Consider the following 57,333-nt stretch of genomic DNA (forward strand, 5'->3'; position numbering starts at 1 on the left):
GCTTTTACAGGGCGACAGGATGAATGACTGTCCACGACGCTATACCCAAAAGAAAGCGGCTTATCGGTCAGTTTCACTTCTTCATAAAACCCGCTTCGGCGGGTTTATGCTTTTACCGGGCGGCAGGATGAATGGCTGTCCACGACGCTATACCCGAAAGAAAGCGGCTTATCGGTCAGTTTCACTTCTTCATAAAACCCGCTTCGGCGGGTTTTTGCTTTTACAGGGCGGCAGGATGAATGACTGTCCACGACGCTATATCCAAAAGAAAGCGGCTTATCGGTCAGTTTCACTTCTTCATAAAACCCGCTTCGGCGGGTTTTTGCTTTTACAGGGCGACAGGATGAATGACTGTCCACGACGCTATACCCAAAAGAAAGCGGCTTATCGGTCAGTTTCACCTCTTCATAAAATCCGCTTCGGCGGGTTTTTGCTTATCAGGCCGGTGAAGGGTATAGAGGTTGCAGAAGACGCCAGCATCACCATCCGGCAATTAATTGACAGCCGTGGTGACATAATATTATTCGTTTTTGTGATGAGAAACACAAAACGCTATAGATTGCGCTCTTTTTAGTTGAAGTGAAAAGCAATCGATTTCTTTCACAAAATTACATTCTGAAAAACAGCAAGAAAGCGGTGTAAATTATTTGTTGTAAATGAAAATTAAATGTATGAAATATTTTGGTTAAAATTTTATTAAATGTTTCTTTACAAACAAATAAGGTAAAAAAATGTGACGCGTAACGGTTTTTAAGCGCATTTACCTTCGGTTTATACTTAAATTTGAGAAATTACGCTTTAAATTTAACGCTGGAATTGCCGATAAAATGTCCCGTAATTGATTGAAATATCGTCTTCATGGGATGTCGAAAATAGGAGATAAAATAGGCTGGTTATCGCCATAATATATCGTTATCCCGACCCTATTTTTTGATTGAAATCAGGCTAAGTTGCTGTTTTGTTTTTGTAACTCATTGAAGTAATGGGTTTTCTTTATTTAATAAAGACCATGTAAAAACTGCGGTAAGTTAATTTGTGAGTGGTCGCACATAACCTTTAAGATTTAATTTGCTACACTTCCTGCCGTTCACAATGTTATTTCAGAGCGGTAGATATGAATACTCTTGTTCTCCCTAAAACACAGCATTTGGTGGTCTTTCAGGAAGTCATTAGAAGTGGTTCTATCGGTTCTGCCGCAAAATCGTTAGGGTTAACCCAACCCGCCGTCAGTAAAATCATTAGCGATGTTGAGGCCTATTTTGGCGTTGAGCTAATTGTACGTAAAAATACCGGCGTTACGTTGACCGAAGCGGGACAGGTACTGCTTTCCTGGTCTGAATCTATCACCCGCGAAATGAAAAACATGATCAACGAGATGAACAGTATGACGTGCAATACCGTTGTCGACGTCTCGTTTGGCTTTCCTTCGCTGATTGGCTTTACCTTCATGTCCGATATGATTCATAAGTTCAAAGAGGTATTTCCAAAAGCGCAGGTATCCATGTACGAAGCCCAGCTCTCTTCATTCCTGCCGGCCCTGCGCGACGGGCGGCTGGACTTTGCTATCGGTACGCTCAGTAATGAAATGCAACTACAGGATCTGCATGTCGAGCCGCTGTTTGAATCAGAGTTTGTCCTGGTAGCCAGCAAGTCCCGAACATGCACCGGCACCATCACACTGGAATCGTTAAAAGACGAACAGTGGGTGTTGCCGCAAACGAATATGGGCTACTACAGCGAATTACTCACCACTCTACAACGAAATGGCATCAGCATCGAAAACATTGTTAAAACAGATTCCGTTGTCACAATATATAATCTTGTTCTCAATGCTGATTTCTTAACTGTTATTCCCTGCGATATGACCACGCCTTTTGGCTCTAATCAATTTATCACGATACCAATCAAAGACACATTACCCGTCGCACGTTATGCGGCGGTATGGTCTAAAAATTATCGTATCAAAAAAGCCGCTTCAGTATTAGTAGAATTGGCTAAACAATATTCATCATATAATGGATGCAGACGCAGGCAGTTAATAGAAATTGAATGATATGGAATAAACATATTTAGCGAAATTGACGTCACCTGTTTCTTTTGAACAGTGGGCAACGGTAACTTATTTTTAATACCCAGGTTAAGAGGTTATAATGCACATTACATACGATCTCCCGGTTGCAATTGAAGATATCCTCGAAGCGAAAAAAAGACTGGCGGGGAAGATATATAAAACGGGAATGCCTCGCTCTAACTATTTTAGTGAACGTTGCAAAGGCGAAATATTTCTCAAGTTTGAAAATATGCAGCGTACGGGTTCATTTAAAATTCGTGGCGCTTTTAACAAACTTAGCTCGTTAACGGAGGCGGAAAAACGTAAAGGCGTCGTGGCCTGTTCCGCAGGTAATCATGCACAGGGCGTTTCTCTTTCTTGCGCAATGCTGGGTATTGACGGCAAAGTCGTGATGCCGAAGGGCGCGCCAAAGTCAAAAGTGGCGGCCACCTGTGATTATTCGGCGGAAGTGGTGCTCCACGGTGACAACTTCAATGACACCATTGCTAAGGTGAGTGAAATTGTCGAAACCGAAGGCCGCATTTTTATTCCGCCTTACGACGATCCAAAAGTCATTGCCGGACAGGGTACTATTGGTCTGGAAATTATGGAAGATCTGTACGATGTCGATAATGTCATCGTGCCTATTGGCGGCGGCGGTTTAATTGCAGGTATTGCCATTGCGATTAAATCGATTAACCCGACCATTAAAGTTATCGGCGTACAGGCCGAAAATGTTCACGGTATGGCGGCGTCTTATTACGCTGGCGAAATAACCACGCACCGAACGACCGGCACCCTGGCGGATGGTTGTGATGTCTCCCGCCCGGGTAATTTAACCTATGAAATCGTTCGTGAATTAGTCGATGACATTGTTCTGGTTAGCGAAGATGAAATTCGTAACAGCATGATCGCTTTAATTCAGCGCAATAAGGTTATTACTGAAGGCGCTGGCGCTCTGGCCTGCGCCGCACTATTAAGCGGGAAATTAGATAGCCATATTCAGAACAGAAAAACGGTCAGTATTATTTCTGGCGGCAATATCGATCTTTCTCGTGTATCACAAATTACGGGTTTAGTTGACGCTTAATCTTTTCGTGAGGATAGGATATGAGTACTACTGATAGCATTGTATCCAGCCAGGCAAAACAGTCGTCATGGCGTAAATCGGACACGACGTGGACGCTGGGTTTATTTGGTACCGCCATTGGCGCCGGGGTGCTGTTTTTCCCTATCCGCGCCGGGTTTGGCGGGCTTATCCCCATTCTGCTGATGCTGGTTTTAGCTTACCCCATTGCGTTCTATTGTCACCGGGCGCTGGCGCGTCTGTGTTTATCCGGATCTAATCCGTCCGGCAATATTACGGAAACGGTCGAAGAGCACTTTGGTAAAACGGGCGGGGTAGTTATCACGTTCCTTTACTTCTTTGCGATTTGTCCGCTGCTGTGGATTTATGGCGTCACCATCACTAACACGTTCATGACGTTTTGGGAAAACCAGTTGCAGATGCCAGCGTTGAACCGCGGTTTCGTGGCGCTGTTCTTGCTGCTGCTGATGGCCTTTGTGATCTGGTTTGGTAAAGATCTGATGGTTAAGGTGATGAGTTACCTGGTATGGCCGTTTATCGCCAGCCTGGTGCTAATCTCATTATCGCTGATTCCTTACTGGAACTCGGCGGTTATCGATCAGGTTGATCTCAGTAATATCGCGCTGACCGGGCACGATGGCATACTGGTTACGGTGTGGCTGGGCATCTCTATCATGGTGTTCTCCTTTAACTTTTCGCCCATCGTCTCTTCCTTCGTGGTGTCTAAGCGGGAAGAGTATGAGAAAGAGTTTGGCCGCGAATTTACCGAGCGTAAATGTTCACAGATCATCTCGCGCGCCAGTATGCTGATGGTCGCCGTGGTGATGTTCTTCGCCTTTAGCTGCCTGTTTACGCTCTCTCCGCAGAACATGGCGGATGCGAAAGCGCAGAACATTCCGGTACTTTCCTACCTGGCCAACCATTTCGCCTCTTTGTCGGGGACAAAATCCACTTTTGCAACGGTGCTGGAGTATGGCGCGTCTATCATCGCGCTGGTTGCTATTTTCAAATCTTTCTTCGGTCACTACCTGGGGACGCTGGAAGGGCTGAACGGCCTGGTGCTGAAATTCGGTTATAAAGGCGATAAAACCAAAGTCTCTATGGGCAAGCTTAATACCATCAGCATGATCTTCATTATGGGGTCTACCTGGGTCGTAGCTTACGCAAACCCGAACATTCTGGACCTGATTGAAGCGATGGGCGCGCCGATTATCGCCTCGCTGTTATGCCTGCTGCCGATGTACGCCATTCGTAAAGCGCCGTCGCTGGCGAAGTACCGTGGTCGTCTGGATAACGTGTTCGTCACCCTGATTGGTCTGCTGACCATCCTGAATATTGTCTACAAATTGTTCTAATCCTCACGTTTAGCCTGCGTTCCGCCCCAGGGCGCGGACGCAGGCTGACATCGACGGAGGCACTACATGAATGAATTTCCGGTCGTTCTGGTCATTAATTGCGGATCATCTTCTATCAAATTCTCTGTACTGGATGTCGCTACCTGTGATGTTTTAATGGCGGGAATAGCAGATGGAATGAATACTGAAAACGCCTTTTTATCTATTAATGGCGATAAGCCGATACACCTCGCGCACTCTAATTATGAGGACGCGTTAAAAGCCATTGCCTTTGAGCTGGAAAAACGTGATTTAACGGATAGCGTGGCATTAATTGGCCACCGTATCGCGCACGGTGGAGAGCTATTTACGCAGTCCGTCATTATTACCGATGAGATTATCGATAATATTCGTCGGGTATCACCTTTAGCGCCGCTGCATAATTACGCTAATTTAAGCGGCATTGACGCGGCGCGGCACCTTTTCCCGGCCGTGCGTCAGGTGGCGGTATTTGATACCAGTTTCCACCAGACGCTGGCGCCGGAAGCCTATTTGTACGGATTGCCGTGGGAGTATTTTTCCAGCCTGGGTGTGCGTCGCTACGGCTTTCACGGTACGTCGCATCGCTATGTTTCGCGGCGCGCGTATGAACTACTCGATCTCGATGAAAAAAACTCGGGTCTGATTGTCGCGCATCTGGGCAATGGGGCGTCTATCTGCGCGGTACGCAATGGTCAGAGCGTGGATACCTCAATGGGGATGACGCCGCTTGAGGGGCTGATGATGGGTACTCGCAGCGGCGACGTTGATTTCGGCGCGATGGCGTGGATAGCCAAAGAAACCGGGCAGACGTTGAGCGATCTGGAGCGAGTGGTGAATAAAGAGTCCGGTTTGCTCGGCATCTCCGGGTTGTCATCCGACCTTAGAGTCCTGGAAAAAGCCTGGCACGAAGGACATGAGCGCGCCCGGTTAGCGATAAAAACGTTTGTCCACCGTATCGCCCGTCACATTGCCGGACACGCGGCATCGTTACATCGGCTGGATGGCATTATTTTTACCGGCGGTATTGGTGAAAATTCAGTATTAATTCGTCAGTTGGTCATTGAACATCTGGGCGTGCTGGGGCTTACGTTAGACGTTGAAATGAATAAGCAGCCGAATTCTCACGGCGAGCGCATTATTTCCGCTAACCCTTCTCAGGTTATTTGCGCTGTTATTCCCACGAATGAAGAGAAAATGATTGCCCTTGATGCCATTCATTTAGGCAACGTGAAAGCACCAGTGGAATTTGCATAACTTAACGGCTGTTCTGTAGAGAGATTATTTTTCATGAAGGTAAATATCGATACCAGCGATATGCTGTATGCCGAAGCATGGCGTGATTTTAAAGGTACGGACTGGAAAGAAGAAATTAATGTCCGTGATTTTATTCAGCATAACTATACGCCCTATGAGGGGGATGAATCTTTTCTCGCCGACGCGACGCCAGCGACCACGGCGTTGTGGGAAAAGGTGATGGCGGGAATACGTATCGAGAACGCGACCCATGCGCCGGTGGATTTCGATACCAACATCGCGACGACGATTACCGCGCACGATGCGGGGTATATTGAAAAAGAGCTGGAAAAAATCGTCGGTTTACAAACGGATAAGCCGCTTAAACGCGCTTTGCATCCGTTTGGCGGCGTTAACATGATCAAAAGTTCATTCCACGCTTATGGCCGCGAAATGGACGCCGATTTTGAATATACCTTTACCGACCTGCGGAAAACCCATAATCAGGGCGTATTCGATGTTTACTCGCCGGATATGCTGCGCTGCCGTAAATCCGGCGTATTAACCGGTTTGCCGGATGGTTATGGTCGCGGGCGCATTATTGGCGATTATCGTCGTGTCGCGCTGTATGGCATCCGTTATCTGGTGCGCGAACGCGAGCTGCAATTCGCCGATCTGCAGTCGAATCTGGAGCAGGGACAGAATCTTGAGGCGACGATTCGCCTGCGTGAGGAGTTGGCGGAGCACCGTCGCGCGCTGCTGCAAATGCAGGAGATGGCGGCGAAATACGGCTACGATATCTCCCGCCCGGCGCGGAACGCGCAGGAAGCGGTACAGTGGCTCTACTTCGCTTATCTGGCGGCGGTAAAATCGCAAAATGGCGGTGCAATGTCGCTGGGAAGAACCGCCTCGTTCCTTGATATCTACATTGAGCGCGATTTCAACGCGGGCCTTCTGACAGAGCAGCAGGCGCAGGAACTGATCGACCATTTCATCATGAAGATCCGCATGGTGCGCTTCCTGCGCACGCCGGAATTTGATTCGCTCTTTTCCGGCGATCCGATCTGGGCCACCGAAGTTATTGGCGGGATGGGGCTCGATGGCCGCACGCTGGTGACGAAGAACTCTTTCCGTTATCTGCATACCCTGCACACGATGGGGCCAGCGCCGGAGCCGAACCTGACCATACTGTGGTCAGAAGCGTTGCCGGTGGCATTCAAGAAATATGCTGCGCAGGTCTCCATCGTGACCTCATCTTTGCAGTATGAAAACGACGATTTAATGCGTACCGACTTTAACAGCGACGATTATGCCATCGCTTGTTGCGTCAGCCCGATGGTCATCGGTAAGCAGATGCAGTTCTTCGGCGCGCGCGCCAACCTTGCCAAAACGTTGCTGTACGCTATCAATGGCGGCGTTGATGAGAAACTGAAAATCCAGGTTGGGCCGAAAACCGCGCCGTTAACGGATGAGGTGCTGGATTACGACGTGGTAATGGAGAGCCTAGACCATTTTATGGACTGGCTGGCGGTGCAGTACATTAGCGCGCTGAACATCATTCACTACATGCACGATAAGTACAGCTATGAAGCTTCGCTGATGGCGCTGCACGACCGTGATGTGTATCGGACGATGGCGTGCGGCATCGCCGGACTGTCGGTGGCGGCGGATTCCCTGTCCGCCATCAGGTACGCTCAGGTGAAGCCGATCCGCGACGAAAACGGCCTTGCCATCGACTTTGCTATTGAAGGCGAGTATCCGCAGTACGGCAACAACGATGAGCGCGTGGACAGCATCGCCTGCGACCTGGTGAAACGCTTTATGCAAAAAATTAGCGTGTTGCCGACGTATCGCAATGCGGTGCCGACGCAGTCCATTTTGACCATCACCTCGAACGTCGTGTACGGGCAGAAGACTGGCAATACGCCGGATGGACGCCGCGCCGGAACGCCGTTCGCGCCGGGGGCGAACCCGATGCACGGTCGTGACCGCAAAGGAGCGGTAGCCTCGCTGACGTCGGTGGCGAAACTGCCGTTTACCTACGCCAAAGACGGTATTTCGTACACCTTCTCGATTGTGCCTGCGGCGCTCGGGAAAGAAGATGCGGTGCGGAAAACCAATCTTGTCGGCCTGCTGGACGGCTATTTCCATCATGAAGCACAGGTAGAAGGCGGGCAGCATCTGAACGTCAATGTCATGAACCGTGAAATGTTGCTGGATGCGATTGAACATCCGGAAAACTACCCGAACCTGACGATCCGCGTTTCCGGCTATGCCGTGCGCTTCAATGCGCTGACTCGTGAGCAGCAACAGGACGTTATTTCGCGCACCTTTACTCAGGCGATGTAACGTGAACGGGGCGATCGTGTGGATCGCCCCGCGACGGATCTTCACTGAACGGTAATCTTAGGGGGAGATATGATTAGCGCATTTGATATTTTTAAGATTGGCATTGGACCTTCAAGCTCCCATACCGTTGGGCCAATGAATGCAGGAAAATGTTTTATCGATCGGCTGATCGACAGCGGCGACCTGCCGCGAACGACGCGCATCACGGTTGATCTTTACGGATCGCTATCGCTGACGGGCAAAGGCCATTCGACCGATACCGCCATCATTATGGGCCTGGCAGGCAATACGCCGCAGGATGTCAATATTGATAGCATTCCGGCGTTTATCCAGGAGGTTGCCCGCAGCAGCCGTTTATCGGTGGCGGGTGGCGCGCATGTGGTGGATTTTCCCGTCGCCGACAGTATTCTCTTTCACGCTGAAACCCTGGCGCGCCATGAAAACGGTATGCGAATTACCGCCTGGCACGGGCAAACGCCGCTTTTACACAAAACGTATTACTCTATTGGCGGCGGCTTTATTGTCGAAGAGGAACGCTTTGGCCAGTCGCACGACGTAGAAAAGTCGGTGCCGTATGATTTTCATTCCGCCAGCGAACTGTTGACGCTGTGTGAAAGACAGGGGCTCTCGATTTCCGGCCTGATGATGCAAAATGAACTGGCGTTGCGGAGCAAAGAGCAGATTGACGCTGGCTTTGCCCGCATCTGGCAGGTGATGGCGACCGGAATTGAACGTGGCATGAATACTGAGGGCGTGCTGCCGGGGCCGCTGAACGTTCCACGCCGCGCGGTAGCGTTACGGCGTCTGCTGGTCTCCAGCGATAATCTCTCCCGCGATCCGATGAACGTCATCGACTGGATTAACATGTTCGCCCTGGCCGTGAGCGAAGAGAACGCGGCGGGCGGGCGAGTGGTCACCGCGCCGACCAACGGCGCGTGCGGCATTATTCCCGCGGTGCTGGCCTATTACGACAAATTCCGCCGTCCGGTCAATGCCAACTCTATCGCCCGCTATCTGCTGTCGGCGGGGGCGATTGGCATGCTGTACAAGATGAACGCCTCGATATCCGGCGCGGAAGTGGGGTGTCAGGGCGAGGTTGGCGTCGCGTGTTCGATGGCGGCGGCGGGGCTGACAGAACTGCTGGGCGGCAGCCCGGCGCAGGTCTGTATTGCGGCGGAAATTGCGATGGAGCATAACCTTGGCCTCACCTGTGACCCGGTGGCGGGTCAGGTGCAAATCCCTTGTATTGAACGTAATGCGATTAACGCCGTTAAAGCGGTAAATGCGGCGCGAATGGCGCTACGCCGTACCTCTGAACCGCGGGTTTCGCTCGATAAAGTGATCGAAACCATGTACGAAACGGGTAAAGACATGAACGACAAATATCGCGAGACGTCGCGCGGCGGTCTGGCGATTAAAGTCGTTTGTGGATAGGCCCGACAGGCGCAGAGTAAGCAGGCTATGGGATAACGCAGAAGACAGAAGCTGAGAAAAGGGCGCACCAAAGTGCGCCCTTTTTTGTTGTGATACGCGTCAAATAGAGAAAATAACAATATTAAATAAATAGTAAATAGAAAATAATTCTTAACCCACAAGAAATGCAGGCGTTTTATTGGTAAGTTTTTCTCTTATCGTGCGCGTATGATTTTCTTATTACAAGAAAGTACCTGCACCTCACGTTCTGCATATCGCCTTGCTGCGGCACGAAAAATAAAAAAACCTCTACCTACACATTGAGCGAGAATTTTATGGAATCGGCTAGTAATACCAGCGTAATCCTCGACGCATCAGCCCCGGCGCGTCGGGCAGGGATGACAGAAAGCGAATGGCGTGAAGCCATCAAATTTGATAGTACCGACACCGGCTGGGTCATTATGAGTATCGGGATGGCGATCGGCGCAGGGATCGTTTTTCTTCCTGTCCAGGTTGGCCTGATGGGACTTTGGGTCTTTTTACTCTCTTCTATTATTGGTTATCCGGCCATGTACCTGTTCCAGCGGCTGTTTATTAATACGCTGGCGGAATCCCCGGAATGTAAAGACTACCCCAGCGTGATCAGCGGCTATCTGGGCAAAAACTGGGGTATTTTATTAGGCGCGCTGTACTTTGTGATGCTCGTCATCTGGATGTTCGTCTATTCTACGGCGATTACTAACGACAGCGCCTCTTATCTGCATACTTTCGGCGTAACGGAAGGATTACTTTCCGATAGTCCATTTTATGGTCTGGTGCTGATCTGCATCCTGGTGGCGATTTCCTCACGCGGTGAAAAATTACTGTTCAAAATCTCCACCGGCATGGTGCTGACCAAGCTACTGGTAGTGGCGGCGCTGGGCGTCTCCATGGTGGGTATGTGGCATCTGTATAACATTGGCGCGCTGCCGCCGATGGCCCTGCTGATTAAAAACGCCATTATTACCCTGCCATTTACGCTGACCTCGATTTTGTTTATCCAGACGTTAAGCCCAATGGTGATCTCTTACCGTTCACGCGAAAAATCTATTGAGGTCGCACGTCATAAAGCGCTGCGCGCCATGAATATCGCGTTTGGCGTCCTGTTCGTTACCGTCTTTTTCTATGCGGTTTCCTTCACCCTGGCGATGGGGCATGACGAAGCGGTGAAAGCCTATGAGCAGAATATTTCCGCCCTGGCGATCGCCGCGCAATTTATTAGCGGCGATGGCGCTGGCTGGGTCAAAGTGGTTAGCGTAATTCTGAACATCTTTGCCGTCATGACCGCCTTCTTTGGCGTTTATTTAGGATTCCGCGAAGCGACGCAAGGCATTGTGATGAATATCCTGCGCCGCAAAATGCCCGCCGAGAAGATTAAGGAAAATCTGGTACAGCGCGGCATTATGATTTTCGCTATTTTGCTGGCCTGGAGCGCCATTGTGCTCAACGCGCCGGTACTGAGCTTCACCTCTATTTGTAGCCCTATCTTCGGTATGGTGGGCTGTTTAATTCCGGCATGGTTGGTCTACAAGGTTCCCGCATTGCACAAATATAAAGGCGCTTCGTTGTACCTGATTATTATTACCGGTCTGCTGCTATGCGTTTCTCCGTTCCTGGCATTCTCTTGATATACCTGAGATTAAGGTTGTTGTTATGTTTGAATCTAAAATAAATCCATTGTGGCAAAGTTTTATCCTGGCCGTACAGGAAGAAGTAAAACCGGCGCTGGGGTGTACTGAGCCAATTTCACTGGCGCTGGCAGCAGCGGCGGCGGCGGCTGAACTTGACGGCACAGTTGAACGCATTGACGCGTGGGTTTCGCCTAATCTGATGAAAAATGGTATGGGCGTTACCGTTCCAGGAACGGGAATGGTAGGGCTACCGATCGCCGCGGCGCTTGGCGCGTTGGGCGGTGATGCGAAAGCCGGGTTGGAGGTGCTAAAAGACGCTTCCGCTAAAGCCGTTGCCGATGCAAAAGCGATGCTGGCCGCCGGACATGTCGCAGTGATGTTGCAGGAGCCATGTAACGATATCCTGTTTTCACGGGCGAAAGTGTATAGCGGCGATAGCTGGGCATGTGTCACGATCGTCGGCGATCATACAAATATTGTGCGGATAGAAACCGACAAGGGCGTGGTATTTACCCAGGCCGATAATGCGCAGGAAGAAGAAAAAACCTCGCCACTGGGAGTGCTGTCTCATACCTCGCTGGAAGAGATCCTGGCGTTTGTGAATGCGGTGCCCTTTGACGCTATTCGCTTTATTCTCGATGCGGCCAGGCTAAACGGCGCGTTGTCGCAGGAGGGACTGCGTGGTTCCTGGGGGCTGCATATTGGTTCGACGCTGGCCAAACAGTGCGATCGCGGTCTGCTGGCGAAAGATCTCTCCACGGCGATTTTGATCCGTACCAGCGCGGCGTCAGACGCCAGAATGGGCGGCGCCACGTTGCCCGCGATGAGCAACTCCGGCTCCGGCAACCAGGGGATTACCGCCACGGTGCCAGTCATGGTGGTTGCTGAACATGTCGGCGCCGATGACGAACGCCTGGCGCGCGCGCTAATGTTATCGCATTTGAGCGCTATCTATATTCACCATCAGCTTCCGCGTTTGTCGGCGCTGTGCGCGGCAACCACGGCGGCGATGGGCGCGGCGGCGGGTATGGCGTGGCTGATAGATGGTCGTTATGACACTATCGCAATGGCTATCAGCAGTATGATCGGCGATGTCAGCGGGATGATTTGCGATGGCGCGTCGAATAGCTGCGCGATGAAAGTCTCTACCAGCGCGTCGGCGGCGTGGAAAGCCGTACTGATGGCGTTGGATGATACGGCGGTGACCGGAAACGAAGGGATTGTGGCGCACAATGTCGAACAATCTATTGCGAATTTGTGTTCGCTGGCGTGTCGCTCAATGCAGCAGACAGACAAGCAGATCATCGAGATTATGGCCAGTAAAGCGCATTAATAATAACGCCCCGGCATGACGTCGGGGCAGCGTGTTGCCCGATGGCGCTGCGCTTATCGGGTCTACCTGTTATCAGCCGGATCGGGCGCTTGCGCCGCCATCCGGCATGATTTCAGGCTGCGGCCTCTTCTTCTGCCAGCCGGGCTTCGGCGTCCGCCACGATGGCTTCCAGTTCGGTTAGCATCTCTTCATAGCCCAGCGGCACAGTGGCGCTCATCGCCTCCTGTACGGCAGGTTTTACCACGGGCTGACGTTTCTTCGCCGATTTTTTGCTCATCTTGCGACTCCTTTTCTGGCTGGCTACACCGGTAAATCTACCAGTAATGCGCGCAGCGGCGTATCGGCAACCAGCGTAATGTTAGGTTCATCACGAATAAATGCGCCATCTCCGCAGGTTAACGCCTCGCGTTCTTCGTTGTGCGTCATCGCGTGGAACGTACCGTGAATCGACTGCAAATAGGCGCGCGGCCCGTGAAGCTGGAAATTAAGCGATTCGCCTTTCTCCAGCGTAATATGATGTACCCATACCTGTTGGCGCAGTTGTAAGCTGTTTTGCTCACCGTCGGGCGAGGCAAGAAGCTGTTGTTGCGCCGCCAGGAGTGGGATTTTTTGTACCAGCGCGTTTTCCCGTTCAGGACAGGCGTCAAGCCACAGTTGCATTCGGGTTAACGACTTAACTTTGCTGAGATTATGTTCGCTGTAGCTAATGCCCGGCTGCGCGGCGAGCAGTAACGCTTCGCCCGCTTTAGCCTGTACATGGTTGCCGTCGCTGTCGCGGTATTCCGCTTCGCCGTCCAGAATCAGGTTTAAAATATCCACCTTTGGATAAGTTCGAGGCTGAAAAGAGGCGCCCGGCGCCAGCACTTCCTGGTTCAGTACGCGCAACGACGCGTAGCCCAGCAGTGTAGGGTCGAAATAGTGTCCAAAGGAGAAGGTATAGCGGGCCTGTAGCCATCCGTAGTCTGCCTGTCCACATTGTTTGGCGGTTCGGGTCGTAATCATCGTTATTAACCTCTCTTTACTTCCTTTTATGTTAAGGGGCTGGACGCTGCATTGTTAGCCAGATATTCTGCCCGGTATGTTCAAATTTCCTGAATGAGAACGTTATGGCTAAAGAGAGAGCGCTGACGCTTGAAGCATTGCGTGTGATGGACGCCATTGACCGCCGGGGCAGTTTTGCCGCAGCGGCTGATGAGTTGGGGCGGGTGCCCTCCGCGCTGAGTTACACCATGCAGAAGCTGGAAGAAGAGTTGGACGTTGTACTGTTCGATCGCTCCGGCCATCGTACAAAATTCACCAACGTCGGACGTATGCTGCTGGAACGCGGGCGGGTATTGCTGGAAGCGGCAGACAAGTTAACGACGGATGCTGAAGCGTTGGCCCGCGGTTGGGAAACGCATCTGACGCTGGTCACTGAAGCTCTGGTACCGACGCCTGCTTTTTTTCCGCTGATCGACCGGCTGGCCGCTAAAGCCAATACGCAGCTTTCATTGATTACCGAAGTACTGGCTGGCGCATGGGAGCGGCTTGAGCAGGGACGGGCGGATATCGTTATCGCCCCGGATATGCATTTTCGATCGTCGTCGGAAATTAACTCCCGTAAGTTGTATACGTTAATGAATGTGTATGTCGCCGCGCCTGACCACCCTATTCATCAGGAGCCGGAGCCGCTTTCGGAAGTGACGCGGGTTAAATACCGCGGCGTAGCGGTAGCGGATACCGCGCGCGAGCGGCCGGTATTAACGGTGCAACTGCTGGATAAGCAGCCACGTCTGACGGTAAGCACGATTGAAGATAAACGTCAGGCGCTGCTGGCCGGGCTTGGCGTCGCGACGATGCCATATTCGATGGTGGAACAGGATATTGCCGAAGGGCGGCTACGCGTAGTCAGCCCGGAATCGACCAGCGAAATCGATATTATTATGGCCTGGCGGCGCGACAGTATGGGGGAGGCAAAAGCCTGGTGCCTGCGGGAAATACCTAAGCTATTCGCCGGAAAATAAATAGCGCGCGGCGCTTTAAAAGCGGCGCCGCGCCGCCATCAGGAAAAACGTTTCGGATCGGGGCCGAAGCGGTTGTCGCCCGGCGTACCATTCTGGCAGTTGAACGCGATGATGATAAGCCAGCCGATAATGGGGATAAGTAGCAACAGTAGCCACCATGCGGAGCGGTCAGTGTCATGCAGACGACGGAACTGCACGGCCCACCACGGTAAAAAGATCAGAACGCCGTAAATGGTGGTCAGAACGCCTTCACCCCCGGCGCGTTGCCAGCCAAGCATGGCGTCCAGCAGGCCCAACACAAAGGTAAAGATGATATTGACCAGAATAAACATCCAGTACTCTTTGCGTCGCGCGCGGCCGCCAAATCCCAGATAATTTTTTAAAACCTTTAAATACCAATCCATTTTCGCCTCAATAATGGTTCAATCACTTGTTTTTAAAGTAATCAAACTAAGAATAGCCGCGAATGAAATGTTGGTAAATATTTGTGGTATTTATTAATAAGGCGTCCCGGAGGACGCCTGAAATTAGCCAAAGCGTACGTCGCGCCCGTGAGGTTCGAGCAGATCCTGCCACGGTCCGATGGAAATGATACCCGTGGGGTTAATCGTTTTATGGCTACGGAAATAGTGGTGACGAATATGGTCAAGATTAACGGTTTCAGCAATGCCCGGTATTTGATAGATATCGCGCAGGAAACCGTACAGATTCAGGTAGTCGCTGATTCGGTATTTGTCGCATTTGAAATGAGTCACGTAAACCGGATCAAAGCGTACCAGGGTCGTCCATAAGCGGATATCCGCCTCGGTCAACTGGTCGCCCGTCAGATAGCGGTGCTGTCCGAGAATCTGCTCCAGGCGCGCCAGCGCAGTAAACACCTTTTCTACCGCTTCATCATACGCTTGCTGGCTGGTGGCGAAGCCTGCTTTATAAACGCCGTTATTAACGTTGTCATAAATCCAGCCGTTTAACTCGTCAATTTTGCTTTGCAGCGCGGGGGGATAGTAATCCCCGGCTTTAGCGCCCAGCCCATCGAAGGCGGAGTTAAACATACGAATGATTTCGGCGGACTCGTTGCTGACGATAGTATGATTTTTTTTATCCCATAAGACCGGTACGGTGACGCGGCCGCTGTAGTGTGGATCGGCGTGCAGATACAACTGGTAGAGAAATTCATGCTGATAGAGGGTATCGCCAGTGGCCGCCGGAAAAGTATCATCAAACGTCCAGCCGTTTTCCAGCATCAATGGATTCACGACGGAAACCGGAATAAATGGCTCCAGACCTTTCAGTTTACGGAAAATGAGCGTGCGATGCGCCCAGGGGCAGGCAAGGGAAACGTACAGATGGTAACGATCTTTTTCTGCGGCGAATCCGCCTTCGCCGGAAGGTCCGGGCGCGCCGTCAGCGGTAAGCCAGTTGCGGAAAGCCGACGCTGAACGCTGAAATTTCCCCCCGGAAGATTTGGTGTCATACCAGGTATCGTGCCAGACGCCATCGATCAGTTGTCCCATGTCTCTCTCCTTCAGATGACAAAAGCGAGGCGCTATTCCCTCGCTTTTTTAATTGAGTATAGATTGCTTACCACTTTTTATTCAGCAGACGGTCAAGGCTGAACGCGCCAGGCCCGGTTAACGCCAGTAATAAGAATCCGCCGGCAATGGTCAGGTTTTTCATAAACATCAGCGAGTTTACACCTTCTGCAAAATTGCTATGGAAGATCAATGCCGTCAGCAACGTAAAACCAGCGGTGAAAAGCGCAGTGGTGCGGGTGAGGAACCCCAGCAGAATCGCCAGACCGCCGCCGAACTCAAGCAGTATGGTGAGCGGCAGCAGGAATCCTGGTACGCCCATCGCTTCCATATACTGTTGTGTGCCCGCATAGCCGCTAATTTTTCCCCATCCTGCGGTAATAAACAGAACTGGCATTAAAATACGCGCTATCAGTACACCAACATCTTCTAATTTTTTCATTTTATTCTCCAGGGGGCCGATTCGGCGGCTGCTGCTATTTTCATGAGCAATGACGCGGTTTTGCGCATCATTGTTATCGCTGGAGAGAATCATAAACGTGGCGTACAGGAATTGTTAGCAAGGAAAATTGCCAAATTTTTTCAAAAAATTTGAGTGATTGATAAAGAGACGATATGCATAAAAGTATCGCGCCACCAGGTGTAATCGGGCGATAACCTGATGGCGCGATGCTATAAAAGAAAAGATATTAACCGCGGAGCTGTTGTTGACGGAGGGTAGTTTTTACCAGGCGCCAGGCGCTCCAGATACCCAGGCCGCGTTTCGCCCAGCGTACCAACATATTAGGATGACGGATGGTCCAGATGGCCATTACGCTGCTACCGACCAGCGCCCAGGAGCGCAGGCTTAACACCGTATTCCAGCCGCGATCGTACGCGCCGGTGGTCTCCAGCCAGTCGCGACGGCTGGCGGACAGATCCAGCCGTTGCTGCTGGATCTGACTGAGAAGCAGCGCTTTACGTTTTTCGCGTTCGCCTTTGCTGCTCACGACTGATCGTCCTCCAGAATTTGCCGATCGTTAGCCAGTTCGTGCCGCGTATGGCGCAATAGCGTGGACTGACGCGCTTTGCGCAAAGTCCAGATGCCGCCGATTAGCGCAAGCACTAACAGCACAACAGTGGTAGCGATCATCGCGTTCAAACGGTACTGAGGATCGATAGCCCAGATGACCAGAACCATCAGGCTCATTAAGCCAAACGCCGCGAAGAGCATGGTAAGACCTACCATCAGCAAAAGCTGAAAGAGGTTCGCTTTCTCTTCTTCCAGTTCTACTACCGCCAGTCGCAGCCGGGTTTCCACCATCTCAACGATAATGGTGACAATCCGCTGCCCGATACCCAGTACGCTTTTGCCTGGTCCTTGTGCCTGTCGAGAATCCGCCATAATTAACGACGCGTCAGCAGTACGCCCAACACCAGACCGACAGCGGCGCCAATGCCTACGCCTGTCCAGGGATTTTCGCGCACATAATCATCGGCGCGGGCGGCGGCGACGCGAGTCTGTTTGGCAATCACATCACCCGTTTCGCCCAGGCGGTAACGGCTCTCTTTCAGCGCGCGCTCGGCTTTGCTACGAATCTTACTCAACTCTTCTTTCGACTTTTCGCCCGAAGAGCTCAGCACTTCTTCAAGCGTATCGGTCAGGGATTTCAACTCAGCGCGCAGATGTTCCGTAGTGTTATCTTTCGACATAGTTTTCTCCAGGTGAGTGAGTATTTACATTCGGCGTTAATTTAGTAGTCTCTGGCCTCAAGTTTTTTTAGCTCATCCTGAGCCTCGGCCAGCTTACGTTCACGTTTGTCTATTTTATCCGCATCGCCTTTTGCTTTTGCCTCGGCTAAATCACGTTGGCGTTCGGCTACCTCTTCTTTTTGCTCAGCGATCTTTTTCTGATGCTCGGCGCGTAGCTTGCTGTCAGTACAATTAGCGCGTACTTCGCTGAGCGCCTTGTTCAGACCCTCAATACGGCGCTGATTGTTGTGCTTTTCAGCGTAGCTAATTTCCTTTTGTATATCCTGCTCTTTTTCCTGACAAAGCGAATTAGCGTAGCTACCGGCGCTAAGTGTAAAAAGCGTGATAACCAAAGCGATGCGGTATTTCATTCCTGAACTTTCCCTTATGTTCGGACCCGTTGTCCGGGGCGGTGATCCCGATAATAACGCGGTGGGTTAAACACCGCTTTATTAATCATAGTCATTAAACAATGAAATCACCAAAGTGAGTGATATGATTCGGATTCCTGGAGATTAGCCAAAGCGGTGTGAGCTTTCCCGTAAGCGGGACAGCCATTGTACCGTTTCGTTGTCATCGTCCTGCTGAGCGACGACATAACCGTGTGGCAGCGTTTGATCAAGTACCGTTTTTGCTGCGGCGCTTTGCGCAGGGGAATCGAAGGTAATGAGCAACATGTCATTTTTAGGCGTAATGCTTTTAAAATGAATGCCGTTCGCATCCAGATGATGCAGAACTGAGAAGCCGTCTGGCATACTGGCGCCCTGGTTAACCGCGCGAATGGCCAGCGTCGACTCTTGCTGACGCAGCGTTGACCACGTCATCATGAGTATGGTCAGCATCAGTAGAAAAGCGCTGATCCAAATGAGTTGTCGGGCAGTTATGCGTGGTTTAAGCATAAGTTATCCCCGGCTCCCATACTTCTTTTTCCACAGCATGACCAGTGAACCCGCCAGGCCAAAAAAGAGCAGCACCACGGGCAGCAGCATCAGGCATGACATTAACTGATCTTCATACTTCATAAAGACGGGCGTTTTGCCCAGCAGATAGCCCAGCGACGTCAGGATAAGCACCCACAACAAGCCGCTCATCCAGTTGAAGAACTGAAAGCGCGCGTTATTCAGACCGGATATGCCGGCAATGGTGGGCAGCAGCGTTCTGACAAACGCGATAAAACGGCCTATCAATAGTGCCGACAGGCCGTGTTTATGGAAAAGGTGATGGGCGCGTTGATGATAATGTGCGGGGAGATGAGAGAGCCAGTTTTGCACGGTGCGGGTATTCCCCAGCCAGCGGCCCTGAATATAGCTCACCCAGCAACCCAGGCTGGCCGCGACGGTAAGCAGCAAAATGGTTTGTGGATAACCCATCGCGCCTTTGGCGATCAGCACGCCGACCAGGATCAACAGGCTGTCGCCAGGCAAAAAGGCGGCAGGGAGCAGCCCATTTTCCAGAAACAAAATCATAAATAACACAAAATATAACATGCCAATCATGGAAGGATTGGCCAGTGTTTCAAAGTCCTGAGCCCACAGGGCATTCAGCAATTGAGTCAGTAGTTCCATTCAGTATTCCTGGACAATCGGTTAACGTCACGCCGGTGATCTGAGGTTTGCACTGCCGCAACAGAGTTGGACTTTTTATCAGCGTTGCGGAAACGGCAAATTCGCGGCCTGAACTATTCCTTGTTAAGTTGTGAAGTAAGCAAGCACTAACACACAAAAATTCAAAATGCATCTAATTGTAACAAAGGTCAACGAAGTCCGTTATAGAAATTACGCGTCGTTGAGCTTTGATTTTGCTTATCGCAAGGGAGGGTGGCGAGAGGATTTACACAGGCTGACACTTTATACTTTACGCTGACCGAGCGCCGCGGCAGACGCCATCTACATATAACGTTACGCGAGGATGTCGCGCGTGAACATCAATTCGCTTTCCGACACAGCCTATGGATTGGGAGATTCAGATCTATCGTTACGCCGGATGGCATACGCCATCCGGCATCGATAATCACTTAGCTACGCAAGGCGTTATTCGCCAGACGTTCGTCCTCTGCCTGGCAGGCTGCCGCAGTGAACAGAACATCGGTAGATGAGTTCAGCGCCGTTTCACACGAATCCTGCAATACGCCGATAATAAAGCCGACCGCTACTACCTGCATCGCGATATCGTTCGGGATGCCAAACATGTTGCACGCCAGCGGGATCAGCAGCAATGAACCGCCTGCCACGCCGGAGGCGCCGCAAGCACACAGCGAGGCCACCACGCTCAGCAGCAACGCTGTAGGCAGATCCACCGGGACGCCTAACGTATGGACTGCCGCCAACGTCAGAACCGTAATGGTAATTGCCGCACCGGCCATATTGATAGTGGCGCCCAGCGGAATGGAAACGGAGTAAGTATCCCTGTCCAGATTCAGCTTTTCGCACAGCGCCATATTCACTGGAATATTGGCGGCAGAGCTGCGGGTAAAAAAGGCATAAACGCCGCTTTCACGCAGGCAGGCGAACACCAGCGGATAAGGGTTGCGACGAATTTTCCAGAATACCAACAGCGGGTTGACCACCAGCGCGACCAGCAGCATACAGCCAATCAAGACGACCAGCAGGTGCGCATAACCCCACAGGGTGGAGAAGCCGGTGGTTGCAAGCGTTGATGAAACCAGACCAAAAATACCGACTGGCGCGAAACGGATCACCAGTTTCACCATAAAGGTCACGGCGTTAGACATATCATTCACGAGGTTTTTAGTGGTTTCATTGCCATGACGCAGGGCAAATCCCAGACCGACGGCCCATACCAGAATCCCGATATAGTTAGCGTTCAGCAGCGCGTCGATGGGGTTCGACACCATGCTCATCAGCAGACCGCGCAGGACTTCTACAATGCCGGACGGCGGCACGATATCCTGGGCGCTACTGGACAGATGCAGGGTTGAAGGGAAGGCGAAGCTGAACACAACGGCCGCCAGCGCGGCTGAAAAGGTGCCTAGCAGGTAAAGAAAGAGAATAGGGCGAATATTGGTTTTTTGACCGTGCTGGTGGTTGGCGATCGAGGCCATTACCAGCATCAGCACCAGAACGGGGGCGACCGCTTTTAAGGCGCCGACGAACAGGGTGCCAAGCAAGCCAACCGCTTCTGCCGCAGGCTTAGAAATCCATGCCAGTAAAATCCCCAGTACCAGACCCACTAAAATTTGTTTAACCAGACTGCCTTGCGCTAAACGCTGCAGTAGCCCTGATGCTCGTTGCGTAGCCATTTCATATTCCTTGTATTGTGTTGCTGGTCATCCCCTGTACGCTCTTACGGCGCATCTTTCAGGATGTAACAAAGTGTTTGCCTGGTTGAGTATAAGGAAAGTTGAAGGTTCGGGAAGCGAAATATCCTGGATTTTTTGCTGTGATCATGTTTTATAACTTTATATTAACAATATTGTGACATGTTAAACAAAAACGCCCGACAGGTGTGCGCTGCCGGGCGTTTTTGACGGGGCAGGTTTACCCCGATAAAAGATTATTGCGCTCGTAGTTTCTTATCGCGCTGATGGTTAACCCAGGCGTTAATCACCAGCGTAATGGTCAGAATGCCAAACACTACGCCCAGCGAAATCGCGATAGGAATATGGTAGAAGTCGACGATCAGCATCTTAATACCGATAAAGACCAGAATGACCGCCAGACCATATTTCAGCATCGAGAAGCGTTCCGCCACGCCGGACAGCAGGAAGTACATCGCGCGCAGTCCTAAGATGGCAAACAGGTTAGAGGTCAGTACGATGAACGGGTCGGTGGTGACCGCAAAGATCGCCGGAATACTGTCAACGGCGAAGATCACATCGCTGAACTCAACCATAATCAGCACCAGCAGCAGCGGCGTGGCATACAGCAGGCCGTTTTTACGTACGAAAAAGTGCTCGTTCTCGATCGTATCAGTCATGCGCAGATGCCCGCGCAGCCAACGCACCATCGGTTTTTCGCCAATGCCGGATTCGTCTTCCTTCGCCAGCGCCATTTTTACGCCGGTAAACAGCAGGAAGGCACCGAACACATACAGCAGCCATTCGAACTGAGTGATAAGCCAGGTACCGGCGAAAATCATGATAGTACGCAACACGATCGCGCCAAGAACCCCATACACCAGCACCCGGCGTTGCAGAGCCGGAGGGACGGAGAAATAGCTAAACAGCATCAGCCAGACAAAGACGTTATCTACGGCCAGCGACTTTTCAATCAGATAGCCGGTAAGGAACGCTAATGCCTGCGGGTCAGCAACTTCGCGCCCTTGCGTTTCAGCCAGATACCACCAGAAAGCGGCGTTAAACAGTAGCGAGAGCGTTACCCACAGGATTGACCATCCTGCCGCTTGTTTCATCGACATAGCATGTGCGCCACGGCGTCCCTGCAACAACAGGTCGATGGATAGCATTATCACCACAACAACCGCGAATCCACCCCATAATAATGGCGTACCAACAGTATTCATTATTTCTCCCCATGCAAAAAAAAACGGCTAACGCCGAATGGCATTAGCCGCTGCTTTTATGCATAGACCTTGCCATTCGGCAAGGTCTCACTTACAACAATAAAGGAATACGCTGACGCATTCCTTTATGGCTGCCCGGTGACCGGATGTGGTTTTGCACACATCGTAATGACGATCGACCGGCAATGAAGTTACTCCCCTTTGCGCATAACAAAGTATGACAGGCCACGCGTAGAGTCAATGACCTGTAACATATGATTTACATAATTTTACGCAGTAAGGGGATGGGGCAGATCGTCCGCCGGGAAGATGACCCCGGTTTGACGGCGTATTTCTGTCAGCCATTTTGCCGTGGCGCGACTTAGCGACAACCCCGGATGTTCCACGGCGTGGTTTTCAATAAGCTGGGCAAACGCCCCGGCTTCATACAGCATGGTATTAATATGCTGAGGCTGGGTCAGATCCTGCATCAGCGCGCCGCGCGGCGCAAAACACACTTTCTGGCATTCCGACAGCTTTTCAATGACCAGCGATCCCCTCTCGCCCTGAATTTCACTGGCCAGTACCGAGTCGCTGACTTTGGAATGCTGTAGCGTGACGCTAAAATCGCCGTAATCCATAACCACGACGCCGTGCGCATCTACTCCGCTTTCCAATAAATTCGCCGACGCCTGAACGCTGCGCGGTTCGCCCCATAGCGCGATCGCCGACGCCAGACAGTAATACCCGATATCCATAATTGAACCATTGGAGAAGGCCGGATTAAACGTATTCGGGTTTTCGCCGTTCAGATAGCGCTGATAACGTGAAGAGTACTGGCAGTAATTTAGGAATGCTTTATGCATTCTGCCGATTTTCGGCAACGATTCCCGCAGCAGCAGGAAATTGGGCAGGCAGGCGGTTTTAAAGGCTTCAAACAGTACCCGCTGATTATCGCGCGCGCAGGCGATAGCGGCATCAACCTCCGCCAGGTTAGAAGCCAGCGGCTTTTCGCACATGACATGCTTTTTATGCTGCAAAAAACGCTGCGTCTGGGAGAAATGCAGGGAATTCGGGCTGGCGATATAAACCGCCTCGATCGCGTCGCTTTGCGCCATCGCTTCCAGCGAGGTAAACAGATGCTCGACGGGATAATCATTTGCGAAAGACTGCGCCTGTTCAAGACTACGGGAGTAAACGGCGGCGAGCCTGAATTTGCCGGTTTCATGGGCGGCGTCGACAAACTGGCGCGTGATCCAGTTAGTCCCAATTACAGCGAAACGTATCATAAACGTCAGCGGACTCCAGAAAGGGATTTTCGTCAATGTAGCACGCCTTTCCGCCCTTGCCAGTGCGCTGCGACGCACTCTGGCATTTTACTGGCGAGAAGGGCACCCGTGTGCGCTATCAGCCCCAATAGTGACGCCAGCGCCCAGATATTTAGGCTGACGATGCAAAATTTTGGCATCCAGCACTGCGCTAACCCGCGCCAGCTTTTCCCGAAGTCGTGTGTAGGTTCCGTGCCTTTTATTCAGATCCGGCGCGTTAACGCCGATAGCGTCAATGCCATATTGTTGCGCCAGCCAGATCGCCCGTTGATTATGAAATGCTTGCGAGATAATCGTAATGCGGCTTTCGCCAAACACTTTCCGGGCGCGAACTACGGAGTCCAGCGTGGAGAATCCGGCATAATCACAAAAAATGGCCGCTTCCGGCACACCTTTCGCTATCAGCGCCTGCTGCATCGCCGAAGGTTCATCGTACTCTTTTTTGCCGTTATCGCCGCTGACTAACAGCCACTTCACTTTACCGGCGTGATACAACGCGGCGGCAGTATTAATCCGCCGGGTAAAATACCGATTGCCGGGTTTAGCGCCTAACACCAGCCCGACGTTGCGGGCGGGAACGGTCTGAATATCATTCCATGTCAGATGCTGTGAGGCGTTGACGATAAGCCAGTTAGAATAGAAAAGCGCGACGCCTGCCGCGACAAGCAGAAAGCACGCCACTGTTAACGCCCGGCGTGTAAAACAGAGGCGGCGGATAAAACGGGCACATTGTGAGAGCATGGTTGTTGCGCGGTTCCGTTGGCGGTGGATAAAAAATACCCTCTACAGATCGTCATCCTTGACGTGGCGGCAGGCAATGAGCGAAATGTGAACGCGCCGATTTTATGCCCACGCCGTTAAAAAGATACGGGGGAAGGGGCATTTTCAGAATTTATTGTGCCGACAGCGCCTGATGCGTCAGCCACAGGCGCGTATCAAACTCCAGTTGATGGTACTGCGGCTCCATATGGCAACAGAGCTGATAAAACGCTTTGTTATGATCTTTCTCTTTCAGGTGTGCCAGTTCGTGAACCACAATCATCCGTAAGAATGGCTCCGGGGCGTTGCGAAACACGGTGGCGACGCGGATCTCCGCCTTTGCCTTGAGCTTGCCGCCCTGAACGCGCGAGACAGCGGTATGCAGTCCCAGCGCATTTTTCAGCACATGGATCTTGCTGTCATACATCACTTTATTGATGGGCGGCGCATTGCGCAGAAACTGACTTTTCAGTTCCTGAGTATAGTGATATAGCGCTTTGTCAGTAGCGTAATCATGCGCGCCGGGATAACGTTTTTCCAGCACCGCCCCCAGGCGCTGCTCGGCGATTAAGGCGCGCACCTGGGCAAGGAGATGTTCCGGATACCCCTGAAGGTAAGTTAGTGAGGTCATCAAAGCTCCATGTTGCTGATAAAAAGTGTATACTCACGCACCCTTTTCAGGGATAACGCCGCAATTTTACCATTCAGGAGGCCTAATGAGCCACGTAGACGACGGTTTCCGTTCACTGACGCTGAAACGTTTTCCGCAAACGGATGATGTTAACCCGCTTCTGGCGTGGGAGGCGGCCGATGAGTATCTGCTGCAACAGTTGGATGAGACGGAAATTCGCGGCCCGGTGCTGATCCTGAATGATACGTTTGGCGCGCTAAGCTGTGCGCTGGCGGAGCATTCGCCATACAGTATTGGCGATTCGTATTTAAGCGAACTGGGTACGCGAGAGAATTTACGCCATAACGGCATCGCGGAGTCCAGCGTAACGTTTCTCGACAGTACCGCTGACTACCCGCAGGCGCCGGGCGTGGTATTGATTAAAGTACCGAAAACGCTGGCGTTGCTGGAACAGCAGTTACGCGCTTTGCGTAAGGTCGTTACGGCGCAAACGCGTATTATCGCCGGCGCGAAAGCGCGTGATATTCATACCTCTACGCTGGAACTGTTTGAAAAAGTGCTGGGCCCAACCACGACGACGCTGGCGTGGAAGAAAGCGCGCCTGATTAACTGTACCTTCAGTCATCCGCAACTGGCCGACGCGCCGCAAACGCTAAGCTGGAAACTGGAAGATACAGGCTGGACGATTCACAACCACGCGAATGTGTTTTCTCGTACCGGATTGGATATCGGCGCGCGCTTCTTTATGCAGCATTTGCCGGAAAACCTCGACGGGGAGATTGTCGATCTCGGCTGCGGCAATGGGGTGATTGGCCTGAGCTTACTGGCGAAAAATCCGCAGGCGAACGTGGTATTTGTCGATGAATCGCCGATGGCGGTAGATTCCAGCCGTTTGAATGTAGAAACGAACCTGCCGGAAGCGTTCGAACGCTGCGAATTTATGATCAACAACGCGCTCTCCGGCGTGGAGCCGTTCCGTTTTAACGCTGTGTTCTGCAACCCGCCGTTCCACCAGAAACATGCGCTGACGGATAATATCGCCTGGGAGATGTTCCATCACGCCCGCCGCTGCCTGAAAATCAACGGCGAACTGTATATTGTGGCGAACCGCCATCTGGACTATTTCCACAAGCTGAAGAAGATTTTCGGTAATTGTGCGACGGTAGCTACCAACAATAAATTTGTTATTTTGAAAGCGGTGAAGCAGGGACGCCGTCGATAAGACGCTCAAGCGTCATACCGGCCTATAAAACCGGTATGACGGCGTAAGCCCGATAAGCGCAGCGCCATCAGGTAAAGTCGTTAAATCTCCAGCGCCAGTCGGGTGCCCTGGGCAATCGCCCGTCGGGCATCCAGCTCCATCGCGACATCGCATCCGCCGATAAGATGTACCGTTTTACCTGCGGCGCGTAACGGGTCCGCCAGCTCGCGGCGAGGTTCCTGTCCGGCGCAGATCACCACATGATCCACTTCCAGCAACTGCGGTTCGCCGCCGATCAAGAGATGTAATCCGTCGTCGTCGATCTTCTGGTAACTGACCGCCGGGATCATCTTCACGCCGCGCGCCAGTAACGTCGCGCGATGGATCCAGCCGGTGGTTTTACCTAATCCTTCGCCCGGCTTGCTGGCTTTGCGTTGCAGCATGACGATTTGCCGTGGACTACGTGCCAGGCGTGGGCCTTCCGGGCGCAGACCGCCTGCCTGTTGCAGGCTGGTATCAATTCCCCATTCCGTACAAAATTCAGCAATATTTTGGCTGGTGGATTCGCCGTGCTGGCTCAGATACATGGCCGTGTCAAAACCGATCCCGCCGCAGCCGATGATCGCCACTCGCTTACCAACCGGCGCCTTATCGCGCAATACCTCCAGGTAGGTCAATGCTTTTGGATGATCGATACCGTCTATCGGCGGGCGGCGCGGTACTATTCCACAAGCGAGGATCGCTTCGTCAAACGGCTGAAGATCCTCTGCGTTCACCCGTTGGTTCAGTTTCAGCGTAACGCCAGTAATATCGATCATTCGACGGTAGTAGCGCAGCGTTTCGTAAAACTCCTCTTTACCCGGGATCTGCCTGGCGATAGTAAACTGACCGCCAATTTCACTCTGGGCGTCAAACAGCGTGACATGATGGCCGCGCGACGCGGCGTTAATCGCGAAAGCTAGCCCCGCCGGGCCTGCGCCGACAACGGCCAGATTCTTTTTGCGTATGGCCGGCGTTATCGGCATGTGGGTTTCGTGACAGGCGCGTGGGTTCACCAGACAGGAGGTCACTTTGCCGATGAAGATCCGATCCAGACAGGCCTGATTACAGCCGATACAGGTGTTGATCTCATCTGCGCGTCCGGATTGCGCTTTAGTCAGGAATTCGGCATCGGCAAGGAAGGGACGCGCCATCGACACCATATCGGCATCGCCGCGCGTCAGGATCGTCTCGGCGACCTGCGGATCGTTAATGCGATTGGTCGCGATCAGCGGAACCGACACATGACCTTTGAGTTTCCGCGTCACCCAGCTAAATGCGCCACGTGGTACTGGCGTGGCGATGGTCGGGATTCGCGCCTCATGCCAGCCAATGCCGGTATTAATTAGGCTTGCGCCTGCGGCTTCAATGGCTTGCGCCAGTTGTACCGTTTCGTCGAACGTGCCGCCATTTTCCACCAGATCGAGCATCGACAGGCGATAGATAATAATAAAGTCGTTCCCTACCCGCTGGCGTACCGCGCGTACTACCTCAACCGCGAAGCGCATACGGCTGGTATAGTCGCCGCCCCATTCGTCATCGCGATGGTTAGTTCGCCGGGTGAGAAATTCATTAATCAGATAGCCCTCTGATCCCATCACCTCTACGCCGTCGTAGCCTGCTTCCCGCGCCAGTTGCGCGCAATGCGCGAAGTCGTCGATTAACTGCAAGATTTCATCATGCGTCAGTTCATGCGGCATAAAGCGGTTGATTGGCGCCTGAATTGCCGACGGCGCGACCAGGTGCGGCTGATAGCTGTAACGCCCGGTGTGCAGAATTTGCAGCGCGATTTTACCGCCTTCCGCATGTACGGCATCGGTCACCACGCGGTGAGGCGTTAATTGGCTGGCATCGTTCAGCATCGCGCCGCCGGTCATCACGACCCCGGAGGGAACGGGCGCAATACCGCCGGTGACGATTAACGCTACGCCGTGTCGCGCGCGCTCGGCATAAAATGCCGCCAGGCGCTCGGCGCCATCAGGATGTTCTTCCAGACCCGTGTGCATCGATCCCATCAGCACGCGGTTTCTGAGAGTAGTAAAGCCCAGATCGAGCGGGGCGAACAGCGATGGGTAGCTCATAAGCGTATCCAGTATGTAAAATTATTGTTATGTGGTCGGATGAGTTACTACTGTAGCCGTCGCGAGGTAAAAGGGAAAAGGGGAATGTGGTGATTGTGATGGGATTCAAAAAAGAGGCCGCGACCCGGGGAAAACAGGCCGGATAAGCATAGCGCCATCCGGCATCGTTTTTAAACCTCTTCAACGCTCACCTGCATCGCCGCCAGCGCATTACGCGCTGATTTCAATACCTGTTCGCACAGTTCAATGGTTAGCGTGAGCGGTGGCTCAATACGAATTGTTTTCGCATTATTCAGCGTACCAGCGACCAGCACGCGTTGACGGAACATCTCACTGGCAAAACGGTAGCCCGTTTCGTTATCGACAAATTCAATGGCCATCAACATACCTTTGCCGCGCGCATCGTGTACCAGATTGGGATATTCACGCGCAAGTTGTCGAAAACCATCCAGGAGCGTATCGCCTTTTTGTTCCGCCTGGGCCGGGAGATTTTGCTCCAGCAGGACGTTAATGGTCGCCAGCGCGGCAGCACAAGCCAGTGGATTACCGCCAAAAGTGGTGGTATGCAGGAAGGGGTTGTCGAACAGAACCGAAAACACCTCTTCAGTCGCGATGGTGGCGCCAATCGGCATCACGCCGCCGCCCAGGGCTTTCGCCAGACACAGAATATCAGGCTGCACATTTTCGTGCTCACAGGCAAACATCTTGCCGGTACGCCCCATGCCGGTTTGTACTTCATCCAGAATCATCAGCGCGCCGAATTCGTCACAGAGCTTACGTACCTCTGTCAGGTATCCCTGCGGCGGCAGGATCACGCCGCCTTCACCCTGAATAGGCTCCAGAATCACGGCTGCTATCTCGTCGCCCGTTTTTTTGCCTTCGCTAAATGCCATGCTCATCGCGTCAATATTGCCAAACGGCACATGGCGGAAGCCCGGCAGTAAAGGCATAAAGGGTCTGCGGAAGGTGGATTTGGCCGTGGCGGAGAGCGCGCCCAATGATTTGCCGTGAAATGCGCCGCTGGTGGCGATAAAGGTAAACTTGCCGCGCGGCGACTGATACGCTTTTGCCAGTTTTAGCGCCGCTTCGACGGATTCGGTGCCGCTGTTACAGAAAAAGCTGTACTTGAGTTTCCCCGGTGTCAGCGCCGCCAGCGTTTTTGCCAGCATCGCCCGCAAGGGGTCAAGTAACTCCTGGCTGTGGAGAGGTTGTTTTGCGAGTTGATTCTGGACGGCGGATACCACAACAGGATTACGGTGCCCCACGTTAAAGATGCCAAACCCCCCAAGACAGTCGATAAACTCCTGCCCCTGGGTGTCGACAAGCGTATTCAAACTGCCCGCTTGCCACTCTACGGCTCCGTAATCCCCGCCGGCGGTAACAGATTTCCGGTATTCCAGAAATCCTGGATTTACATGCTCTTTAAAGTAGTCAATGACCTCTCGGTTTAGTGCTTTCATTTCCTCATGGTTTAGCGTTCGCTTCTCGATGAGATTCAGTGCGTGCGCGCTACAGGCCAAAGCCGATGCGCTGGAAGGTAACCTGTTCAAAATGAGCTCCAGAGGGCCGTGTATCACATGATACTGAATTAAGTATTGCAGGGATTAGCGGGGGTCTAAGCCCATAGTGAAAATCGGGATAAACACCAGGAATAATCACATTTGCACAACATTTAATATCATGTGTTAACAATTGGATGCATTTTGAGCAGATCTTGTTTTACAGTTTACGGTGTGTTGCGTTAACGGCGGCGTGAGAAAAAGGTGAGCCAGGGCAGATTTTAAAGAAAAAGGTTGTCCACGCTAAACAATTTCATAATGAAAATAAGGCGCAGGATGAGGTGAAAATCGTACAAATATTAAGGATTAATCGCAAATTGCGATCCAGAGCAATTTTAACAACTAAAGATAAATAGATTAGCGCCGAAATAACATCTGAGCGAAAAATTAACATCCAGATAACCTGCACAGGACGCTATCATGTCTTCTCATCCCTACGTCAGCCAGCTAAATACCCCGCTGGATGATGATACCACTCTGATGTCTACGACCGACCTGGAAAGCTATATCACTCACGCCAATGACACTTTTGTCCAGGTGAGCGGCTATCAGTTAAACGAGTTACTGGCGCAGCCACATAATCTGGTGCGTCATCCGGATATGCCGAAAGCTGCCTTCGCAGATATGTGGTACACCCTAAAACAGGGCGAACCGTGGAGCGGCATTGTGAAAAACCGGCGTAAAAACGGCGACCATTACTGGGTGCGGGCCAACGCGGTACCGATGATACGTGAAGGGCGTGTGACGGGATATATGTCGATCCGTACCCGCGCCACGGATGATGAGATTGCCGCCGTCGAGCCTTTATATCAGGCGCTAAATGAAGGGCGGTGTAGTAAACGTATTCATAAAGGCCTGGTGGTTCGTCAGGGCTTGCTGGGCAAACTGCCCGCTATGCCTGTTCGCTGGCGAGTGCGTAGTATTATGGGGCTAATGGCCGTAATGCTGGCGTTGGCGCTGTTCGGTACGGATGCCTCATGGCAGGCGTTGCTGTTGGGCGCGTTGGCGATGCTGGCAGGTACGGCGCTATTTGAATGGCAAATTGTGCGTCCCATTGAAAATGTGGCGACGCAGGCGCTGAAAGTGGCGACCGGCGAACGCAACAGCGTACAACATTTTAATCGCAGCGATGAGTTGGGGCTGACGCTGAGGGCCGTGGGGCAGCTTGGCTTGATGTGCCGCTGGCTGATCAATGACGTATCAAGTCAGGTTTCCAGCGTCAGAAACGGCAGTGAAAGGCTGGCGAAGGGTAACAATGATCTGAACGAACACACCCGTCAGACCGTGGAGAATGTTCAGGAAACGGTAACGACCATGAACCAGATGGCGGAGTCCGTGAAGCTCAATTCCGAGACGGCTTCCGCTGCGGATAAGCTTTCCATGGCGGCCAGTAGCGCGGCGACTCAGGGAGGTGAGGCGATGGATACGGTGATTAAAACGATGGATGATATCGCTCACAGTACGCAACGTATCGGGACGATCACCACGCTAATTAACGATATCGCTTTTCAGACGAATATCCTGGCGCTGAATGCGGCGGTAGAAGCGGCGAGAGCGGGCGAGCAGGGGAAAGGGTTTGCCGTGGTTGCTGGCGAGGTACGCCATCTTGCCAGCCGCAGCGCTAACGCGGCGAACGATATTCGTAAATTAATTGATGCCAGCGCAACAAAGGTGCAGTCAGGCTCCGAGCAGGTTCACGCCGCAGGCCGTACCATGGATGACATTGTAGCCCAGGTGCAAAATGTCACCCTGCTTATCGCACGGATCAGCCAGTCGACGCAGGAACAGACAGATGGGCTTTCCAGCCTGACTCGCGCCGTGGACGAGTTGAACCGCATAACCCAAAAAAATGCGGCGCTGGTGGAAGAGAGCGCACAAGTCTCCGCAATGGTAAAACACCGTGCCAGCCGGCTGGAGGATGCGGTCACGGTACTGCATTAAGTTTATTTGTAGGTAGCAACGGTAATGACATCCGCCCGGTAGCAATAAGCTTACCGGGCGGATGTGCTCTGATAGAAGGCGGTGCCTGCCATCATAGAGAGTACCAGTGGCCTGTGATGTTAAAAATAATGTGATATTTATTCCTTCTCCCTTGTCTACCTATTAATAGGTATAAACTCAGTTAATAAATAAGAAATGGTTAACCTTTTAGCGTATTTCTTTCATTATTAGTGCCAATTTATGTCACTTTTGGTTCATCTTTCTGTGAACAATAAATATTACTTACTAATAATGTTCCGAAATAAAAAGCGATCAATATCATAAAGTTAGTAACATTATTGCCGATAAATCTTCCTGTATGAGGATATGCAATCCCAGGGAGAAAATATGTTTTTGCATAACATTAAAATACGTTCAAAATTATTTATGGCCTTTGGCTTATTCATTGTTCTCATGGTGGTGAGTTCCGCTCTGTCTTTGTTTAGCCTTGATCGGGCTAATACGGGTATGCAGGACATTATTACCAATGATTATCCCACCACGGTAAAAGCCAATCTGTTAATCGATAATTTTAATGATTTCATCATCGCGCAGCAGCTCATGTTACTGGATGAAGAGGGGCGCTGGAGCCAGAGCTCGCAGAAAGAACTCAGTGAGATAAGCCAGCGCATTTCGGCGCTACTGGATGAGCTTTCCAGGGAAAATAGTCACGATGCGGATTCACAGAAAATCATTAATGAGATCCGTGAAGCGCGCCAGCAATACCTGGAGTCCAGATTCCGTATTTTGAAAGATATTCAAAGCAATAATCGTCAGGCGGCCATTCAGGAGATGATGACCAGAACGGTGCAGGTGCAAAAAGTCTATAAGGACAAAGTCCAGGAACTTATCGCTGTTCAGGACGCGCAGATGCATGAAGCGAGCGTGCAGGTCAAAGAGGATTTTAAAAATAATCGGACGCTGTTAATCACCCTGGCGCTGATAAGCATCGCCGCCGGAGGCGTAATGGGATGGTATATTGTGCGTTCTATTACCCGGCCGCTTGATGACGCAGTACGCTTTGCCGAGGCGATTGCCGATGGCGATCTGACTCGTCATATCACCACCGACTATAAAGATGAAACAGGCGTACTACTGCAAGCGTTAATGGCGATGAAAACGCGTCTGCTGGATATCGTACAGGAAGTGCAAAACGGTTCGGAGAGTATCTCCACGGCGGCGGCGCAAATTGTCGCCGGTAACCAGGATTTGGCGGCGCGTACGGAAGAGCAGGCCAGCTCGGTTGAAGAAACGGCGGCGTCGATGGAACAGATTACCGCCACGGTTAAAAACACAGCCGATCATACCAGTGAAGCGACCAAACTCTCTGCCGGCGCCGCCAGCGTGGTGAAAAACAATGGGGAGATGATGAATCAAGTGACGCAGAAAATGCGCGTCATTAACGATACGGCAAATCGTATGTCGGATATCATCAATATCATTGATTCTATTGCCTTTCAGACCAATATTCTGGCGCTGAACGCGGCGGTTGAAGCGGCGCGCGCGGGCGAACATGGGCGTGGTTTTGCCGTTGTCGCCGGAGAGGTTCGCCAGTTGGCGCAAAAGAGCGCCTCGTCAGCCAGTGAAATCCGTAATTTGATTGAAGATTCAACCAGTCAGACTCAGGAAGGGATGCACCTGGTGGAGAAAGCCAGCGCCCTGATTAATGGCATGGTGGATAACGTCGAAGAGATGGATGTGATATTACGTGAGATTGGGCAGGCCAGCCGCGAGCAAACTGACGGTATTTCGCAGATTAACAGCGCGATTGGCCTGATTGACGCCGCCACGCAACAAAACTCCTGCCTTGTGGAAGAGTCTGTTGCCGCCGCAGCGTCGCTGAACGAACAGGCGTTACATTTAAAAGAGCTGGTTAACGTGTTCCGCGTCCGCGAAGAGGACACGCAGCCCGCTTAATCCAGTTCGGCGATTTCCAGCGCCGCGCGATCAATCACGCCGATAATGCGTTTGATTTGCGCGTTGTTGATATCGCTGTGGTTTATCCGCAGATCCAGCACGGCCTTGAAGTTATCCAGCGCCCGCTTCATCTGCGGATTTTTACGTAACTCCATGCCCACACAACGGGCTTTTAGCCGCGCCTGAATATGCGTCAGATGTTCGCGATTTTCATCAAGCCATTGCGCGCCGTTCGCGGTAATCGCGATTTTTTTCCGCCCGCCTTCTTCGTCGCTAATCGTGATAAATTGCTGATCCTGTAAAAAATCCAGCGTAGGGTAGATCACGCCAGCGCTTGGCGTATAGCCACCCCCCGTCAGGTTTTCTATCGCTTTAATCAGTTCATAGCCGTGGCTGGCGTCCCGGGTCAGGATATCAAGAATGACCAGCCGAAGTTCCCCGTGGCCAAAAAATCGCTGACGTCGACCACCGCCCTGTCCATGACGACCACAGCCGTGTCCGTGACGGTGTTCGCCGCCGCAACTGGCGTTCTCATGCTGATGCGCGCTATGGCAGCCTTCATGCTGATGTTCTCGATCTTTACAGCAGCCGTCGTGCTTATGATCCCGGTTTTTGCAACACCCTTCATGTTGATTTTGCATCATTGCCTCCTGCTTATTTAGATATATCTAATTTATATCTAAATGATGCTTTTTAGCAAGGGTAAAAGCGATTGTTTCTATAAGCCATTAATTTATAAGTTTTTATTTTAAGGTTATAGTTAGCGACGTGTTGCCAGAACACTATCAAAAAACAGTTGCATTTTTACTGATTAACAATCATTATCATTTAAAACTTTAATTTAGATATATCGTATTACTTCACGAAGGCAAAAAATGACGACATCATCCGCACGCTACCCACAGCGTGTTCGTAATGAACTGCGTTTTCGCGAGCTGACCGTTCTGCGGGTAGAACGTATTAGCGCAGGATTTCAGCGGATCGTACTTGGCGGCGAGGCGCTGGACGGTTTCATCTCCCTGGGCTTTGACGATCACACGAAAGTTTTTTTCCCTGAGTCAGGCTGTCGCTTTACGCCCCCGACAGTCACTGAGGAAGGCATTATCTGGGGGGAGGGCGTTCGTCCGGTCTCCAGGGATTACACGCCGCTGTATGACGAGGCGCGTCGCGAGCTGGCGCTGGATTTCTTTATCCACGATGGCGGCGTAGCCAGCCGTTGGGCAATGGAAGCCCGTGAAGGCGATACACTGACGATTGGCGGGCCGCGCGGTTCGCTGGTGGTGCCGGAAGATTATGCCTGTCAGGTTTATGTCTGCGATGAGTCCGGTATGCCTGCGCTACGTCGTCGTCTGGAATCGCTTAGCCGTCTGCCTGCGCGCCCTGCGGTAACCGCGCTGGTGAGCATTCAGGATGCCGCATATCGCGATTATCTCGCCCATTTGACGGATATTACTGTGGAATATGTTGTTGGCGGCGATGAACAGGTAATGCAAACGCGCCTGTCGCAGCTGACAATACCAGAATCGGACTATTTCATCTGGATTACTGGTGAAGGCAAAACGGTAAAACGTTTAAGTCAGTGCTTTGAAAAGGGGTTTGATCCACACCTGGTACGTGCGGCAGCCTATTGGCATCGTAAATAGCGGTATGGGGCGAGCCCTGTCAGAAACAAAAAGGCCACTCGCAAGAGTGGCCTAACTGTATGTATTTACTGATTAAATTTGGTGGCCCCTGCTGGACTTGAACCAGCGACCAAGCGATTATGAGTCGCCTGCTCTAACCACTGAGCTAAGGGGCCGTGGCGGTGGATTATAATGTAACTTTACGCTGTAATCCAGCCGTAACCGTGCGGGTGCTGTTTTTATAAACAATGTGTTTTCAACCCGTTATACTTAAAGTACGTTGTATTGCTCAGGAGTAATAATGGTTAAGGACATACTGGCGCCAGGGCTACGGGTGGTTTTTTGCGGCATCAATCCGGGACTCTCCTCGGCGAATACCGGCTTTCCGTTTGCGCATCCCGCGAATCGTTTTTGGAAAGTTATTCATTTGGCCGGTTTCACCGATCGACAGTTGAAACCGGAAGAGGCGGAAAAATTACTGGATTTTCGCTGCGGGGTAACGAAACTCGTCGATCGACCGACGGTACAAGCGACTGAGGTGAAGTTGCATGAATTACGTAGCGGCGGACGCAACCTGATTGAAAAAATAGAGGACTACCAGCCCGCAGCGCTGGCGGTGCTTGGTAAACAGGCTTTTGAACAGGGATTCAGCCAGCGTGGTATCGCCTGGGGTAAACAAAAGATCGCCATTGGCGCGACGATGGTGTGGGTGTTGCCGAATCCCAGCGGCTTAAACCGAATTAAAACGGAAAAACTGGTCGAGGCCTATCGCGAACTGGATCAAGCGCTCATTATGCGTGGGCTATAGCAATGGGGAATGAGGGCGCGAATACTCGCGCTGTGTAGAAATTCTGCAGGCCAAATAGGGCGCTTGCGCATGGCCTGATAAAAAAACGCCGCCTTGCGGCGGCGTTTATACCTGTACGGCGAATTAATCGTCGAGGAAGCTGCGCAGCACTTCAGAACGGCTCGGGTGGCGCAGTTTACGCAGCGCCTTCGCTTCGATCTGACGGATACGTTCGCGGGTAACATCGAACTGTTTACCCACTTCTTCCAGCGTGTGGTCGGTGTTCATATCGATACCGAAACGCATACGCAGCACTTTCGCTTCACGAGCGGTCAGGCCAGCCAAAACGTCGTGAGTGGCGGCACGCAGGCTCTCGGTAGTGGCAGAGTCCAGCGGCAGCTCGAGGGTGGTATCCTCGATGAAATCACCCAGATGCGAATCTTCATCGTCGCCGATCGGCGTTTCCATGGAGATAGGCTCTTTGGCAATCTTCAGCACCTTACGAATTTTATCTTCCGGCATCAGCATCCGTTCAGCCAGCTCTTCCGGCGTTGGCTCGCGGCCCATCTCTTGCAGCATCTGGCGAGAAATACGGTTGAGCTTGTTGATGGTCTCAATCATATGCACCGGAATACGGATGGTGCGCGCCTGATCCGCGATAGAACGGGTGATCGCCTGACGGATCCACCAGGTTGCGTAGGTGGAGAACTTGTAGCCGCGACGGTATTCAAATTTATCTACCGCTTTCATCAGACCGATGTTGCCTTCCTGAATCAGATCAAGGAACTGCAAGCCACGGTTGGTGTATTTCTTAGCGATAGAAATAACCAGACGTAAGTTCGCTTCAACCATCTCTTTCTTCGCACGGCGGGCTTTCGCTTCCCCGATGGACATTCGACGGTTGATGTCTTTCACCTGTTCGATGGTCAGACCGGTCTCTTCTTCAATCTGCCGCAGTTTTTGCAGACAGCGTTGCACTTCTTCCGCGACATCGTGCAGTTTTTCCGACCACGGTTTGTTCATCGCGATAGCGGCGTTGAACCAGGTTTCGCTGGTTTCGTTACCGGTAAACAGCGTGATAAAGTTCTTCTTCGGCATTTTGCACTGCTCGACGCAGAGCTTCATGATCAAACGTTCCTGGGTACGCACGCGATCCATCATCACGCGCATACTGTTGACCAGATAGTCGAATTGCTTCGGTACCAGACGGAACTGTTTGAACACTTCAGACAGCTTCAGAATCTCTTCCTGCGCGGCAGTATGGCTGCGGCCTTTCGCTTTGATGGTGTCGCGCGTAACGACATATTGCGCGCGCAGCTCAGCGAATTTTTCGCGTGCCAGTTCAGGGTCAATGCTGTTGTCGTCATCGGCGGCGTCATCGTCGCCGTCTTCTTCATCTTCGTCTTCGTCATCATCCAGGTCTTCCTGGGAGAGTTCAGAACCGACGTGAGTTGCGGTCGGCGCCATCTCTTCTTCCGCGTTCGGATCGACAAAGCCGGTGATAAGATCGGACAAACGAGCCTCTTCAGCCTCAACGCGATCGTACTGTTCCAGCAGATAGGTAATGGCTTCCGGGTATTCGGCAACGGAGCATTGAACCTGGTTGATCCCGTCTTCGATACGTTTAGCGATGTCGATTTCGCCTTCCCGGGTCAACAGTTCAACAGTGCCCATTTCACGCATATACATGCGTACCGGGTCAGTCGTACGACCGATTTCAGACTCAACACTGGACAGAACTTGTGCAGCAGCTTCTTCCGCATCTTCATCGGTGCTGGTGGTATTTTCAGCCAGCAGCAGATCATCGGCATCAGGCGCTTCTTCCATTACCTGAATACCCATGTCGTTGATCATTTGGATGATATCTTCAATTTGATCTGAATCGACGATATCTTCCGGCAGATGGTCATTGACCTCAGCATAGGTCAGATAGCCTTGCTCCTTACCACGGGTGACAAGAAGTTTCAGCTGTGACTGCGGGTTTTGCTCCATAAGACGGTATCCACACTTATTCGTTTGATTGGTGTCGACGGTATAGCTGTCGACATTTAAAGCGAGGGCATACTTATATTTTGGCCGCTGCCTCTCACTGCGGCTGTCGGGGGCTTCCCGATCGATATGCGGCATTTAAGCCGTTAAATTCATTTTCTGGCCAGCTCCTGGTTTAACGTCCAGAGCTCTCGGCGTTCTTCGCTGCTTAAACCGTGAGTGCGATCGCGAGCGATCAGCTCTTCTTGTCGCAGTTGCAGCAGCGAATCAAACATATGGTTGAGTGAGTCGGTAAAGGTTTTTTCGGCAATCGCCTTATCTGCTATATCGTCCCACATCGATAATTTTTCAAGGGTCGCAGCATCATTTGTGCCACGGTAGAGTTCCAGAAGTTGTCCGGTAGTAAGACCTGGCTGAGCCAAACAAGTTTTGACCAATTCTTTAAATAAGCCAAGTCCAGGCAGCTTATTCTGAGCCAGCGCGTCTAAGGGCGGCACTAACGGCGCGAGATCCGGATTTTGCACCAGTAATCCTATCAGTATACGCATGGTCGTGCGTTTTAGCTGCGGAGCCGGGCGGGAAACGCCGCTTTCCGCCTGTTTTGGCACTAAACGATCAAGCTGACTATCATCGAAAATGCCTAACTTCAGCCCCAACGTCTGGCGCAGCTGAATACGGTGCGCGTCGCCAGGCACCTGATTAATGAGCGGCAGCGCCAGTGCGGCTAACTGCGTGCTGCCATCCGGCGAGCTTAAATCCACCTGCGGCAGGAGGCTATTAAACAGAAACGTAGAGAGCGGCTGCGCCTGCTCCATCCGCGCTTCAAAAGCCGCCTTGCCTTCTTTACGCACCAGCGTATCCGGGTCTTCGCCGTCAGGTAAAAACATAAAGCGTACCTGCCGACCGTCGGTCATATAAGGCATTGCTGTTTCCAGCGCTCTCCAGGCGGCATCACGGCCAGCCCGGTCGCCGTCGTAACAGCAAATCACGTTGTTCGTCGCCCGGAATAACATATGCATATGGTCTGCCGTGGTTGAGGTACCCAGCGAAGCGACCGCATAGTTAATGTCGTATTGCGCTAGTGCGACGACATCCATATAACCTTCGACCACAAGCAAGCGTTGCGGTTCAGCACTATATTGCTGAGCCTCATAAAGACCATATAGCTGGCGGCCTTTATGGAAAATGTCCGTTTCCGGAGAGTTAAGGTATTTCGGCGTGTCGTTCCCCAGAACTCGGCCGCCAAAACCAATCACCCTGCCGCGTTTGTCCCGAATAGGGAACATGACCCGATTACGGAAACGATCGTAAGTGCTGCCCTGCTCGTTATTGACCAGCATCCCGGCATCCAGCAACAATGCCTTGTTATCGCTGTTATTACCGAAGCGCTTTAACGCGTTATCCCAACCTGGCGGCGCGAAGCCAATGGCGAAACGCTGAATAATTTCAGCGCTCAGACCGCGCTTTTGCAGATAGTCACGCGCAGGTTTTGCCGCAGGATGGGTAAGCGACTGCTGATAAAAGTCATTCAGACCATTCATCAACTGATAGAGGTTTTGCCGTTGATGGCGCTCTATCTGGCTAAGCCCGGTGCCTGCTTCATAGGGAATTTCCAGGTTATGCATGGCCGCTAATTCTTCGACGGTTTCGACAAATTCGAGCTTGTCGTAATTCATCAAAAAGTCGATCGCATTGCCATGCGCGCCGCATCCAAAGCAGTGATAAAACTGTTTTTCACCGTTTACGGTGAAAGAAGGGGTTTTCTCATTATGGAATGGACAACACGCGTGATAGTTCTTGCCCTGTTTCTTGAGTTTTACGCGCACGTCGATCAGATCGACGATATCGGTTCTCGCCAGCAGGTCATTAATGAATACGCGTGGGATTCGTCCAGCCATATGCCCCTTTTATACACGTCATTCTTCAGGCTGCCGTAGTGTTGGCTACGTTCGCTCACCCCTGTCGCTGACTTGTGTAAGCGCCGGGGACTTGCTCTCTTGCCGCCTGGACGCAGCATGAATGATTTTGTGTATATGCTAATGCATAAACGAAAACAAGCCGCGCATTCCTTTCGGAAGCACGGCCTTACAACTACAACTCGATCTGAATTGAGAGCAGCCCGCTCTCAAAAGATTAGTACAGACGAGTACGGCGTGCGTTTTCGCGAGCCAGTTTCTTCGCGTGACGTTTCACTGCAGAAGCTTTAGCGCGCTTACGTTCGGTCGTCGGTTTTTCATAGAACTCACGACGACGAACTTCCGCCAGAACACCTGCTTTTTCGCAGGAACGCTTGAAGCGACGCAGAGCTACGTCGAACGGCTCGTTTTCACGTACTTTAATTACCGGCATGTGCCTCTCACCTTTGATTAATTCGGTTTGCCGCTGGCATCAACGCCAGCTTATTTCAAAATGGTGCGGAATTTTACTGCAATTGCTGCTGCTTTGTAAAGCACCGCGGCCTTTTTTGAACGGGACTTTTATAAGGTGAGGGAGTATACACGAAGTCGGGACTGAGGGTATACATCCACCCGCATTCGACCTACACTGCGCGGTATTAGAGCGAGGTAAAACAAGTCATGCGTGTACTGGGTATTGAAACATCCTGCGATGAAACCGGCATCGCTATTTACGACGACAAAAAGGGTCTGTTAGCCAACCAATTGTATAGTCAGGTGAAATTACATGCTGACTACGGCGGCGTAGTGCCTGAACTGGCTTCCCGCGATCATGTGCGTAAAACCGTGCCGCTGATTCAGGCGGCATTAAAAGAAGCCGGTCTGACGGCGAGCGATATCGACGCGGTGGCCTATACCGCAGGCCCGGGCCTGGTCGGCGCGCTGCTGGTCGGCGCAACCGTCGGGCGTTCGCTGGCATTTGCCTGGAATGTGCCGGCCATTCCTGTACACCATATGGAAGGTCATCTGCTGGCGCCGATGCTGGAAGATAACCCTCCGGAATTCCCGTTTGTGGCGCTACTGGTCTCCGGCGGACATACGCAGCTCATTAGCGTGACCGGAATCGGTCAGTACGAACTGCTGGGAGAGTCGATTGACGATGCTGCCGGTGAAGCGTTTGATAAAACTGCCAAATTGTTGGGGCTGGATTATCCTGGCGGCCCGATGCTGTCGAAAATGGCGTCGCAGGGGACGGCGGGACGTTTTGTCTTTCCGCGCCCGATGACCGATCGCCCGGGACTGGATTTTAGTTTTTCCGGTCTGAAAACCTTTGCCGCTAACACCATTCGTAGTAATGGCGACGACGAACAAACTCGCGCTGATATCGCGCGCGCTTTTGAAGATGCGGTCGTGGATACGCTGATGATCAAGTGCAAGCGCGCGCTGGAAAGCACCGGTTTTAAGCGTCTGGTCATGGCGGGCGGCGTCAGCGCTAACCGCACGCTGCGTGCGAAGCTTGCCGAAATGATGCAAAAACGCCGCGGCGAAGTATTCTATGCGCGTCCGGAGTTTTGTACTGACAACGGGGCGATGATCGCCTATGCCGGAATGGTGCGGTTTAAGGCGGGCGTTACGGCGGATCTTGGCGTAACGGTACGTCCGCGCTGGCCGCTGGCCGAGCTGCCGGCAGCGTAAAAGCGGAGAAAGGGGGCGACATCATGCCGCCCCAACGGGTTTACAGCAAAACGACGGGCATCCACAACAGCCTGGAGACGATCAGCAGCACCAGGAAGATCAGGCCGAAAATCGCGCCTAACCACGCCAATGGTGGAAGGGTGACGCGCGGCGGATTCGATATGTACGCCCATCACCGAGCTATTGCCGGTCAACCCTTGTGAGCCGATCCCCAGACGGTTGAGGCCCTCTTCCAGACGCAGTTCCAGTTCAATCTTTCTGGCGTTTCTTTTTCAGCTTCGTCCAGATTTTCGTCTCCTGGCGACGCCACAGACGCTGGATGTTGTCATGATGGCGCAGCAAAATGAGACATGACAGCATCGACACCGGGAAGGTGAACTGCGGTTTAAACCACCAGACGTAAAACGGCGCAATCAAGGCGCTGACAATCGCCCCTAACGATGAATAACCGCTTAACAGGACCGTCAGCAGCCAGGTGCCAGCCATGACGCCGGTTAAATCCCAGCCGATGGGCGCAATGGCGCCAAACGCGGTTGCTACGCCTTTCCCACCTTTAAAGCCAAAAAAGACCGGCCAGATATGCCCCAGACAGGCGGCGATAGCGATAAGCCCCAGCCAGAAAGGGGTAACGCCTAACGCATACGCGCCCCAGACGGGCAACATGCCTTTAAGGATGTCAAAAATAAGTACCGCGACAGCCGCTCCCTTGCCACCGATTCGTAATACGTTCGTCGCGCCCGGGTTGCCGGAGCCGCTTTCACGCGGATCGGGCAGCCCGGCGATGCGGCAAACCAGAATGGCACTGGAAATTGAGCCGCAGAGGTACGCGAAGAGGATCATTCCAGGCGCGATTGCACTCATAAGCTGTTCCGTATTGAAAGTGTCGTTTTATTTACTATTTCTGTGGATAATACGCACATTTCGCCGGAAGTGGTATCCGGGTTAGCCAAAAAGCAGGCAGGTCGTGATGGATATTGTATTTATAGAGCAACTTTCGGTAATCACCACTATCGGTGTTTACGACTGGGAACAGACTATCGAGCAAAAACTGGTGTTCGATATCGAAATGGCATGGGATAACCGCAAGTCGGCGAAAAGCGATGATGTCGCAGATTGTCTAAGTTACGCGGATATCGCCGACACGGTGATAAATCATGTTGAAGGCGGGCGTTTTGCTCTGGTCGAGCGTGTGGCGGAAGAGGTGGCGGATCTACTGCTTAGCCGATTCAATTCTCCGTGGGTTCGCATCAAACTGAGCAAGCCTGGCGCCGTCGCGCGCGCGGCGAACGTAGGGGTAATTATTGAGCGTGGCAATAATCTGAAATAAAAATAAATAATTTTATATTTTTTAAACCAAACGGTTATATATGGGGTCTTAACGCGAGATCCATTTTTGCAGTGTTTTTCATTTTAGGGGTTTATTGATGAGTGATATGCACTCGCTGCTGATAGCGGCAATTTTGGGTGTGGTCGAAGGATTGACGGAGTTTTTGCCGGTATCCAGCACGGGCCATATGATTATTGTGGGTCATCTGCTGGGGTTTGAAGGCGATACGGCCAAGACATTCGAAGTGGTGATTCAACTTGGATCTATTCTGGCGGTCGTGGTGATGTTCTGGCGGCGGTTGTTTGGCCTCATCGGTATTCACTTTGGCCGCCCGCTACAGCGTGAAGGTGAAAGTAAAGGTCGATTAACGTTGATTCACATCCTGCTGGGCATGATTCCGGCGGTGGTGCTGGGGTTAGTCTTTCATGACACGATCAAGTCGCTATTTAACCCAATTAACGTGATGTACGCGCTGGTGGTAGGCGGTCTGTTGCTGATTGCCGCCGAGTGCCTGAAGCCGAAAGAACCGCGCGCGCCGGGGCTGGATGATATGACGTATCGTCAGGCGTTTATGATTGGCTGTTTCCAGTGTCTGGCGCTGTGGCCGGGCTTCTCGCGTTCCGGAGCGACCATTTCCGGTGGGATGCTGATGGGCGTCAGCCGTTACGCCGCCTCTGAGTTCTCGTTCTTACTGGCTGTGCCGATGATGATGGGCGCAACGGTTCTGGATCTCTACAAAAGTTGGTCATTCCTGACCGCAGCGGATATTCCGATGTTCGCAGTGGGCTTTGTGACGGCGTTTGTGGTGGCGCTGATCGCCATCAAGACCTTCCTGCAACTGATTAAGCGTATCTCGTTTATTCCGTTTGCGATTTACCGCTTTGTGGTGGCGGCTGCCGTTTACGTCGTCTTCTTCTGATGATTGACCGTGCCGGATGGCGGCGTACCGCCTTGTCCGGCCTAACTGTTTTGTCGGTCTGATAAGCGCAGCGCCATCAGGCAATTTATCGTGCCGGATGGCGTTTAGCTGGCGGGGTTCGGGCAGCGCTTCTCTTTCCAGTTGGCGACCGCTGCAATTCGTCGCTTCGTCAGCTCCTCGCGAATCTCAATGCCCTTAAATCCGGCCTCCACCACCTCTTTCGTCGGTACCGCCTGCGCCACCTGCCAGGCTTCGCGCAGCCAGCGCCCCTGCGGGTAATCCGACGCTTCAAATCCGGTACGTCCACGGACATCGGCTTCGCTGGTCAGCGCAATCTGCTCGACGCGCTGCGGTTTACGCCATGCATCAATGGCGTCAAACAGCTTAACGATCGTTTTCGGCTGGAGTATCGGAAAGGTGTGGATCAGATCATGGTATTCGGCGACCAGTTTAGCTAAATCACGCAGGTCATTGGGGACGCGCAAACGCTGGCATAACTGTTCGACCAGTTTCACGCCCGCCGGGCCGTGGCCATGATGGCGCGGCCAGAGGTTTTTCGGCGTTAAGCCTTTGCCCAGATCATGACAAAGCGTGGCGAAACGGACATCAAGCTGCGGACTGAGCATGGCGGCCATCGACAACGTCATCAGCGTATGAACTCCGGTATCAATTTCCGGATGCCACTTTGCCGGCGCGGGCACGCCAAACAGGGCGTCGATTTCCGGAAACAGGACGCGCAGGGCGCCGCAGTCGCGCAATACCTGGAAGTAAACCTGCGGATTGCGGGTGGTAAGCGCATTTTCCGTCTCTTTCCATACCCGTTCCGGCGTCAGATGTTCCAGCTCGCCTGCTGCGGTCATGTCGCGCATTAGCGCCAGTGTTTCATCGGCGATACGGAAACTAAGATGAGCGTAACGGGCGGCAAAACGCGCCACGCGCAATACGCGCAAGGGATCTTCGCCAAACGCGGGAGAGACATGGCGCAGTAGACGCGCCTCCAGATCCCGGCGCCCGTGGTAAGGGTCGATAATCTGGCCGTCATCGTCGCGCGCCAGAGCATTAATGGTCAGATCGCGACGCTGGAGATCGGCTTCCAGGGTAACGTCCGGCGCGGCATAACAGGTGAAGCCCGTGTAGCCGGAACCGGATTTACGCTCAGTACGCGCCAGCGCGTATTCTTCGTGAGTTTGCGGGTGGAGAAACACAGGAAAATCACGGCCTACCTGCTGGTAGCCCGCATCAAGCATCTCCTGCGGCGTGGCGCCGACAACGACCCAATCTTTATCTTTAACCGGTAGCCCTAACAACGCATCCCGAACCGCACCACCGACCAGATAAATCTTCACGCCACTTTCCTTTTAAAAACGATCATCCTCTAATGATAAGACAGTGCCGCAGAGAAGGCGATTTAGTTCATCCAGCGGTCTTTGCGTTTACGGCTTGGGATCATATGCGGCAGCACCAGCCCTAACAGCAAGCCAATACCCAATACGCCGCCGCCATACATAAACCACTGCATAATAATGGTGCGCTGTTTGTCATCCAGTTGCAGATTCGCGGCACTAACTTTTTTCTGCGCGACAATCAGCTCGTTTTTCAGCTTCTGGTTCTCTTCTTTTAGCCCGTTGATGACGCTGTCGCTTTGCGCCACTTTCTGCTGCATATCGGCGGTGCGCTGATTCCACGTGGTATCAATATTGTTGAGTTTATCGGTTAACGTTTTGACCTGATTTTCCAGATCCGGCACGCGGGTACGCAGGCTTGGCGTGGTATTCAGTTCTTTTAACGGTATCCAGGCAGTACGACCAGAACTGTCTTTAATTTGACCATAGTTGGCATCGCTCTGTAAGAGCGTGACTTCCTCGCCGGCGTTGACGGTACCCACAAGGCGATAATTATCTCCCGGACCGCTGCGGACCCAGGTATTCAGTTCATCAGAAACGTAACGCGTCTCTTCAGCATGAGAGACGGCGGTGGCGCTAAGCGCAAGTAAAGTTAGTCCAATCAGGCGTAATTTTGGCATCAGGCTGTCGTTATTGTCAGAGAAAGTGGAACGATAGTAACGGCATCAGTGTCGCTACGCAAAGTAGTCGACATCAATCGGAATCATCTGTGTCGCCTTTGCCGCTACGTCAAACTTTTACGCCCGTCAAATTGCTCGTTGCATGGCAATTTGGCGCAAAATACTATCTACTGACAAAAATAATGCGGGTAAGTTCGCCAAGAATCTTCCCAGATGTGACATAACCCATAAGTACAAGGCCATGGCTCAGGAAATCGAATTAAAGTTTATTGTCAATCACGACGCCGTAGATGCGCTGCGAAATCATCTTCATACGCTCGGCGGCGAGCATCATGCGCCCAGCCAGTTGCTGAATATCTACTTCGAAACGCCTGATAACTGGCTACGCCGCCATGATATGGGGCTGCGTATTCGTGGTGAAAATGGGCGCTATGAAATGACCATGAAAATTGCCGGCCGGGTAACGGGCGGGCTGCACCAGCGACCCGAATACAATGTCGCGCTAAGCGAACCCGTGCTGGATCTGACGCAACTTCCGGCGGAGGTCTGGCCGGATGGCAACCTGCCCGCCGGCCTGGCATCAAGCGTACAGCCGCTGTTCAGTACCGATTTTTACCGGGAAAAATGGTGTCTGGACGTTGACGGCAGCAGGATTGAAATTGCGCTCGATCTCGGCGACGTAAAAGCGGGCGAGTTTGCCGAACCGATTTGTGAGCTGGAGCTTGAGTTGCTTCGCGGCGATACGCGCGCCGTGTTAAAACTGGCGAAGCAACTGCTGTCGCAAACCGGTTTGCGTCAGGGCAGTCTGAGTAAGGCGGCGCGAGGTTATCACCTGGCGCAGGGGAATGCGCCGCGAGAGAATACACCAACGGCAATTCTGCGGACTGCCGCGAAAGCCACGGTAGAGCAAGGGCTGGAGGCCTCGCTGGATCTGGCGTTGTCACAGTGGCAGTACCATGAAGAGCTCTGGCTGCGCGGCGACGAGTCGGCGAAAGAACACGTGCTGGATGCTATGGGATTAGTGCGCCATGCCTTAATGCTTTTTGGTGGCATTGTTCCGCGTAAAGCGAGCACTCACTTACGTGATCTACTTACCCAGGCGGAAGCGACGATGACATCCGCGGTGTCCGCCGTCACAGCCGTTTATAGTACGCAAACGGCGATGGCGAAACTGGCATTGACGGAATGGCTGGTGACGAAAGCCTGGCAGCCATTTCTGGACGCGAAGGCGCAGGCCAAAATGGCCGATTCTTTTAAGCGTTTCGCCGACATTCATCTTTCTCGTCATGCTGCTGAGTTAAAAAAAGTTTTTGGACAACCGCTGGGTGACAAGTATCGCGACCAGTTGCCGCGTTTGACTCGCGATATTGACAGCGTTTTACTGCTGGCCGGGTATTATGATGCGATGGTCGCGCAGGCATGGCTGGAGAACTGGCAGGGATTGCGTCACGCTATTATTACCGGGCAACGTATTGAAATTGAACATTTCCGTAATGAGGCCATTAACCAGCAGCCGTTCTGGTTGCACAGCGGAAAACGATAATCAGAACCGTAGAAAGCGCCTGATGACGCTGCGCTTATCAGGCTTACGGTATGCGGACTTGTAGGCCGGGTCAGGCGAAATGCCGCCATCCGGCATTATTTAAAGGATATCCCCTAAATGACGCCGCTCTCTTCACCCTTATCGCAGTACTGGCAGACCGTTGTTGAGCGCCTACCAGAAGGATTTACTGAGACATCGCTTAGCGTGCAGGCGAAGTCAGTACTTACATTTAGCGATTTTGCGCTGGATAGCGTGATAGCGCATCCGGAGTGGCTTGCCGAACTGGAATCCGCATCGCCGCAGGCTGATGAATGGCGACATTATGCTGGCTGGTTACAGGAGGCGTTGGCAGGTGTCTGTGACGACGCCTCGCTGATGCGTGAACTGAGGTTTTTTCGTCGTCGCATCATGGTACGCATCGCCTGGGCGCAGACGCTGTCGCTGGTGGACGATGAGACTATTTTACAACAGTTGAGCCATCTGGCGGAGACGCTCATTGTGGGGGCGCGCGACTGGCTGTATGCCGCCTGTTGCCGCGAATGGGGAACCCCCTGTAACCCGCAGGGCGTTCCGCAGCCGCTGTTGATTTTAGGCATGGGCAAGCTGGGCGGCGGCGAACTGAATTTTTCGTCTGATATCGATCTGATTTTCGCCTGGCCGGAACATGGCGAGACCCGGGGCGGGCGTCGTGAACTCGATAACGCCCAGTTTTTTACGCGTCTCGGGCAGCGGCTGATCAAAGCGCTGGATCAGCCCACAATGGATGGTTTTGTCTATCGGGTGGACATGCGCCTGCGACCGTTTGGCGACAGCGGCCCGCTGGTACTGAGTTTTGCCGCGCTGGAGGAGTACTATCAGGAGCAAGGACGCGACTGGGAACGCTACGCCATGGTGAAAGCGCGGCTAATGGGCGATAACGACGACGCCTGGTCTCGTGAATTACGCGCCATGCTGCGGCCTTTCGTTTTCCGCCGCTATATCGATTTCAGCGTCATCCAGTCGCTACGTAATATGAAAGGGATGATCGCCCGCGAAGTGCGACGCCGCGGTTTGAAGGACAACATTAAACTTGGCGCGGGCGGTATTCGGGAAATTGAGTTTATCGTGCAGGTATTCCAGCTCATCCGCGGCGGACGCGAGCCGTCGCTACAGTCGCGTTCGTTACTGCCGACGCTGGATGCTATCGCTGCGCTGCATTTGCTGCCTGAGAATGACGTGGCGCAACTGCGCGTGGCCTATCTTTTTCTACGTCGTCTGGAGAATCTGCTGCAAAGCATCAATGACGAACAGACGCAAACGTTGCCTGCCGACGATCTGAATCGGGCGCGGCTGGCCTGGGGAATGAAGGCGGAGAACTGGCCGCAGCTTGTTGGCGAACTGACGGATCATATGGCTAATGTACGCCGCGTATTCAACGAATTAATTGGCGATGATGAAGCCGATACCCCGCAGGAGGAAGAACGTTCAGAGCCGTGGCGTGAAGTATGGCAGGATGCGCTACAGGAGGATGATTCGACGCCAGTGCTGGCGCATTTAGCCGATGAGGATCGGCGACAAGTTCTGACCCTCATCGCTGACTTCCGTAAGGAACTGGATAAACGCCCTATCGGCCCGCGCGGGCGGCAAGTGCTGGACCAACTGATGCCGCACCTGCTTGCTGATGTCTGTTCTCGCGAAGACGCCGCTGTTACGCTATCGCGGATAACGCCCTTGCTGGCGGGGATTGTCACTCGCACCACCTATCTGGAGCTGCTGAGCGAATTTCCCGGCGCGCTGAAACACCTGATTATGCTCTGCGCCGCTTCGCCAATGATAGCGAGCCAACTGGCGCGTTATCCGTTGTTGCTTGATGAACTGCTCGACCCCGGCACGCTTTATCAGCCGACGGCTACCGACGCTTACCGCGACGAATTACGCCAATATTTACTGCGCGTGCCGGAAGAAGACGAAGAACAACAACTGGAGGCATTACGCCAGTTTAAACAGGCACAGCTTTTGCGGATTGCGGCGGCGGATATTGCCGGTACGCTGCCGGTGATGAAAGTGAGCGATCACCTCACATGGCTGGCGGAGGCGATGATTGATGCTGTGGTGCAGCAGGCGTGGACGCAAATGGTTGCGCGTTATGGTCAGCCAGCGCATCTGTATGAACGCCAGGGGCGGGGGTTTGCGGTTGTCGGTTATGGCAAGTTGGGCGGATGGGAGCTGGGCTACAGTTCCGATCTGGATCTCATCTTCCTGCATGACTGTCCGATGGACGTCATGACCAACGGCGAACGCGAAATCGACGGGCGGCAGTTTTATCTGCGCCTGGCGCAGCGCATTATGCATCTGTTCAGTACGCGCACCTCCTCCGGCATTTTGTATGAGGTGGATGCGCGTCTACGTCCCTCTGGCGCGGCGGGAATGCTGGTGACTTCAGCGGACGCGTTTGCCGATTATCAGCAGCATGAAGCCTGGACCTGGGAACATCAGGCGTTGGTACGCGCTCGCGTGGTATATGGCGACCCGCAGCTTACCTCACAGTTTGATACGGTGCGCCGCACTATCATGACGACGGCGCGCGACGGCAAGACATTGCAGACTGAAGTGCGTGAAATGCGCGAGAAAATGCGGGCGCATCTCGGCAATAAGCATCGTGATCGTTTTGATATTAAAGCTGATGAAGGCGGTATTACGGATATTGAGTTTATCGCGCAATATCTGGTACTGCGCTACGCTCATGAAAAACCTAAATTAACGCGCTGGTCTGATAACGTGCGCATCCTGGAGCTTCTGGCGCAAAACGGCATTATGGATGATCACGAGGCGCAGGCGTTGACGGTAGCCTACACCACACTGCGTGATGAACTGCACCACCTGGCGTTGCAGGAGCTTCCCGGTCATGTGGCGCAGACGTGTTTTAGCAAAGAGCGCGCGCTGGTGCAGGCAAGCTGGCGGAAGTGGCTGGTAGCCGTTTGAATTATGCTATTATCGCGCGCAAATTTTGAATCTCTCAGGAGACAGGAATGAAAGTAAATCTGCCAGCGTTTGAACGTGCAGGCGTCATGGTTGTGGGTGATGTAATGCTGGATCGCTATTGGTATGGCCCCACTTGCCGTATTTCACCGGAAGCGCCGGTGCCCGTGGTTAAGGTAAATACCGTTGAGGAACGCCCGGGCGGCGCGGCGAACGTGGCGATGAACATTGCGTCTCTGGGAGCGAACGCCCGTCTGGTCGGCCTGACGGGTATTGATGACGCCGCGCGCGCGCTGAGCAAAACGTTGGCAGAGGTCAATGTGAAGTGCGACTTCGTTTCTGTGCCGACGCATCCGACGATTACCAAACTGCGCGTGCTATCACGTAATCAGCAGCTCATTCGTCTTGATTTTGAAGAAGGCTTTGAGGGCGTGGACCCACAGCCGTTGCATGAGCGTATCAACCAGGCGCTGGGATCGATCGGCGCGCTGGTATTGTCCGATTATGCCAAAGGCGCTCTGACCAGCGTGCAGACTATGATTTCCCTGGCGCGCCAGGCGGGCGTGCCGGTGCTCATCGATCCGAAAGGAACGGATTTTGAACGTTACCGCGGCGCCACGCTGCTGACGCCAAACCTTTCTGAATTCGAGGCGGTCGCGGGGAAATGTAAAAGCGAAGACGAACTGGTTGAACGTGGCATGAAACTCATTGCCGATTACGACCTTTCCGCGCTGTTGGTCACGCGTTCCGAACAGGGAATGACGCTGCTGCAACCGAATAAAGCGCCGCTACATATGCCGACGCAGGCGCAGGAAGTTTATGATGTTACCGGTGCGGGCGATACGGTGATCGGCGTGCTGGCGGCGACGCTGGCGGCGGGAAATACCCTGGAAGAGGCGTGTTATTTCGCCAATGCGGCGGCGGGCGTAGTGGTAGGTAAACTCGGGACGTCAACGGTTTCCCCTATTGAGCTGGAAAACGCAGTGCGCGGACGCGCGGATACCGGCTTCGGCGTTATGACCGAAGAGGAGTTGAGACAGGCCGTCGCCAGCGCGCGTAAGCGTGGCGAGAAAGTGGTCATGACCAACGGCGTTTTCGATATTCTGCACGCGGGCCACGTCTCTTATCTGGCGAACGCGCGCAAACTGGGCGACCGCCTGATTGTTGCGGTCAATAGTGACGCCTCGACTAAACGTCTGAAAGGCGAAAGCCGTCCGGTTAATCCGCTCGAACAGCGTATGATCGTGCTGGGCGCGCTGGAGTCAGTCGACTGGGTTGTCTCTTTTGAAGAGGATACGCCGCAACGACTGATTGCCGGTATTCTGCCGGATCTGCTGGTAAAAGGCGGCGACTATAAGCCGGAAGAGATCGCGGGCAGCGAAGAGGTCTGGGCCAACGGCGGCGAAGTCATGGTGCTGAACTTCGAAGATGGTTGTTCCACGACCAATATCATCAAAAAGATCCAGACCGAGAGCGAGAAGTAAAACCGCGACATCAGGCGTTACAGACGCGGCGGGCGCTGATTTTGAAGGCGCGTCGGACATTTTGTTTCGACGCGTATCTCGCGGTTGACGCTGCTTTTTTTTCGACCTAAAGTAAAGGAATAAGGGTGAGAGGGGATCTCTCCCCCCTCTGATTGGCTGTTAGTAAGCTGCGAAACTTATCAGTAACAGAACAATCAGTATGATGACCTGTTGCATCATAACCCTTTCCTTATTAAAGTCCCTTCCTCGGGAGGGGCTTTCCCGTTTCAGCCCCTTGCTGACATCGCGATTGTTGGTGAGTGGCCTGTCTGGCGCAAGGGCTTTCTCCCGCCGATTTTGCGTTACTGGATCGCCCACGCAAAATGGCCTGCTGGTCATAACGCTTTGTACAGACAAGGTGGAAAAAAGATAAAAAAATCCCCGGCCTTATGGCCAGGGACAGGAGATATAGCGGGGGGTTATTGCTCTTTTACCGTTGCTTCGCGATTAATCTCATCCGTTGCCGATGAAACCAACGGCGTGGTCAGCGCCTTTAGCGAGCCGCCAGCGATGCCAATCTCGTTTAACAGCGAATCGATCAGCGGCGCCTGGGTACGATAGGTGAGCGCGGCAGATAACGCTTGTTCCGCCAGGTTTCCCCCGTTAGCGCCGCCAGCGGCGACGTCGCCCGCCGTCGCGCCGCGATTGAGGCCATCGACCTGAATAATCTTAATGCCGTCGATGGATTTCATCGGTTCAACAGACTTCTCAATAACAGCAGGCAACGATTGTAAGAGCGCTAGTTTAAATTTGAGGCTGGTTTGTTCGTCAGAAAGCACGTTGATAGCGTCATTCAGCGCCCGTTGCGCTTCGGCTTCCGCCAGACCTTTTTTACGCGTTGCTTCCGCCAGTTCGATGATGGCGGCGGCTTGTAATTCTGCCGCTTCTTTCTCTGCTTTTGCCCGGACGGTCAGTTCGACCGCTTTGGTTTCCGCATCCTGCGCCGCGGCGATCAGAGCGACCTGCTTGGCGCGATCCGCTTCGGCGGTCTGGCGGGTGGTTTCTACGTTTTGCTGAGCGCGAACCGCATCGGCCAGCGCGTCGTTGGCGCGCGCTTCCGCTTGCGATTGCTGCTCGGATTTGGCGGCAATGGCGATAGATTTCGTCTGGTTGGCGATTTCTGTCACCTGTTGCTGTTCGATCTCTTTAATACGTACTTCACGCTCGGCCTCAACTTTCCTGGACCGTACTGCTTGCTCACGTTCGATCTCCGTCTCCTGGATCTGCCGCTCAGCAAGAATGCGCGTCTGTTCTGCTTCACGATGGCGCTCGGCCTCAAAAGCGGCAATTTTGGCGTTTTGTTCGGCGGTGCGGGTTTTAACCTGTTGCTCCTGCTCCAGAGTCATAAAGGCTTCTTGCTGCTCGATTTCCAGCTTGCGTTCAAGCGCGTCGCGGTTCTTTTCGCGCACCGCCACTTCCACATCCTGTTCCACTTCATTACGTTCACGACGGCGGCGTTCGGTTTCCTGCGTCAGTTTCGTCAGACCTTCGGCATCAAAGGCGTTGTTTGGGTTGAAATGTTCTTTGGACGTTTGGTTAAAGTTGGTTAATGAGACGCTTTCCAGTTCCAGGCCGTTTTTCGACAAATCTTCCGCAACGGTGTTTTGTACGCCCTGAACGAAGTTTTCACGCGTATCCTGTAGCTCATGCATCGTCATCTGGGCGGCGGTAGCGCGTAAGGCGTCAACGAATTTATCCTCAACCAGCATACGCAGATCTTCCGGCGACAGCGTTCGCTGGCCAAGCGTTTGTGCGGCGGTGGCAATACCTTCAACAGAGGGTTTTACACGCACGAAGAAAGCAACGACCACGTCAACGCGCATACGATCTTTGGTGATCAGGCTGTCGACGGTAGCACGGCTGACTTCAAGTTTTAGGGTATTCATATTGATCGGAATAATTTCGTGAAAGATTGGCATCACAATAGCGCCGCCGCTCATCACCACTTTTTGCCCGCCAAGCCCGGTACGGACAAACGCCTGTTCCGCAGATGCGCGGCGATAGAGGCGAGCAAAAATGATCCCGATAATTAGTAAGACGATAACCGCCACGATGGCGGTAAACATCCATGATGGCAATATGCCAAAAACATCATCCATTATGTAAGTTCCTCTCAATTAAACATAGAAGGTACGCTCAGCCAAATAACGCGTTGCGGAAAGTCGGCAGACAATCAGCACCTTGTCTCCTTTTTTAAATTCTTTTCCCTTTTCGGGTTCCAGCAGTAAATAGTGAATCTGGCCGAACTTATCGGTAAATTTTCCTTCGCAAGGTGTACCGGCGACGGCGGCGTGGCCGGTAATAATCGCCATGCCGCCGATAAATTCCTCTTCCCGGAGGGCGGAGCTTTCATCTCTGGGTAGCCAGGGCGCGAGGATTTTTCCGCTGTAATGCACGGCAAAGACCGACAGGACAATGCTCAACGGGACCAGCAGCAGATTGCTGAGCGGCGCCTGCCAGAGCATGATCCCGCCATGCTGGATGAGGATACCGAAGAGGCCGAAATAACCGGCCAATAGACAGAGGACGACCAGGGCGGGAACGCGTCCAATATTCAGATAATGAAGCGCCTGGCCCGCAGGGCCGGATGACAGGGCGTCATAATGATCGAGATGGGCGTCGAGCGCGCCTGAAAGAAAGTGGCCAAAAATCAGCGAAATCATCTCCAGCACGCCGATAAAGAAAACGAACGCGATGGCAAACAGATAGGGGCTGTTATACTCCGCAAATAAGGTCATATTTTCTATCCTTGTCGCCGCCTTCAGAAGGGAGTTCGCGTGATAATTTTCATGCTTGTTATTTCATTGCGTTACAATATCATGTGACCCATATCTCCTTAAGTCCGAAAAGCGATTTATCCGTCGTTATCTTTGGTGAATATTGTGATTTTGCGCATTAAATTTGCGCACGTTATGTATAAAACCGCCGTACATATAGGGAAATACTGAAATTAGAAAAAGCATATAGCCTTAACAGAATTCAATAACTGGAGGGTATGCTGATGAACAACAATAACGTCTATTCATTAAATAATTTCGATTTTCTGGCGCGCAGTTTTGCCAGAATGCAGGCGGAGGGGCGTCCTGTTGATATTCAGGCGGTAACCGGCAATATGGACGAGGAGCACCGCGACTGGTTTTGCAAGCGTTACGCGCTTTACTGCCAGCAGGCGACTCAGGCGAAAAGGTTAGAATTAGAACACTAATGCCGGCTCCCTTATACAGGCGCAGGGCATTATTCAGATCTTATATGAGCGGGCCGTCAGGCCCGTTCACGTTTTTACTCTTGTGGATCGACTGGCGGAATGGCGGGCGCAGGTTTTACTTCTTCAGGCTTGTCGCGAGCTTCCAGTTCGCTGAGGCGTTGCTCCAGCAGCGCCAGTTTTTCCCGGGTGCGCAGCAAGACCTGAGTCTGGACATCAAACTCTTCGCGGCTCACCAGATCGAGACGCGTCAGCTGAGATTGCAGCGTTTGACGGATTTTTTTCTCGATATCTTCCCCGAACTCGCGAATACCTTTCGGCATTGACTCATGAACCTGGCGTGCGATTTGCTCAATTTTTTTCGGGTCAATCATTGTGGTTTCCCTGAACTGGTAAGTGTTAGCTCTTATTGTAGTGCGATATGTGGACGCCATAAACCAGAATTGTGTGACGTCATACGGAGTAAAGGCGTTGATGAAGGTAATCAATAGCGTTATAGTTAACCCGCTTATTCTCAGGGCGGGGCGAAATTCCCCACCGGCGGTAAATCAGCGATGTTTAACGCATTTCTCATCACGGCGCGCCGTGACGGAACGCGGAGAGCAGGTTGAAAGCCCGCGAGCGCTTTTTGCCATAGCGAAAAGGTCAGCAGATCCGGTGTAATTCCGGGGCCGACGGTTAAAGTCCGGATGGGAGAGGGTAACGATCCAGTCGGGCATGGACCCGCTCACGTTATTTTTTTGCCGCTTGTCGGCACTCCTAAGACTGCCCTGATTCTGGTAACCATAATGTTAATGAGGTTTTTTTACCATGAATCAGACGCTACTTTCCTCTTTTGGTACGCCTTTTGAACGTGTTGAACTTGCACTGGATGCGCTGCGTGAAGGACGCGGTGTGATGGTGCTTGATGATGAAGATCGTGAAAACGAAGGCGATATGATTTTCCCCGCAGAGACGATGACCGTAGAACAGATGGCGTTAACCATTCGTCACGGTAGCGGTATTGTTTGCCTGTGTATTACTGAAGATCGTCGTAAGCAGCTCGACTTGCCAATGATGGTGGAAAACAACACCAGCGCCTACGGTACCGGTTTTACCGTGACCATTGAAGCCGCAGAAGGCGTGACCACCGGCGTTTCCGCCGCTGACCGTGTCACTACGGTGCGTGCGGCAATTAAGGATGGCGCAAAACCGTCCGATCTTAACCGTCCGGGGCACGTTTTCCCACTGCGCGCTCAGGCGGGCGGCGTGCTGACGCGCGGCGGTCATACGGAGGCGACCATCGATCTGATGACGCTGGCCGGTTTTAAACCTGCAGGTGTACTGTGCGAGTTGACTAACGACGATGGGACGATGGCGCGCGCGCCGGAGTGTATCGCGTTTGCAGGCCAGCATAATATGGCGGTAGTCACGATTGAAGATCTGGTGGCTTACCGCCAGGCGCATGAGCGCAAAGCTAGCTGATCGAACGGATCATGGTTGAAAAAAGCCGATGAGATGTCATCGGCTTTTTTGTATTCCTTCGGTGCCATATTGTTCAGTTTCAAAGAACGACGAATAAGCTGAATGGTAAAATTATTGTGAGAAAAGCAGAGGCCTGAATGCAGACCTCTGCTTTGGTTTATCTATTCAGGTTATTTGCCTCTGGCCAGTTTCAATGCCCAGGCGCCGCTCATCACCAGCAGCAGAATCAGGCACAACCCAAAGGCCAACATACATGCCTGCGCCATGTTCATAAAGTGCCAGGGCGGAAGCAGATACCAGCCTTCAGACTGCTGGTAGAGATCGACAAACCACTGCTGTACGCTACTGAGCGTTACGCCATCAGGGACGATAGGCGCGTCATAACCGCAGTCTCCGGTAGGTTTAAACCACTCCGGTGCCCATTCCGCCAACGGTAAGTTGAAAGGAAAGGTCGGGTCAGTCGAACATCCTTGCACGCCAAAAAGTGAATCGGGGTCCGCATTATGTACCGCATGATGGATACCATTAAGCTTAATAGAAAACTTAATGCCCATAATGCTGCCATAAAACGCCGCGATGCAGCCAATCAGCTTCAGCACGATATTTTTGGGATTTATCGCCGCAATCACCCCGCCAATTACCATCACAAACAT

General features: G+C 52.6%; 53 protein-coding genes, 1 tRNA gene, 1 pseudogene and 1 riboswitch (1 of these 56 only partly in view). Of the genes and pseudogenes, 23 read left to right on the forward strand and 32 right to left on the reverse strand.

Annotated elements, in window-relative coordinates; all coding sequences use genetic code 11:
- The 9 genes from NBA72_RS15410 to NBA72_RS15450 form a co-directional block, all read left to right on the forward strand.
- A partial coding sequence (locus NBA72_RS15410) for a hypothetical protein (protein WP_439005002.1) occupies positions 1-574 on the forward strand: 574 nt, incomplete at its 5' end.
- Between the two features lie 540 nt (positions 575-1,114).
- Complete coding sequence (tdcA, locus tag NBA72_RS15415) at positions 1,115-2,053, forward strand: transcriptional regulator TdcA (RefSeq protein ID WP_001094907.1); 939 nt, start codon at positions 1,115-1,117, stop codon at positions 2,051-2,053.
- A gap of 97 nt (positions 2,054-2,150) precedes the next feature.
- Positions 2,151-3,140, forward strand: a complete 990-nt coding sequence (gene tdcB / locus NBA72_RS15420; RefSeq protein WP_000548368.1) for a bifunctional threonine ammonia-lyase/L-serine ammonia-lyase TdcB — start codon at positions 2,151-2,153, stop codon at positions 3,138-3,140.
- Between the two features lie 20 nt (positions 3,141-3,160).
- Positions 3,161-4,492 (forward strand): threonine/serine transporter TdcC, encoded by a 1,332-nt coding sequence (tdcC, locus tag NBA72_RS15425; RefSeq protein ID WP_000108129.1) that lies wholly within the window; start codon positions 3,161-3,163, stop codon positions 4,490-4,492.
- Between the two features lie 66 nt (positions 4,493-4,558).
- Positions 4,559-5,767 carry a propionate kinase gene (tdcD, locus tag NBA72_RS15430; protein ID WP_001527989.1) on the forward strand — a complete coding sequence of 403 codons (1,209 nt, stop codon included), beginning with the start codon at positions 4,559-4,561 and terminating at the stop codon, positions 5,765-5,767.
- A 33-nt stretch (positions 5,768-5,800) separates the two neighbouring features.
- A complete protein-coding gene (pflB, locus tag NBA72_RS15435) occupies positions 5,801-8,095 on the forward strand; it encodes a formate C-acetyltransferase (protein ID WP_023219235.1) in 2,295 nt (764 codons plus the stop codon).
- Positions 8,096-8,164: 69 nt separating this feature from the next.
- Complete coding sequence (gene tdcG, locus NBA72_RS15440) at positions 8,165-9,529, forward strand: L-serine ammonia-lyase (protein ID WP_042948717.1); 1,365 nt, start codon at positions 8,165-8,167, stop codon at positions 9,527-9,529.
- Between the two features lie 314 nt (positions 9,530-9,843).
- A complete protein-coding gene (locus NBA72_RS15445) occupies positions 9,844-11,175 on the forward strand; it encodes an amino acid permease (protein WP_000443189.1) in 1,332 nt (443 codons plus the stop codon).
- A 25-nt stretch (positions 11,176-11,200) separates the two neighbouring features.
- The gene (locus NBA72_RS15450) at positions 11,201-12,511 is read left to right on the forward strand and encodes an L-cysteine desulfidase family protein (RefSeq protein WP_000463070.1); all 1,311 of its coding nucleotides are present in this window, start codon (positions 11,201-11,203) and stop codon (positions 12,509-12,511) included.
- A gap of 112 nt (positions 12,512-12,623) precedes the next feature.
- On the opposite strand, the gene NBA72_RS15455 is transcribed toward NBA72_RS15450, so the two are convergent.
- Both NBA72_RS15455 and NBA72_RS15460 read right to left on the reverse strand, forming a co-directional pair.
- A complete protein-coding gene (locus tag NBA72_RS15455) occupies positions 12,624-12,788 on the reverse strand; it encodes a hypothetical protein (RefSeq protein WP_000039326.1) in 165 nt (54 codons plus the stop codon).
- A 23-nt stretch (positions 12,789-12,811) separates the two neighbouring features.
- The gene (locus NBA72_RS15460) at positions 12,812-13,513 is read right to left on the reverse strand and encodes a pirin family protein (RefSeq protein ID WP_000633555.1); all 702 of its coding nucleotides are present in this window, start codon (positions 13,511-13,513) and stop codon (positions 12,812-12,814) included.
- Between the two features lie 104 nt (positions 13,514-13,617).
- Between NBA72_RS15460 and yhaJ the strand changes: the two genes are divergently transcribed.
- Complete coding sequence (yhaJ, locus tag NBA72_RS15465) at positions 13,618-14,514, forward strand: DNA-binding transcriptional regulator YhaJ (RefSeq protein ID WP_001041026.1); 897 nt, start codon at positions 13,618-13,620, stop codon at positions 14,512-14,514.
- Between the two features lie 38 nt (positions 14,515-14,552).
- Here the strand turns inward: yhaJ and NBA72_RS15470 are convergent, their stop codons facing one another.
- The 14 genes from NBA72_RS15470 to NBA72_RS15535 all read right to left on the reverse strand — a co-directional run bounded on the left by NBA72_RS15470 (position 14,553) and on the right by NBA72_RS15535 (position 24,956).
- On the reverse strand, positions 14,553-14,918 hold the full coding sequence (locus tag NBA72_RS15470) for a DUF805 domain-containing protein (protein WP_000384139.1): 366 nt from the start codon (positions 14,916-14,918) through the stop codon (positions 14,553-14,555).
- 123 nt (positions 14,919-15,041) lie between these two features.
- On the reverse strand, positions 15,042-16,028 hold the full coding sequence (locus NBA72_RS15475) for a glutathione S-transferase family protein (protein WP_000531162.1): 987 nt from the start codon (positions 16,026-16,028) through the stop codon (positions 15,042-15,044).
- Between the two features lie 67 nt (positions 16,029-16,095).
- Positions 16,096-16,488 carry a DoxX family protein gene (locus tag NBA72_RS15480; RefSeq protein ID WP_001592732.1) on the reverse strand — a complete coding sequence of 131 codons (393 nt, stop codon included), beginning with the start codon at positions 16,486-16,488 and terminating at the stop codon, positions 16,096-16,098.
- Positions 16,489-16,735: 247 nt separating this feature from the next.
- Positions 16,736-17,035, reverse strand: coding sequence for a YqjK-like family protein (locus NBA72_RS15485; RefSeq protein ID WP_000095496.1), 300 nt, complete (start codon positions 17,033-17,035; stop codon positions 16,736-16,738).
- Positions 17,032-17,430, reverse strand: coding sequence for a phage holin family protein (locus NBA72_RS15490; protein ID WP_000785626.1), 399 nt, complete (start codon positions 17,428-17,430; stop codon positions 17,032-17,034). Before NBA72_RS15490 ends, NBA72_RS15485 begins: the two co-directional genes overlap by 4 nt.
- A 2-nt stretch (positions 17,431-17,432) precedes the next feature.
- Positions 17,433-17,738, reverse strand: coding sequence for a DUF883 family protein (locus NBA72_RS15495; RefSeq protein ID WP_000031219.1), 306 nt, complete (start codon positions 17,736-17,738; stop codon positions 17,433-17,435).
- Positions 17,739-17,779: 41 nt separating this feature from the next.
- Entirely contained in the window at positions 17,780-18,148 is a 369-nt protein-coding gene (locus tag NBA72_RS15500) for a DUF1090 domain-containing protein (protein WP_042948719.1), read from the reverse strand.
- A 144-nt stretch (positions 18,149-18,292) separates the two neighbouring features.
- Complete coding sequence (gene mzrA, locus NBA72_RS15505; RefSeq protein ID WP_000917516.1) at positions 18,293-18,676, reverse strand: EnvZ/OmpR regulon moderator MzrA; 384 nt, start codon at positions 18,674-18,676, stop codon at positions 18,293-18,295.
- A 3-nt stretch (positions 18,677-18,679) separates the two neighbouring features.
- Entirely contained in the window at positions 18,680-19,342 is a 663-nt protein-coding gene (yqjA, locus tag NBA72_RS15510) for a DedA family general envelope maintenance protein YqjA (RefSeq protein WP_000422143.1), read from the reverse strand.
- A 449-nt stretch (positions 19,343-19,791) separates the two neighbouring features.
- On the reverse strand, positions 19,792-21,036 hold the full coding sequence (gene sstT, locus NBA72_RS15515; protein ID WP_000235363.1) for a serine/threonine transporter SstT: 1,245 nt from the start codon (positions 21,034-21,036) through the stop codon (positions 19,792-19,794).
- A gap of 254 nt (positions 21,037-21,290) precedes the next feature.
- Positions 21,291-22,259: a TerC family protein gene (locus NBA72_RS15520; RefSeq protein WP_001098833.1), complete on the reverse strand. Its 969-nt coding sequence runs from the start codon at positions 22,257-22,259 to the stop codon at positions 21,291-21,293.
- A gap of 269 nt (positions 22,260-22,528) precedes the next feature.
- Complete coding sequence (locus NBA72_RS15525) at positions 22,529-23,527, reverse strand: Gfo/Idh/MocA family protein (protein ID WP_042948930.1); 999 nt, start codon at positions 23,525-23,527, stop codon at positions 22,529-22,531.
- An 87-nt stretch (positions 23,528-23,614) separates the two neighbouring features.
- Positions 23,615-24,307, reverse strand: coding sequence for a SanA/YdcF family protein (locus NBA72_RS15530; RefSeq protein WP_000951045.1), 693 nt, complete (start codon positions 24,305-24,307; stop codon positions 23,615-23,617).
- 151 nt (positions 24,308-24,458) lie between these two features.
- Positions 24,459-24,956 carry a M48 metallopeptidase family protein gene (locus NBA72_RS15535; RefSeq protein ID WP_000202966.1) on the reverse strand — a complete coding sequence of 166 codons (498 nt, stop codon included), beginning with the start codon at positions 24,954-24,956 and terminating at the stop codon, positions 24,459-24,461.
- Between the two features lie 85 nt (positions 24,957-25,041).
- Between NBA72_RS15535 and rlmG the strand changes: the two genes are divergently transcribed.
- On the forward strand, positions 25,042-26,178 hold the full coding sequence (rlmG, locus tag NBA72_RS15540) for a 23S rRNA (guanine(1835)-N(2))-methyltransferase RlmG (RefSeq protein WP_023215703.1): 1,137 nt from the start codon (positions 25,042-25,044) through the stop codon (positions 26,176-26,178).
- Between the two features lie 80 nt (positions 26,179-26,258).
- Here the strand turns inward: rlmG and NBA72_RS15545 are convergent, their stop codons facing one another.
- Complete coding sequence (locus tag NBA72_RS15545) at positions 26,259-28,277, reverse strand: NADPH-dependent 2,4-dienoyl-CoA reductase (RefSeq protein ID WP_023226575.1); 2,019 nt, start codon at positions 28,275-28,277, stop codon at positions 26,259-26,261.
- Positions 28,278-28,447: 170 nt separating this feature from the next.
- A complete protein-coding gene (gene ygjG, locus NBA72_RS15550) occupies positions 28,448-29,827 on the reverse strand; it encodes a putrescine aminotransferase (protein WP_001520281.1) in 1,380 nt (459 codons plus the stop codon).
- A 429-nt stretch (positions 29,828-30,256) separates the two neighbouring features.
- Here ygjG and NBA72_RS15555 point away from each other — a divergent pair, with 429 nt between their 5' ends.
- Complete coding sequence (locus NBA72_RS15555) at positions 30,257-31,777, forward strand: methyl-accepting chemotaxis protein (RefSeq protein WP_042948723.1); 1,521 nt, start codon at positions 30,257-30,259, stop codon at positions 31,775-31,777.
- A gap of 387 nt (positions 31,778-32,164) precedes the next feature.
- Positions 32,165-33,733, forward strand: a complete 1,569-nt coding sequence (locus NBA72_RS15560; protein ID WP_000478462.1) for a methyl-accepting chemotaxis protein — start codon at positions 32,165-32,167, stop codon at positions 33,731-33,733.
- On the opposite strand, the gene NBA72_RS15565 is transcribed toward NBA72_RS15560, so the two are convergent.
- Positions 33,730-34,377 (reverse strand): PadR family transcriptional regulator, encoded by a 648-nt coding sequence (locus NBA72_RS15565; RefSeq protein WP_137963475.1) that lies wholly within the window; start codon positions 34,375-34,377, stop codon positions 33,730-33,732. The two genes, NBA72_RS15560 and NBA72_RS15565, sit on opposite strands and share 4 nt — an antisense overlap.
- Before the next feature lie 231 nt (positions 34,378-34,608).
- On the opposite strand from NBA72_RS15565, the gene NBA72_RS15570 reads away from it, so the two are divergent.
- Positions 34,609-35,376 (forward strand): siderophore-interacting protein, encoded by a 768-nt coding sequence (locus NBA72_RS15570; RefSeq protein WP_042948728.1) that lies wholly within the window; start codon positions 34,609-34,611, stop codon positions 35,374-35,376.
- A gap of 79 nt (positions 35,377-35,455) precedes the next feature.
- On the opposite strand, the gene NBA72_RS15575 is transcribed toward NBA72_RS15570, so the two are convergent.
- Positions 35,456-35,531 (reverse strand) — tRNA-Ile (locus tag NBA72_RS15575).
- A 125-nt stretch (positions 35,532-35,656) separates the two neighbouring features.
- Here NBA72_RS15575 and mug point away from each other — a divergent pair.
- Positions 35,657-36,163, forward strand: a complete 507-nt coding sequence (gene mug, locus NBA72_RS15580; protein WP_000237776.1) for a G/U mismatch-specific DNA glycosylase — start codon at positions 35,657-35,659, stop codon at positions 36,161-36,163.
- 123 nt (positions 36,164-36,286) lie between these two features.
- Here mug and rpoD read toward each other — a convergent pair whose 3' ends face one another.
- The 3 genes from rpoD to rpsU all read right to left on the reverse strand — a co-directional run bounded on the left by rpoD (position 36,287) and on the right by rpsU (position 40,480).
- Entirely contained in the window at positions 36,287-38,269 is a 1,983-nt protein-coding gene (rpoD, locus tag NBA72_RS15585; RefSeq protein WP_071786050.1) for an RNA polymerase sigma factor RpoD, read from the reverse strand.
- 14 nt (positions 38,270-38,283) lie between these two features.
- Positions 38,284-40,029 (reverse strand): DNA primase, encoded by a 1,746-nt coding sequence (dnaG, locus tag NBA72_RS15590; RefSeq protein ID WP_042948731.1) that lies wholly within the window; start codon positions 40,027-40,029, stop codon positions 38,284-38,286.
- A 235-nt stretch (positions 40,030-40,264) separates the two neighbouring features.
- Positions 40,265-40,480, reverse strand: coding sequence for a 30S ribosomal protein S21 (gene rpsU, locus NBA72_RS15595; RefSeq protein WP_001144069.1), 216 nt, complete (start codon positions 40,478-40,480; stop codon positions 40,265-40,267).
- 227 nt (positions 40,481-40,707) lie between these two features.
- Between rpsU and tsaD the strand changes: the two genes are divergently transcribed.
- The gene (tsaD, locus tag NBA72_RS15600; protein ID WP_001264391.1) at positions 40,708-41,721 is read left to right on the forward strand and encodes a tRNA (adenosine(37)-N6)-threonylcarbamoyltransferase complex transferase subunit TsaD; all 1,014 of its coding nucleotides are present in this window, start codon (positions 40,708-40,710) and stop codon (positions 41,719-41,721) included.
- A 122-nt stretch (positions 41,722-41,843) separates the two neighbouring features.
- Here tsaD and NBA72_RS15605 read toward each other — a convergent pair.
- Both NBA72_RS15605 and plsY read right to left on the reverse strand, forming a co-directional pair.
- Positions 41,844-41,987 (reverse strand): annotated as a pseudogene (locus tag NBA72_RS15605) (fumarate hydratase); the annotation flags it as partial.
- Complete coding sequence (plsY, locus tag NBA72_RS15610; protein WP_001272784.1) at positions 41,971-42,582, reverse strand: glycerol-3-phosphate 1-O-acyltransferase PlsY; 612 nt, start codon at positions 42,580-42,582, stop codon at positions 41,971-41,973. The pseudogene NBA72_RS15605 and the gene plsY, both read right to left, overlap by 17 nt.
- Positions 42,583-42,688: 106 nt before the next feature.
- Between plsY and folB the strand changes: the two genes are divergently transcribed.
- Positions 42,689-43,048: a bifunctional dihydroneopterin aldolase/7,8-dihydroneopterin epimerase gene (gene folB, locus NBA72_RS15615; RefSeq protein WP_000355776.1), complete on the forward strand. Its 360-nt coding sequence runs from the start codon at positions 42,689-42,691 to the stop codon at positions 43,046-43,048.
- A 97-nt stretch (positions 43,049-43,145) separates the two neighbouring features.
- The gene (bacA, locus tag NBA72_RS15620) at positions 43,146-43,967 is read left to right on the forward strand and encodes an undecaprenyl-diphosphate phosphatase (protein ID WP_001281933.1); all 822 of its coding nucleotides are present in this window, start codon (positions 43,146-43,148) and stop codon (positions 43,965-43,967) included.
- Positions 43,968-44,071: 104 nt separating this feature from the next.
- On the opposite strand, the gene NBA72_RS15625 is transcribed toward bacA, so the two are convergent.
- The gene (locus NBA72_RS15625; protein WP_023206363.1) at positions 44,072-45,313 is read right to left on the reverse strand and encodes a multifunctional CCA addition/repair protein; all 1,242 of its coding nucleotides are present in this window, start codon (positions 45,311-45,313) and stop codon (positions 44,072-44,074) included.
- Positions 45,314-45,375: 62 nt separating this feature from the next.
- On the reverse strand, positions 45,376-45,990 hold the full coding sequence (locus tag NBA72_RS15630; protein WP_001125344.1) for a TIGR04211 family SH3 domain-containing protein: 615 nt from the start codon (positions 45,988-45,990) through the stop codon (positions 45,376-45,378).
- A 241-nt stretch (positions 45,991-46,231) separates the two neighbouring features.
- On the opposite strand from NBA72_RS15630, the gene NBA72_RS15635 reads away from it, so the two are divergent.
- The 3 genes from NBA72_RS15635 (at position 46,232) to hldE (ending at position 51,975) form a co-directional block, all read left to right on the forward strand.
- Positions 46,232-47,533 (forward strand): CYTH domain-containing protein, encoded by a 1,302-nt coding sequence (locus NBA72_RS15635; RefSeq protein WP_042948737.1) that lies wholly within the window; start codon positions 46,232-46,234, stop codon positions 47,531-47,533.
- Positions 47,534-47,650: 117 nt separating this feature from the next.
- Positions 47,651-50,494, forward strand: coding sequence for a bifunctional [glutamate--ammonia ligase]-adenylyl-L-tyrosine phosphorylase/[glutamate--ammonia-ligase] adenylyltransferase (gene glnE, locus NBA72_RS15640; protein ID WP_042948739.1), 2,844 nt, complete (start codon positions 47,651-47,653; stop codon positions 50,492-50,494).
- A gap of 47 nt (positions 50,495-50,541) precedes the next feature.
- Positions 50,542-51,975, forward strand: a complete 1,434-nt coding sequence (gene hldE, locus NBA72_RS15645) for a bifunctional D-glycero-beta-D-manno-heptose-7-phosphate kinase/D-glycero-beta-D-manno-heptose 1-phosphate adenylyltransferase HldE (RefSeq protein ID WP_000867682.1) — start codon at positions 50,542-50,544, stop codon at positions 51,973-51,975.
- A 159-nt stretch (positions 51,976-52,134) separates the two neighbouring features.
- Here hldE and NBA72_RS15650 read toward each other — a convergent pair whose 3' ends face one another.
- The 3 genes from NBA72_RS15650 to NBA72_RS15660 all read right to left on the reverse strand — a co-directional run bounded on the left by NBA72_RS15650 (position 52,135) and on the right by NBA72_RS15660 (position 54,752).
- On the reverse strand, positions 52,135-52,194 hold the full coding sequence (locus tag NBA72_RS15650) for a type I toxin-antitoxin system Ibs family toxin (protein ID WP_111754053.1): 60 nt from the start codon (positions 52,192-52,194) through the stop codon (positions 52,135-52,137).
- 239 nt (positions 52,195-52,433) lie between these two features.
- Positions 52,434-54,113 (reverse strand): flotillin family protein, encoded by a 1,680-nt coding sequence (locus NBA72_RS15655; RefSeq protein ID WP_000342879.1) that lies wholly within the window; start codon positions 54,111-54,113, stop codon positions 52,434-52,436.
- Between the two features lie 18 nt (positions 54,114-54,131).
- Positions 54,132-54,752: an OB-fold-containig protein gene (locus NBA72_RS15660; protein WP_000171739.1), complete on the reverse strand. Its 621-nt coding sequence runs from the start codon at positions 54,750-54,752 to the stop codon at positions 54,132-54,134.
- Between the two features lie 257 nt (positions 54,753-55,009).
- Between NBA72_RS15660 and glgS the strand changes: the two genes are divergently transcribed.
- A complete protein-coding gene (gene glgS, locus NBA72_RS15665; RefSeq protein ID WP_000928927.1) occupies positions 55,010-55,219 on the forward strand; it encodes a cell surface composition regulator GlgS in 210 nt (69 codons plus the stop codon).
- A gap of 74 nt (positions 55,220-55,293) precedes the next feature.
- On the opposite strand, the gene ubiK is transcribed toward glgS, so the two are convergent.
- Positions 55,294-55,590, reverse strand: coding sequence for a ubiquinone biosynthesis accessory factor UbiK (ubiK, locus tag NBA72_RS15670; RefSeq protein WP_000566824.1), 297 nt, complete (start codon positions 55,588-55,590; stop codon positions 55,294-55,296).
- Between the two features lie 132 nt (positions 55,591-55,722).
- Positions 55,723-55,921: riboswitch (FMN riboswitch) on the forward strand.
- 105 nt (positions 55,922-56,026) lie between these two features.
- Here ubiK and ribB point away from each other — a divergent pair.
- Positions 56,027-56,680: a 3,4-dihydroxy-2-butanone-4-phosphate synthase gene (gene ribB / locus NBA72_RS15675; protein WP_001076978.1), complete on the forward strand. Its 654-nt coding sequence runs from the start codon at positions 56,027-56,029 to the stop codon at positions 56,678-56,680.
- 170 nt (positions 56,681-56,850) lie between these two features.
- On the opposite strand, the gene dsbI is transcribed toward ribB, so the two are convergent.
- Positions 56,851-57,333, reverse strand: partial view of a protein-disulfide oxidoreductase DsbI gene (dsbI, locus tag NBA72_RS15680; protein WP_000345576.1) — the 3' portion only. 195 nt of this gene lie beyond the right edge of the window; the window shows 483 of its 678 coding nt (coding positions 196-678); the start codon falls outside the window, past its right edge — the gene reads right to left on this strand; its stop codon occupies positions 56,851-56,853.

It is taken from the genome of Salmonella sp. NW1250, from assembly GCF_051812965.1.
Classification (GTDB): Bacteria; Pseudomonadota; Gammaproteobacteria; order Enterobacterales; family Enterobacteriaceae; genus Salmonella; species Salmonella enterica.

Excerpts from the sequence above, each read along its gene's own strand:
- tdcD (WP_001527989.1), top strand. The coding sequence starts at position 4,559 with ATGAATGAATTTCCGGTCGTTCTGGTCATTAATTGCGGATCATCTTCT.
- NBA72_RS15475 (WP_000531162.1), bottom strand. The coding sequence starts at position 16,028 with ATGGGACAACTGATCGATGGCGTCTGGCACGATACCTGGTATGACACC.
- tdcC (WP_000108129.1), top strand. The coding sequence starts at position 3,161 with ATGAGTACTACTGATAGCATTGTATCCAGCCAGGCAAAACAGTCGTCA.
- NBA72_RS15460 (WP_000633555.1), bottom strand. The coding sequence starts at position 13,513 with ATGATTACGACCCGAACCGCCAAACAATGTGGACAGGCAGACTACGGA.
- NBA72_RS15490 (WP_000785626.1), bottom strand. The coding sequence starts at position 17,430 with ATGGCGGATTCTCGACAGGCACAAGGACCAGGCAAAAGCGTACTGGGT.
- glgS (WP_000928927.1), top strand. The coding sequence starts at position 55,010 with ATGCTGATGAACAACAATAACGTCTATTCATTAAATAATTTCGATTTT.
- NBA72_RS15480 (WP_001592732.1), bottom strand. The coding sequence starts at position 16,488 with ATGAAAAAATTAGAAGATGTTGGTGTACTGATAGCGCGTATTTTAATG.
- NBA72_RS15525 (WP_042948930.1), bottom strand. The coding sequence starts at position 23,527 with ATGATACGTTTCGCTGTAATTGGGACTAACTGGATCACGCGCCAGTTT.
- NBA72_RS15630 (WP_001125344.1), bottom strand. The coding sequence starts at position 45,990 with ATGCCAAAATTACGCCTGATTGGACTAACTTTACTTGCGCTTAGCGCC.
- tdcA (WP_001094907.1), top strand. The coding sequence starts at position 1,115 with ATGAATACTCTTGTTCTCCCTAAAACACAGCATTTGGTGGTCTTTCAG.
- rpsU (WP_001144069.1), bottom strand. The coding sequence starts at position 40,480 with ATGCCGGTAATTAAAGTACGTGAAAACGAGCCGTTCGACGTAGCTCTG.
- glnE (WP_042948739.1), top strand. The coding sequence starts at position 47,651 with ATGACGCCGCTCTCTTCACCCTTATCGCAGTACTGGCAGACCGTTGTT.
- rpoD (WP_071786050.1), bottom strand. The coding sequence starts at position 38,269 with ATGCCGCATATCGATCGGGAAGCCCCCGACAGCCGCAGTGAGAGGCAG.
- folB (WP_000355776.1), top strand. The coding sequence starts at position 42,689 with ATGGATATTGTATTTATAGAGCAACTTTCGGTAATCACCACTATCGGT.
- tsaD (WP_001264391.1), top strand. The coding sequence starts at position 40,708 with ATGCGTGTACTGGGTATTGAAACATCCTGCGATGAAACCGGCATCGCT.
- tdcG (WP_042948717.1), top strand. The coding sequence starts at position 8,165 with ATGATTAGCGCATTTGATATTTTTAAGATTGGCATTGGACCTTCAAGC.
- tdcB (WP_000548368.1), top strand. The coding sequence starts at position 2,151 with ATGCACATTACATACGATCTCCCGGTTGCAATTGAAGATATCCTCGAA.
- NBA72_RS15655 (WP_000342879.1), bottom strand. The coding sequence starts at position 54,113 with ATGGATGATGTTTTTGGCATATTGCCATCATGGATGTTTACCGCCATC.
- yhaJ (WP_001041026.1), top strand. The coding sequence starts at position 13,618 with ATGGCTAAAGAGAGAGCGCTGACGCTTGAAGCATTGCGTGTGATGGAC.
- NBA72_RS15470 (WP_000384139.1), bottom strand. The coding sequence starts at position 14,918 with ATGGATTGGTATTTAAAGGTTTTAAAAAATTATCTGGGATTTGGCGGC.
- ribB (WP_001076978.1), top strand. The coding sequence starts at position 56,027 with ATGAATCAGACGCTACTTTCCTCTTTTGGTACGCCTTTTGAACGTGTT.
- NBA72_RS15560 (WP_000478462.1), top strand. The coding sequence starts at position 32,165 with ATGTTTTTGCATAACATTAAAATACGTTCAAAATTATTTATGGCCTTT.
- mzrA (WP_000917516.1), bottom strand. The coding sequence starts at position 18,676 with ATGCTTAAACCACGCATAACTGCCCGACAACTCATTTGGATCAGCGCT.
- NBA72_RS15450 (WP_000463070.1), top strand. The coding sequence starts at position 11,201 with ATGTTTGAATCTAAAATAAATCCATTGTGGCAAAGTTTTATCCTGGCC.
- NBA72_RS15565 (WP_137963475.1), bottom strand. The coding sequence starts at position 34,377 with ATGATGCAAAATCAACATGAAGGGTGTTGCAAAAACCGGGATCATAAG.
- NBA72_RS15555 (WP_042948723.1), top strand. The coding sequence starts at position 30,257 with ATGTCTTCTCATCCCTACGTCAGCCAGCTAAATACCCCGCTGGATGAT.
- NBA72_RS15500 (WP_042948719.1), bottom strand. The coding sequence starts at position 18,148 with ATGAAATACCGCATCGCTTTGGTTATCACGCTTTTTACACTTAGCGCC.
- NBA72_RS15445 (WP_000443189.1), top strand. The coding sequence starts at position 9,844 with ATGGAATCGGCTAGTAATACCAGCGTAATCCTCGACGCATCAGCCCCG.
- bacA (WP_001281933.1), top strand. The coding sequence starts at position 43,146 with ATGAGTGATATGCACTCGCTGCTGATAGCGGCAATTTTGGGTGTGGTC.
- NBA72_RS15635 (WP_042948737.1), top strand. The coding sequence starts at position 46,232 with ATGGCTCAGGAAATCGAATTAAAGTTTATTGTCAATCACGACGCCGTA.
- mug (WP_000237776.1), top strand. The coding sequence starts at position 35,657 with ATGGTTAAGGACATACTGGCGCCAGGGCTACGGGTGGTTTTTTGCGGC.
- plsY (WP_001272784.1), bottom strand. The coding sequence starts at position 42,582 with ATGAGTGCAATCGCGCCTGGAATGATCCTCTTCGCGTACCTCTGCGGC.
- pflB (WP_023219235.1), top strand. The coding sequence starts at position 5,801 with ATGAAGGTAAATATCGATACCAGCGATATGCTGTATGCCGAAGCATGG.
- NBA72_RS15520 (WP_001098833.1), bottom strand. The coding sequence starts at position 22,259 with ATGAATACTGTTGGTACGCCATTATTATGGGGTGGATTCGCGGTTGTT.
- ubiK (WP_000566824.1), bottom strand. The coding sequence starts at position 55,590 with ATGATTGACCCGAAAAAAATTGAGCAAATCGCACGCCAGGTTCATGAG.
- NBA72_RS15545 (WP_023226575.1), bottom strand. The coding sequence starts at position 28,277 with ATGAGCTACCCATCGCTGTTCGCCCCGCTCGATCTGGGCTTTACTACT.
- sstT (WP_000235363.1), bottom strand. The coding sequence starts at position 21,036 with ATGGCTACGCAACGAGCATCAGGGCTACTGCAGCGTTTAGCGCAAGGC.
- NBA72_RS15535 (WP_000202966.1), bottom strand. The coding sequence starts at position 24,956 with ATGACCTCACTAACTTACCTTCAGGGGTATCCGGAACATCTCCTTGCC.
- NBA72_RS15455 (WP_000039326.1), bottom strand. The coding sequence starts at position 12,788 with ATGAGCAAAAAATCGGCGAAGAAACGTCAGCCCGTGGTAAAACCTGCC.
- NBA72_RS15495 (WP_000031219.1), bottom strand. The coding sequence starts at position 17,738 with ATGTCGAAAGATAACACTACGGAACATCTGCGCGCTGAGTTGAAATCC.
- dnaG (WP_042948731.1), bottom strand. The coding sequence starts at position 40,029 with ATGGCTGGACGAATCCCACGCGTATTCATTAATGACCTGCTGGCGAGA.
- NBA72_RS15570 (WP_042948728.1), top strand. The coding sequence starts at position 34,609 with ATGACGACATCATCCGCACGCTACCCACAGCGTGTTCGTAATGAACTG.
- NBA72_RS15660 (WP_000171739.1), bottom strand. The coding sequence starts at position 54,752 with ATGACCTTATTTGCGGAGTATAACAGCCCCTATCTGTTTGCCATCGCG.
- yqjA (WP_000422143.1), bottom strand. The coding sequence starts at position 19,342 with ATGGAACTACTGACTCAATTGCTGAATGCCCTGTGGGCTCAGGACTTT.
- NBA72_RS15530 (WP_000951045.1), bottom strand. The coding sequence starts at position 24,307 with ATGCTCTCACAATGTGCCCGTTTTATCCGCCGCCTCTGTTTTACACGC.
- hldE (WP_000867682.1), top strand. The coding sequence starts at position 50,542 with ATGAAAGTAAATCTGCCAGCGTTTGAACGTGCAGGCGTCATGGTTGTG.
- rlmG (WP_023215703.1), top strand. The coding sequence starts at position 25,042 with ATGAGCCACGTAGACGACGGTTTCCGTTCACTGACGCTGAAACGTTTT.